Genomic DNA, 57671 nt, shown 5'->3' with positions numbered 1-57671 from the left:
GCGGAAGGGTTTACTTTAATTAGAGGTAGTATGCCTAAAATAAATGATGATAAGTTGGAGTTAGATAAACGATATTGGAAAAATAAAATTAATGATATATTTCCAGCACCTAATTTGATAAAAGATTCTATAAAGCAAGAAAGAAGTTCAGGGTATTTTAAAAGGATTTCAACAATATTAACGGAAGATCAGGTTGAAAAATTATCATATATTTCAAGCAAATATAAAATAACGACTTCAAACATTATTCTTTCATTATTTTCAGAAGTAATACATTATTGGAGTAATTCTACAGATTATACAATAAATGTAATTGTAATAAATAATCAAAAAAATGTATATGATTATTTTGGAGAAATTGCAGATTACACGTCAAACCTTCTTCACACTATAAATTACAATTCTAATGAATCTTTATATCAAAGAATGAATAGAATACAAGATAATTTATTAAAGGATATTCAGCATATGTCTTTTGAAGGTACTCGAGTTCTTAGAGAATTAAGAAGACAAAACAAGAGTATGTATGAAAATATGCCGATAGTATATACTAATACTGTTGGATATGATATTGATATAAATATGAGCAATATAGGTAAAATAAAAGAAGTTTTAACTCAGACACCAGGAGTATATCTTGATTTACAGGTTAGTGTAGTAGAGGGAAAGTATGTAATTAATTGGGATTACTTAACTGATATGTTTGAGGAAAATGAAATAAAAGAAAAGTTTGGGATTTTTAAAAAAGTGTTATTTGATGTGTTAGAAGATGAATCATTTTTTGAATGTTGTAATATTATACAAAATGAAAATTTTTATGAGGAAGGGATTATTTAGATGGGAAATATAAAAGAATTAATTAATGATTTAAATTCAAAGGGAATATTAATTTGGGAAAATGAGGGGAAGATAGCCTATAAATCACCTGTAGGAGTAATGAATGAAAAAATTAAAAATATTATACGCACTCATAAGGATGAACTAATAAAATATCTTAGAGAAGAAAGTAGAATAAAAAGAATAAAGATTATAGGCAATGATGCTTTAGTAGAGATTGAACCTTCATTTAATGAAGAAAGTAATTATATTGATATCAAAGAAAATGCTATAGATGAAGTCAAAATTTTTGAGAGGGAAGCTACAAAATTAATAAATGATAATAATTTATCTAAATGGGTGAATAGTGCTAATGACGTAGCGTTGCGTGATATATTTAAGACTTTTTATTGCGAAGGCGTGTTTAAAGAAAATAAATATTACAGTTTAAAAGAAATAATAAATATACTTGAAATTGATGTTAGCTATGAATGTTTTATTGAAAAGTGGCTAAGAGTTCTCGTAGAAAATAATATTGTAATGCAAGGCAACGAGGGTTATAAAATTTTGGATTATTCTTACGTAGATAAGATAGCTGAGGATTATTGGAAAAATTTTGAGAATATAGAAGAGAAGATAAATTATGGTCATGATTTTTTTAATTACATGAATAAATGTTCGGATTTTCTTCTTGATATCTTACAGAAGAAAGTTAATACAGTGGATATTCTATTTCCAGAAGGCTCAGACAATAGTGCAGTAGGTGTATATAGTAATAATAAAGGAAGTAGGCTTTTTAATAAATTGGTGGCTAATATAGTCTATTCTTATATACAAGCGTCTGAGAAAGAACAGGCTGTCAAAATTCTAGAAATAGGAGCGGGAATAGGTGGCACAACAAGATTTATAGTTGATAAAATAAAAAATGAAAATTTTGAATATTTTTACACAGATATATCTTTTTATTTTCTCAATAAAGCTAAAGAAAAATATGGCACTCAAAATATGAAGTATAAAATTTTTGATATAAATGATAGTGTTTATAGACAAGGATTTAGCAACGAAAAGTTTGATATTATATTATGTGCTAATATGTTACATAATTCAAAAAATGGGTTTGAGGCTTTGAAGAATATAAATTATCTCATTAAAGATAAAGGGATTTTTATAATTATAGATGAAACAACTGAACCTGAATTTTTGCTTACATCAATAGAGTTGAACGATGCATTATCAAATTTTTATGATGATAGAGCTAAAGATAATGGTGTATTTTTCACATATAAACAATGGATGAAGATGTTTGAAGTTTGTAAAGCAAATATATGGATTGATTTTCCTCAAAAAAATAGTGATCTATCGTTTACGGGTCAAAGATTATTTGTTGGAAATTTTAATGATAGTTATAGCATAAATGAAAAAATAGTTAGAGATTCCATTGATGATTGTCTAAAAAAAGTTGTAGTTGTAGATGATATTGACAAAGAAACATCTATAAAAGTAGGTACTGAGGAAAAGAATGAAGAAGTAGACAAGAAGATATTAGTCGAAATGATTGAAATATGGGAAGAAATATTACAATCGGAGGACATTAAGTCTACGGATAATTTTTTTGAAGTTGGCGGTGATTCCTTAGTGATTACACAATTGATAACGAAGCTTTGGAATAAATACCCTAAAACTAAGATGTTAAAGTGGAAAGAGTTTACAGATATTATATTTAGATATCCTGTTTTAAAAGATTTAGCTTTATTTCTGGAGGACTTTAATAACAACAATATTAAGAATGAGATTAACGAAAATTATAATATAACTGAATTGGTAAGCTGTGATGATCCTAATAAAGTTTATATATTTTTTCATGATGGTACAGGAGAGTTAAATATATATAATAATTTCGTAAATGTTTTGAATGAAAAGAAGAAAAATGTAGCGATATATGGGTTTAGAATAGAGAACATAAAAGAATTTAATATAGAGTCACTTTATGAAGATTTAGCAATTAAATATTCTAGTATTATAATTTCACAATTCAAAGAGCAAGAAATTGTGTTGGTAGGTCATTGCGTTGGAGGTTTATTGGCTTTAGAAACAGGACGTATACTTCTTGATAAAGATATAAATTTATCTGAAGTAGTTTTGATTAGTTCATATTTGAATGAAGGTAGTATATTGTATGGAAATAATATTTTAAAAAAATATTTAGAATCGAATTTTTTGATGGGCATAGTATTTGGAGAGGTAATTGGGAATAAACAAAGCACTAACCCAATTTCGTTATCAGAAATAGAAAATGTAATGGAATATATAGAAAATAACAGGATTAATAGTTTCGAAAGAGGTGTAAAAGAAACTAAGTATACCAATAAAGAGTTATATACCAAGTTAAAAGATTACGAAGAAGGTAAATTAATACCTACTCAGTATGTTAATACATTTGATATTTTTAAAAAATTCTTTTTGGCTGCATCAGAGTATAGACCTTCATCATATAAAGGAGTATTAAAATTTGTACATGGTAATTTTAATACAAATAATTTTTTCATGGAAGGGGCAAGTCTATTTAGTGATAATGAAAACTTATGGAAGAAAGTAGTAGATAGAAATATAATTTATTACTCAGTAAATGGAGATCATTTTAGCGTTATCAATAAAGAAAATTCTATTAAGATTATTGAAGATCTATTATAGTAAGTAAGGTGAAACCTGTTATGGACTATAGAATTGGAATATTAGGATCAAATGGTAAAGTTGGAGTTAAATTATGCAATTATTTAGAAAAAAAAGGCATAAACTTTGTAAAGGCAAGTAGATCTGATAAAAAAAATTTAGATGGGCAGTTTATATTTGATATTTATAATAAACATGACTTTGAGACTTTTTTAAAAAATGTCGATATAGTTGTAAATTGCATAGGTCCCACTTTTTATTATGGACAATTTATTGCTGAAAAAGTTATTAAGCATAATAAAATTTATATAGATGTATTTGGTGATGAATTTATTCTTAGAAATATACAAAGTGATATAAATTCATTGATTGTTATTTCTGCTGGGGATTGCCCAGGGTTCAGCGGTATTATTTCTTGTTGGATAAAAAAGAGATATTTTAGTAAGATTTCGAAAATGGATATGTCCTATTTTAGTGGGGGCGAAATAACAGCTTCTGGATTATTAGATATATTAATGAGTGTTAATATGGGGTATGGGCAAATATCCCATTATTATAAATCGAAGCGATATAAAAGAGAAAAGAATTACATTACAAAAAAATATATAGAATATTTGGATAGAGGTTTTTATTGCAATGGATTTATAAGCAATGAAATGGTAGATGTTTCAAATTTTTTAAATATAGATGAAATGCATTTTAATAATTTGTACTCTAGCGAAGAGGAGTATTTATTATTAAAAGACATCTACTATAAACTTCCAGTGAAAGACAATTGTTGGGAAAATGTAAAAGGTATTTTAACTAATGAGTTTAGCTATATAAATAATTCTAACTTTGATGGGAGTTTATATAAGATAGAGGTAGAGGGTGAAAAAAATGGAAAAAATAAAGCGTTGACATTAGAAATAATATTAGAAAATAGTTATACTATTTCTGCGTATATTCTATATAAGATTATACAAGAAATCTTGTATAGCTCAAAATTAAATATTGGGATATTGAGACCATTTGAATTAATTGATTCTGAAGTGATATTTTCGGAAATGACCAAGTTGAGATTAATAAATGATATTTTGGAAGTTGAAAATACTGAATATGATGAGGGGTGCTTATAATAAATGAATTTAGAAATTCAAATGTTGCAATATGTAGATTACGATATAATGATGGATTTAGAGTATGGAATGTTTCTTTTTAGTTTCAAAGACATTACAATAATCAAAAATTGGAGAAAGATATGAGTGGGGAGTATGAAGTATTAGGAGGTATATATATAGTTTACAATAATATTTGTGAAAGAAATTATAGGCATAATATTCATTTTGATGAAGCTTCACATATATATGAAATAAATCATTGTCAAAAAGGCAGGTTTGAATGTGAGTTGAAAGATGGAACTATAACATATATGTCTCCAGGAGATTTTTCGATTAACGTGTTAAATAATTCGCCAATGGAATCATTATTTCCTATAGGGTTTTATAGTGGGATAACAATTTATATTGATGTTTCGAAATTTGATGAAGAAGCGATCGTTTTACAACAGATATTTGAGATCAATTATGAAAAAATACTTAGTCATATATGTGAAGGAGAAAGATTATTTATAAAAAGATCTTCTGACGAAGTACATCATATTTTTTGTGAAATTTATAATGCATCTCCAAATAATAATATTAAAACTTATTTAAAAATAAAGATACAGGAATTATTTCACTATCTAAATAAAGTGAGAGATTTTAAGACTAATAGTGATAGAAAATATTATATGAAGAGCAATATAAATGTAATTAAAAACATAAATAAATTTATTAATAATAATTATTTTAAGCATTACACATATAAAAGCTTGTCAGACTTATTTGACATAAAAATGACTACAATGAAACAATGTTATAAATTTGTATACAATGAAACAATAAACGAAACAATAAGAAATCGAAGATTAAAAGAGGCAGCAAACTTATTACGGGATACAAATAAGAGTATTACTGAGATAGCAGTAGCTGTAGGGTATTCAGATTATTCAAGTTTTTCTAAAGCATTTAAAAAAGAATACGGCATTTTTCCTACTGGATATAAATCGTGTCTTTTAGGACACAATGCGTCTAAAAAAACAAGACTTATTAATGATATATGATATCATTAAACATGTTAAAGATTAGGAGGGATTTATGAAAAATTCAAAGAAATTATCAGTAAAAGATTTAGCTACGATAGGTATTTTTTCAGCAATAATGATTGTTGTTTTTATAGTTTTTTCTATGCTTACAGGAGCGTCATTATTTTTTAATATGATTTTTAATGCAGTATTTGCGGCATTGATTTTAGGACCATTTTTTGTTTATATGTCTATGAAGGTAGGCAAACCAGGAGTAGCTTTAATTTATAATGTATTACAAGCTATTTTGGCGGCTATGTTTATGGGACCTTTTATGATTCCTTGGTTTGTATGTGGGGGCATTATTGCAGAACTTTCTATGATAGGGAAAAATAGTTATAGAAGTATTAAGAGGATTACTGTTGCATGGATTATTACATCGCTTACGAGAGCTGCACATGGCATGAGTGAGATTTGGTTTTTTAAGAATGCTTTTATTAATTCAGGAGTATCTTTAGAACAGGTTCAAATTCAAACCAAGTATTATACGGATATAAAGTGGGTTATTATTTCTTTGTCATTAACTGCAGTAGCGGCTATTGTTGGATGCTATTTAGGAAATAAGATGACTCAAAAACATTTTAGAAAGACAGGGATAATTAAATGATTAATTTGGACTTTCGTTCCAAATTTGCAGTATTCTTAAGTACAGTATATTTGGTAGCGGTGCTGTCCAAAGATGCTGTATTTTTTTTGTTAATTGCTATTTTATTAATATATTTATTTTTAACAGGATATGGCATGTTTACAATTAAAGTTATGTATGCAATTGGATTAATTGTAATATTAAGAGTTATTTCTAATGGACAGGGGTTTGGAATTTTTCTTCCTGAAATGTTTTTATTTATTATGCTTAGGACTTTAGTAATATTGCTCTCTGGTATACCAATTATAAAAACTCCACCAGGAGAATTGATGGCAGTAATGAGAAAACTTAAAATTCATAAAAATGTGGCACTTCCATTAATTTTTATGATGAGATTTATACCAATTGTAAAGGCGGAGTTTAAAGAAATTATAGACTCTTTAAGGCTTAGAGGCCTTATTTCTTTTAAGAAACCTATGCTTACAATGGAATACATTTTTGTTCCTATGATGTTTTCAGCGTCTAAGATTGCTGAAGAATTAGCGGCTGCTTCTGAAGTAAGAGGAATATCTGCTGAAGGTAAGCATACATCACGAATAGAAATAAAATTTAGAATTCGAGATTTTTTTGTGGTTGTATGTACAGTTCTGGCTACAATTCTATTAATTTATTTGGAGAAGGTGGCATTTTTATGATTGATTTAAAGAATGTTAATTTTTCTTACTCAGAAGGAACAAAACCTATATTAAAAAATATCAATTTAGATATTAAAAGAGGAGAAGTTATTGCACTTATTGGGTCTAGTGGTTGTGGAAAGACAACTTTAACAAGAATATTTAATGGATTAGCATATAAGTTTTATAATGGAATTATTAATGGCGAAATTTATATTGACGGAATGAACCCTTGTGATAGAGAACTTTATGAAATTGGAAGAAAGGTAGGTTCAATATTTCAAAATCCTAAGAGTCAATTTTTTGCAGAAATAGTAGAAGACGAGATTTCATTTGGGCTAGAAAATTATGGTATTGGAAGAAAAGAAATGCTAAAAAGAATAGAACTATCTTTAAATTCAATTAGAGGTCAAGATTTAAAATATAAAAATTTATTTTGTCTATCAAGTGGTGAAAGGCAGAAGGTTGCCATTGCATCAATTAATGCACTTGATCCACCTATTTATGTTTTCGATGAGCCGTCATCCAATTTGGATATGAAAAGTGTTGAAGCTTTAAAAAAATTAATTATTTCATTAAAGAATTCGGGTAAAACAATCATTATTTCTGAGCATAGAATGTATTATCTTAAAGGGATTGTTGATAAATATTATTACATTGATAATGGAGAAGTAGTTTGTAGTTATACAGAGAAAGAGTTACTGGATATGACTGAAATGAACTATAAGGAACTTGGATTAAGGACGTTTTTGTTAGAGTTAATATCTCCTAAATTAGTTAATTGTAAATCTATCAACAAACTTGATATAGATAAATTAAGCTTTTCTTATGGTAAATATAATATTTTTAGTAATTTATCATATTCATTCAATGATGGAAAAGTATATGGCATTATAGGAGAAAATGGTGTTGGAAAAAGCACTCTTTCTAAGGTACTAAGCGGAATTTTAAAAGAAAAGTCAGGAACGGTTCATTATAATGGGACTTTATTAAAGAAAAACAAAAGAAGAGAATATGTATATTATCTCTCTAATAATCCTGATAATAATTTATTTGAAGTAACCCCAGAGGATGAGTTAAGACTTAGTGATAAAAACGCAAATATAGAAGAAATATTAAAAAGGTTTCATTTGGAAAAGACAAAAGGAATTCATCCGCAAATTTTGTCAGGCGGACAAAAGCAAAGATTAACAATTGCAACAGCTCAATTGTTAGATCGTAAAGTTTATATTTTTGATGAGCCAACAAGTGGGCTAGATGGTGAGAATATGCATTTGATTTCAGGTGAAATAAGAGAACTCCAAAAAAAAGGAAAAATTATAATTATTATTTCACATGATTATGAATTTTTGATGGAATGTTGTGATTTAGTTTTAGATTTAAGTAAACAATCTTTTAGAGAATTAGTTCCTTATGAAGACAAAGAAAAGATTTTAAAAAAATTAAAAGGAGATGAAAATAGATTATGTTAAGTAAAGGTCTTTTGAAATATGCGGGGAAATACAGATGTTTAACAATAATAGCTTGTTTGTTGTCTGTGATTAGTTCAATTATGTCTATCATCCCGCTAGTGTGTATTTTTCAAATTATAAAGACTTATATAGAAGGAATGAGCGATTTAACAATAATGACTTATGCTAGAATTGCAATAATATCATCAATAGTTAGTATTGCAATTTATTTTTTAGGGCTTTCATTAGCACATATTTCTGCTTTCAGAGTTGCTAAAAATTTGAAAATAAATGCTATGAACAGGCTTATTGATATGCCATTGGGTTTTTTTGAACTTAGATCCACTGGAGAGCTAAGAAAAACTATTGATGAGAATACAATTTTAACCGAAGACTTTTTAGCACATAAATTGCCAGATTTTTCGGCAACTGTTGTTATGCCATTTGCTATCATTATTAGTTTTTTTTATTTTGATTGGAGAATGGGGATAGCTTGTTTTATTCCATTAATAATATCAATGGTTTGTATATATATGATGATGGGCGGTTCAAATAAAACGATGATGGGCAAAATTATGACAATGCAAGAGCAGATGAATAAAGAAGCAGTTGAGTATGTTAGGGGAATACCAATAATAAAAGTGTTTCAACAGACTGTGTTCAGCTTTAGAAAATTCCATGAAACAATAATAGAATATAGAGATTTAGTTTTGGGTTATGCAGAAAAATGTCGCATTCCTAAAACTCTGTTTTCAATATCATTAAATAGTTTTTTTATTATTTTAATTATGCTGGCGACGTTTTTGTTTAATCAAACAGGAAATAAAAGCGAAGTATTTTTGAATTTGATATTTTTTATATTACTTAGTCCATTGATTTCTACAACATTAATGAGACTAATGTTAACAGGAGAAAATCTTATTCAAGCAAAGGAAGCGTTGAAACGTATAGAAAATATTACAAATTATGAATTTAATGAGATGAATTTTGAAAAGTTTCCAGATAAAAGGAGTATTAAATTTAATAATGTATGTTTTTCTTATCCAGAGAATGAATCTTTAGTGTTAGATGATGTGACCTTTACTATAGATGAAAATTCTAAAGTTGCTATAGTGGGATTATCAGGATCAGGTAAAAGTACTATTTTATCATTAATTGGGAAATTTTTTAATCCTAATTCGGGGGAGATATTAATAGGAGATAAGAATATTGAAAAAATAAGTACCAGAGATTTAATGGAAAATATTTCTTTTGTTTTTCAAGAAACTAAATTATTTCCAATTAGTTTGCTAGATAATATAAAAATTGGTAGAAAAGATGCTACAAAAAAGGAAGTTGAAGACGCTATAAATATTGCTCAATGTAAGGGTATTATTAATAAGTTACCAGACGGATTGAACAGTGTATATGGGACAAAAGGTGTTTATTTGTCTGGAGGAGAAAGACAGAGGATAGCACTTGCAAGGGCATTTATAAAAAATTCTCCAATAATAGTTCTTGATGAAGCGACATCTGGTTGTGACTCTGAAAATGAGTTTTATATTAACAAAGCTATAACGGAAATTTCAAAAAACAAGACGGTTATATTAGTTGCTCATAGGCTTAATTCAGTCACAAATGCAGACAAAATCATTGTTATGGATTCTGGAAAGATTATGGAAGAAGGTAATCACAAGGAGCTGATTCATAGAGATGGGTTGTATGCAAGTATGTGGCAACAATATACAGATTCAGAAGATTGGAGGATATAGGATGCTTGAGTTGGTGAAGAATAAGTATAATTTATCAGAAAAGGAATATAAACTTGTTAGACAAGGAATTTTTTTTAATGCGTTAACTAATATTTCAAAAATGCTTCCAGTCGGAATATGCACCTATGTTTTATCACAGATGTTCATGCACATTAGTTCAGAAAAAACTGATATGGCTTTGCCTATTACAAAATATTTATTTTTATCATTATGCGTTATTGCAATAATGACGGTACTGACATATATAGAGTATACTAAAACATTTATAGATATCTATAAGGAAAGTGCAAATCGAAGAATTGAAATAGCTGAGTTTTTAAGAAAACTTCCATTATCATTTTTCGCAAAAAGAGATCTTGCAGATTTAACAACAATTATTATGACAGATACATCTGGTATTGAGCATGCACTTGCTCATGTTATTCCTCAATGTTATGGCACTTTAATTTCAACAATTATTATTTTTGTGGCTATGTCATTTTTGAATTTTAAGTTGACACTGGCATTATTTTGGGTTATTCCCATTGCATTTTTTGTTGTCTTTATTTCTAGAAAAATGCAAATAAAATACAGTCAGGCGTTTAAAAAAGAAAAATTAGGGGCGTCAGATCAAATTCAAATGACATTAGAAATGGTTAAAGAAATAAAAGCATTTGGATTAGAAAATGATTACAAAATTAGTATAAAGAATAGATTAAATAAGTTTGAACAAATGCAGCGAAAAACAGAATTATTTTCAGCAACGATATTAGCTTCTGCCCAAATGATTTTGAAGCTAGGTATAGTTTCCGTTATTTTTGTTGGGAGCATTTTACTCTTAGAAAGTAAGATTAATTTATTTACATTTATTGTATTTCTATTTTCTTCTGGGTTAATTTATGAACCTATCAATTCACTTATGAATGCATTAACAGAAATATTACAGGCAGAAGTTTTGGTTGATCGTATTGATAGTATAAAAGAAGAAAAAGTAGAGAAGGATATTTTAAATGCTGATTTGGAAAAATTAGATATTTTATTTGAGAATGTGTGTTTTAGGTATGATGATATGAATGTATTAAATGATGTTACATTTATTGCTCAAGAAGGGAAAAAGACAGCTCTAGTAGGTTCATCAGGTTCGGGCAAATCAACGGCTTTAAAGCTTGCAGCGGGATTTTATAAACCTAATAAAGGTAGAATATGCGTAGGTGGAGAGGATATAGCAAAATTAAATTCAGAAGAACTTTTAAAGTATTACTCAATAGTTTTTCAGGATGTCTTACTTTTTGATAATACTATTTTAGAGAACATTAGATTAGGAAATAAAAATGCAACAGATAAAGAAGTTATTGAAGCTGCAAAGCTAGCTAATTGCCATGAATTCATATCAAAGCTCCCAGATGGATATAACACGTATATTGGAGAAAATGGTAAGTTGTTATCTGGAGGAGAGAAACAACGACTTTCAATTGCAAGAGCAATAATTAAAGATGCCCCGATAGTATTACTTGATGAGGTAACTTCGGCATTGGATATACAAAACGAAAATTTAGTACAAGAGGCAATTAATCGTATTACAAGGAATAAAACTGTAATAGTAATAGCTCATAAATTAGATACTATAAAAGATTGTGATAGTATTGTTGTATTTAATAAAGGAAGAATAGTTGAATGTGGAAATCATGAAGATCTTATAAAACTTAATGGATTTTATAAGAATTTAGTAGATGCGCAAAGAGATACTTATAAATGAAAAATATAATTTGTTAAACTATATATTTAGTTATAAGAGTGTTATTGCTATGTTATTAAATTATATTTAACATACGGCGACATGTTGGAAAATAGGGATGATGTGTTTTTAGTTCTTAAAAATATCATGAGTATTTTTATCATAAAGCAAAAATAATCTTAATCCTTTATTAAAAAAATATACTAAATTATATGATCAATGTTTGTGAGATTTTAAGAGTGCATGAGAATAGAGATATTGTTTTGATCTAGTCTGAGATTTAGAATTTATTTGAAATTAGGTGATTAAATTTTATTTATGATATAGTGAAAAAATATTAAGGAAGAATTTATTATTGAGGTGATTAAAAATGAAACAAAATATGAAAGAACAGTTATTGACTAAGAAGCCTTTATCATTAATGTTTCAATTATCTATACCAGCAGTTATTGGTATGGTAGTTATAGGCCTATATCCACTTATGGATGGAATATTTGCTGGACAAATAATTGGTGAGAATGCTATGGCGGCTTGCTCAATAGCTATGCCACTTACATTTTTTAATAATGGGGTTGCAACGCTTATAGGAATAGGTTCGGCGTCGATTTTGTCAAGAGCCATGGGAAAAGGTGATAAAGATACTATAGACAAACTTATGGGAAATCTTATCTATTGGGTTATCTTTTTTTCAACGATTATAACAATAGGAGGAATACTTCTAGGACCATATTTTTTAGATTTAGTTGGAGCAACAGGAGAAATAAAGGCATTAGGCATAAGGTATTTAAGAATAATATTTCTAGGCTCAATTTTTGTAAACTTTACTCAGTCAGCCAATATGGTTATGCGTGGTGAAGGGCTTATGAAAAAGGCGATGAGTATTATGGGCTTTGGAGCCTTTATTAATATTGTTTTAGATCCAATACTAATGATAGTCATGGGAGAATATGCCATAGAAGGTGCAGCTATAGCTACAGTAACAGCTCAAATAATTCAAGCCATTTTAACTATTTATTATTTTAGAAATAAAAGTGAAAATGTAAAAATAGGGAAAATAAGAAAAGAAAAAGAGATATCAAAAGAAATGTTTGGGATTGGTTTTTCCGCTATGATAATGCAAGTTTTCTTTATAGTTCAACAAACATTGCTTTATAAACAAGCCTTTAAATATGGAGGAGATTCAAATGCAATACTAATGTCGGCAACTTTGAGATTTTATGGATTTTCTTTCATACCAATTTGGGGAATGAGCCAAGGATTACAACCCATCATTGGTACAAATTATGGAGCTAAACAATATGATAGAGTAAAAGAAACTATGAAAATATTTTCTATAGGAGGTACAGTCCTTGCAGCTGTATTTTGGATACCGTCTCAAGCTTTATCAAGACAGTTACTTGGCTTATTTAAAGTAAGTCAGAACATAATTTCAGCTGGAGTTAATAATTTTAGAATATTCTATTCTGTATTTATTCTTTACGGAATTATGATTATGACTATTACTTTTTTCCAAGCAATAGGAGATGGAAAAAAAGCAGGAATTATTGTAATGCTAAGGCAGTTGATATTACTTGTTCCAGCATTATTAATTTTACCAAAGATTTTTGGAGCTAGTGCAGTATGGTGGGCAGAACCAGTAGTAGATTTTACTATGATAATGGTTGGCTTAATAATGCAAGGCAAAACTCTATCAAAAATGAAGGTAAACGGTTAAAGATGTAGTATCTTCAATTTGTATAATTTACTATATAATAAGGGAGAAAATTAAAGAAATGATGATATATAGATGGGTTATTTAATTGTCAGAAATTTAGATATACGCATGCTATTTTTAGCTGGATCTAAGAAAAATTAAAATTTGAAATAATTGAAGAACAAATAAAGCTAAGATTTTACGATTTATAGAATATTTTTATAAGAAAGTTTGGATAAGTTCATACGTTTGAAAGGAAAATAAATTTTGAATAATTTCAAGCCATTAATACTTTAAATAGAATTTTGTATATTAAGTATAATGATTATTCTCATAACTACTTAATATGGGTGTAATGGAGGCAGATATTTTAATGAAAAAAAATTCGAATATGATTATTATAAGAACATCCACTTGCCTAAAAAGCATATTTATTTTAATTTTTTAGGCTTAATGTAAAACGGTTCTTAGTTTCTAAGCTTCTATTTTTCAGAGGACTTGGCATATCAAAATGCCGTAGTCCTCCTTTTTTATTTTCAAAAATAAATTTGAGAATAAAAAGGAGGATAATATGTCTAAAGAAAAATATATTTATGTAAACGGAAAGAAAATATATGTAAGTGATGAAATATATCAAGAATATAAAAAACTTAAAAATCATGAAGAATATCTACAAAGAATAGATGGGAAATATATAGACTATAATTTTCGAGGAGTAAACGATTCCATAGAAAACATAGAAGACAAAAAAGTAGATATTGAAAAAATAATAGAAACTAAACTAAGGTTAGAAGATCTATATAAAGCACTCGATAAATTAAACGAATATGAGAGAAGAATAATTATTGCTCTATATTTTGAAGAGAGAACTATTAGAGATTTAGCGAAACAAGAAAAAGTATCTCCTAAGAAAATATTCAGCCTTAGAAATAAAATATTACAAAAACTAAAGAAAATAATTGAAAGAGAATAATAAGAAGATATTAACGGGGAGCAGTCTTTGCTCTCTATTTTTTGTGAAAAAATTAAAAAAATTCTAGAAAAATGGAAACAAGAGGCCTAAAAATTAAGGTTTATATATAGAGGGATATTTTTTATCACTCGATTTATACAGATGAAAGAATTGAACCTTGACAACTGCATAGACCACGATAGGACGTTAACCAAGTATGGAGCGATACAAACTACGCCAAGATCTTTCTGCTTAAAAGATTAGGTTTAAATGGATACTCAAAAAAGAATTGAAGGATAAAAGAAAGAGAGCGACAAATAGTACCTGTAAATCAGAAATGGCTTTCTGTGCTATGAAATACTTGGGGATAATGATACTTCTAAAGTTGATGCCGGCTCATCTAAAAAGAGGCGGAGGTGAAATTCCTATGCTGTCTGCCAAGACACCTACCAAAGTCATAAAACTTAACTGTTTATTTAAGGAGCTTAGAAGTATGAATAACTTAAATTTAGATGAACAAAAAATAAAAGAAGGTATACAAAATGAAAGCTTGAAAAAAGAAGAAAAAACAAGTGATAAAACTTACGACATAGATGGCTACAAAGTACTATTTACATTTAAAGATACGGGTCTAACATTAAGCGACATAGTAGAATCATATATAGAAGAAAAACTATTTATTTTTTAATAAAGAAGAGTATTGAAATAAAAAATAAGGAGCGTTATACTTTGATTGTGGAAGCCTAACCTTCATTTAATTTTGTATCTAAAGAATAAAATGAAGGAGGGCTTTTTTATGTGCAAAAGTAAAGCTTGTATTTATTTAAGATTATCAAGAGAAGATGGAGATGTAGAAGAAAGCAACTCAATATCAAATCAAAGAGAATTAATTCATAACTATGCAAATAAGCAAGGAATAGAAATTTTAAAAGAATTTGTTGATGATGGTTATTCAGGAGCTACCTATAATCGTCCACAATTTAATGAAATGATAAAAAGTCTTGAAAATAAAGAATTCGACACTTTGATAGTAAAGGATTTATCAAGATTTGGAAGAGATTATATAGGAGCAGGACGATATATTCAAAAAATATTTCCAGATATGCAGGTTCGATTTATATCCATAACAGATAATTATGATAGCCAAAATGCAGATATGAATGATACACACCTTATATTACCAATAAAAAATTTCATAAACGATAGCTATTGTAGAGATATATCAAATAAAGTAAGAAGTGCTCAAAAAGTCAAGAGGGAAAAAGGAGATTATATAGGTGCTTTTGCTCCATATGGATATAAGAAGAGCAAAGAAAATAAGAATAAATTAGAAATCGATGAAAAAGCTGCTGAAGTAGTAAAAAGAATATTTGGAATGAAATTGTTAGGATATTCTTCTAATTCTATAGCATACCATTTAAATGATCTTGGAATTGATTCTCCATTAATTTATAAGGAAAAATCAGGATTAAATTTTAATGGGGGATTTAGACCAATTAAAGGCGGAAAGTGGTCAGTTAACTCTATAAATAGGATTATCAGAAATAGAGTATACATCGGTTATATGGAACAAGGAAAAAGGATTAAATTAAACTACAAAAGTGAAAAAGAAATTTGTGTAAATCCTAATGATTGGGTCATAGTTAAAAATTGCCATGAAAAAATTGTATCAAAAGAGATATTTAATATAGCAAATAATTTATTAGATAGAGATGTATGGCAAGCTAGAAATAAAAATCCAGATATTTTTGCTGGTTTAATATTCTGTAAGGACTGCGGATCACCACTAATAAGAAGAGAAATAAAAAGTGGAGGCAAAAAGATAGTTCAGTATATATGCTCAAATTATAATAAAAATGGTTCTTGCACTAGACATGCTGTAAAAAAAGAAGAACTTTTAGAAGTAATTAAAGATATATTTACTCAATATATATCTTTTCAAGAGTTGCTATATAAGAAGATTAAAAATAAAGAAATAAAATTATCTGCTATTGATTATGAAGGACGTGAGTTAATAAGACAAAAAGAGAAGTACGAAGCTATACTATCTTGTCTATATAGCGATTTAGAAGATAAAATATTGACAAAAAATGAATTTAATAGGTTTAGAGAAGCTTATAAAAGTAAAATTAAAGAAATTGATAAAGAAATACAAAATAGAGAAAATATAAAATCTAATGTGTATAAACTTCTAGAAGAAAACAAAAAATGGATTAATGAAATTAAGAGAAATAAACAACTAAATAAAATCGACAGATTATCATTAGTTATGTTGGTAAATAAGATCGTTATTGGAGAGAATAAAGAAATCCAAGTAGTATTTAATCATGCAGAAGAGTTTAAAATATTAAATAAAATGATAGCAAATGATAAGGAGCTAGATTCTTTAAAAAACATTTCTTCAGCTAGGAGGATAAGCTAAATGGCTAGAACTAGTAAAAGATATTTAAATAAAGATAACAAAGTAGCTCTATTATCTAAAAAAGAAACTAAATATAGAGCAGGAATATATACACGATTATCTCAAGATAGAAAAGAAAAGTATAGGAATAAAAGTGAATCTATTGATAGCCAAATAGAAATAGGAAGAAAGTATGCAGAAGAAAATGATATACAAGTAGTAAAAATTTATGAAGATTATGAATTCACAGGCACAAATTTTAAGCGTCCAGGATTTATAGAGATGATGGAAGATATTAAGTCAAAAGAAATTAATTGTATTATAGTAAGAGATCTTTCAAGATTTGGAAGAGAATACTTAGAAATAGGTAACTATATAGAAAATATATTCCCATTTTTAAAAGTTAGATTTATATCTGTTATAGATAAAGTAGATTCTTTAAATGGGCTTGATGACAAGAAAAGCTTTGAAGTAACAATTAAAAATATCATGAATGATATGTATTCAAAAGACATATCAAAAAAAGTTAGAAGTTCTAAAAAAGAATTAATGAAGAAAGGATACCATATTGGCGGGAAGCCACCTTTTGGATATATATCAGTAAAAACAGAAGGTGGAAGTGTATTTAAAGTTGATGAAAAAGTAAGAGATGAAATAGTTTATATCTTTGAATTAGCTAATAATGGAGCAAGTATGGTAACGATAGCTAGAGAATTAAATAAAAAAAGATATAATCCGCCAAACATTTATTATAAAACAGGAGAAGTATATAAAGACAAAGAAACGAATCCTGGATGGAGAAATTGGTCTATTCAAAGAATTTTAAAAAATGAAGCGTATATTGGAAATTTAGTCCAAGGCAGATACACAAATATGATAGAGGATGGTAGTAGGAATAAAGTAAGGCCAGAAAAAGAATGGATAAGAATTGAAGATAGACATGAAGCAATTATAGACAAAAAAGTATTTCAAAATGTTCAAAAACTATTAAGAGATAAATATGATAAGAGTTTCGGAAAATACTTGATACCAAAATATGAGGGAAGAGAAGATTGCTTTTACGGATTGCTATTTTGTGGCATATGTGGAAATAAATTATATAGATACTACTCTGTTTCTTGTGGCAGAAGATATTACTACTATGGTTGTAGAAATCTAGAAGAGGATAGGAGTAATAACCATGTGGTTATTTCAGAGATACAGTTAAAAAGCATATTAAATGACGAAATAAAAAAATTAATGGAAGAAAACATTAGCTTTGAATGGGTTGATGAAACTCTTAAATCAAAATATGAAAGTTTAAAGCAAAATAAGATGAAGTCCTTAGAATCTATGGACAAGAAAATAAAAGATCTTGAATATGAAATATTAAAAACATATGAAAAATATTGTCAAGGACAAGTTAAAATTGATTACTATAAAAAAATCAGAGAAGTTAAAAATAATCAAAAGAACACAATTGAAAGAGAAAGACGAATAGTTGATACTCAACTAACCAAATTAAAGAATAAGTATTTAAAAGGAATTGAGTTTTCAAAGAACTTATATCAACTTGACAGGGAGCAATCTGGATATTATAGGAGCTTAATTGATAAGATTATTGTTCATAAAGATAAAAAATTAGACGTATACTTTACTTTCACACTTTAAAAGTCAGAGGAAATCAAGATGTATAAAATAGGAATTTACATGAGATTATCTAAAGAAGATTATGAAAAAAATGAGGAAAGTAATAGCATAAAGAATCAAAGACAATTAATCTTATCATATATTGATAAAAATTTTTCTGATTTTTGTGTAGATAATAAGATTGAATATATAGATGACGGTTATTCAGGTATGAATACAAATAGACCTGCTTTTGAACGATTAATGGAAGATATAAGAGATCTAAATACCAATTGTATTATTGTAAAAGATTTATCTAGATTTTCAAGAGACTATATTGAAACTGGAAACTATTTAGAAAATATTTTTCCCTTTTTAGGAGTAAGATTTATCTCTATCAATGATGGATTTGATAGTAAAGATAATTGTAATGGAACCATTGAAATTGACACTCAATTTAAATCATTACTTTACGATTATTATAGTAAAGAACTTTCAGAAAAAATAAAGCTTACTTTGAATTCACTAAAGTCAAAGGGAAAGATAATTAACGAGGCACCTTTTGGTTATGTTAAAGATCCAAAAAATAAATACAAAATCATAAAAGATGACATATCTGCTAAAGTAGTAAGAAAAGCTTTTGATATGATATTAGAAGGACATTCTCAGGGAAGTATAGCTAAAAATTTTAATAAGGAAAAATATCTTACAGGATCTGAAAGAAAGAGAGTATTAAGAGGAGAAAGTCTAGAAAATTATAAAAAGATTTTGTGGACCACAGGACAGATAAGTAGAATTCTAAGAAATGAATCTTACACAGGAACATTTTTATATAATAAAACATACAAAACTCCAATAAGAAAAAGTATACCAAGACCTAAAGAAGAATGGGGCAGAATAGAAAATGCTTTTGAACCAATTATTTTCAAAGAGGAATTTAATAAAGTTCAAGATATATTAAATCAAAGATCGTTTCCAGCTCATAATGATGCAAGAGATGTAGATAGCCCTCTTAGGTTAAAAGTAAGATGTGGTGTATGTGGCCATAAAATGAAGTTTGATTACAGAGCAGTTGTTGGTAAAAATGAAAAGAAATATGACTGTAGATTTAGATGTAGAGTATGTAGCTTAAATTCAAAGTCAAATTCCATTAGTTCAAACACAGTCGAAAGTTATGTGTTGGAGAGTCTAAAAAGAAGAGGTGTAAAATTAGAAGAAAGAAAGACTATTAAAAGTAAAAAAATAGATCAAGGAAAAGTGAATGCACTAAAATTTGAAATACAAAAGAACTACGAGTTATATTTAGATTCTAAACTTACACGAGAAGAATTTCTAGAAATTAAGAATAATATAAATGAACAATTAAGTAGTTTAAAAAAGGAGTCTGAAACTAAAGATAAATTAGAAAATATTACTATGTGTAATACAGACTTAAAATTAACTAATGAAATTGTTGAAAGTAACATCAAAGAAATTATAGTAGACGCCTCAAAAAATATAGAAGTTATCTATAAATAATGTGATATAATTATAAGCAATAACTTGACACAATAGGGTAAATCTACTTCTCTCTACTCTTTATTAGAAGAATTAAACAATGAATATGAAAATATAATTACAGTAGAAGATCCAGTAGAATACAATATAGAGGGTATAAATCAGATAAATATAAATGAAAAAATAGATTTTACCTTTGCTATGGCCTTGCGCTCTATTTTAAGGCAAGACCCAGATATAATTTTAATTGGGGAAATAAGAGATTACGAAACTGCACAAATTGCAATAAGAGCAGCAATAACCGGTCACTTAGTTTTAACAACTCTCCATACAAATAATGCTTTATCTTCAATAATCAGATTAAAGGATTTAGGAGTGGAAAATTATCTGTTATCATCTGCAATAAATGCAGTAGCCAGCCAAAGACTTGTAAGAAAACTATGTGATTGTAAAACTCCTGATAAAATGACAGACTTGGAATATAACCTTGCAAGAAAGTATATGGATATTGATAGAGATAAGGAAATTTATAGACCAAATGGTTGTCCAAAGTGTAATGATGGATATAAGGGCAGAGAAGCTTGCGAAGAAGTATTTATCCTTACAGATGAGTTTCGAGATATGGTTAGAAACAATCAAATAGACCTGGTAAGTGTAAGTAACTTTGCAAAAGAAAATAATTTTATCCCAATGGTTGCTAATGGTCTTCAAAAAGTTTTTAATGGAACCACAAGTTTTGAAGAACTGATAAATGTAATGTATGATCAAATATAGTAAAGGACTTAGAGTAAAATTTGCATAATACATCAATTAAATATGGTATAATAATATGCGTATTTTTATTAAAACTTTGGAGGTCCTATGACATTAAATGATATTATGGCAGCTTTGGGAGTGGTAATTAATGGTATCCCCCAAGCGCTTTTAGCTTTATCTGTAGGTTTTACTGCTTTTCCAACTTCACTTGGATTTGCGGTTGGGGTAATTGCTTGTGCGATTTTACAATCACCGATTCCAATTTCCATGCAAGCAGAAACTATTGCCCTAGCTGGATCTTATGGTGATGATGTAAGTGAAAGATTATCAGTAGTTTTTTGGGCAGGAATTATAATGACTATCCTAGGAATTACTGGTAGTTTAAATTATATTGTTGATTTAGCTGGAGAGTATGTTCTAAATGGTATGATGGCTGGAGTTGGACTTATCCTTGCAAAAATTGCGGTAGATGGTCTAAAGCTAGAAACTAGAATGGTAAGTCTTATTTCTATACTGACAGCCTTTATAACTTATTTTATATCTGGTAGAAATCTTGTTTATACAATAATAATTTCTGTAATTATTTCATCAATTTATGCAAATGTTATGAAAATGGAAATAGGCAAAGGCATTAAAAATGAAGAAAGAAAACTTTCAGTAAAAAAACCACTTTTAAATAAAAAAGTAATTAGGGGTGGACTTTCCCTAGCTTGCTTAACCATTGGGGCAAATATTGCTTTTGGAAATATTACTGCATCTTTATCAAATGGAAATGTTACTGCAAACATTGACCATTTAACAGTTTATTCTGGTATTGCTGATGCTATTTCTTCATTATTTGGTGGAGCACCAGTAGAAGCAATTATTTCTGCAACTGGAGCTAGTGATAATCCAGTAAATTCTGGAATTTTAATGATGGCTATCCTTGGGGCAATTATGTTTATGGGACTTTTACCAAAATTAGGTAAATATGTGCCAGGAGAATCAATTCATGGATTTTTATTTGTGCTAGGTGCCTTAGTTACAGTACCTACAAATGCAAATCTTGCCTTTGCAGCAGGAGGGGATAGAGCCTTAGTTGCAGGTGTAGCAATGGCAACCACTGCAGCAAGTGATCCGTTTGTTGGACTTGTCGCAGGAGTTATTCTTAAATTTATTATTTTATAGGAGATTTTATGGAAAATTATAAGTTAGAAGTATGTGGACTTAAAAGAAATTTACCTCTTATACAAATATCAGATGATTTGAAAATTGCATCATTTGTATTATTAGGAGATGCAGAACTTGCAGAAAAAGCAGGATATGAACTAAGCAAAAAAGTAGATGCTGATATTATCCTTACTGCAGAAGCTAAGGGTATAGAGCTAGCTCATGAAATAGCAAGAAACCTAGAAGAAAAGTCCTTTATAGTAGCTAGGAAATCAGAGAAATCTTATATGGATAATCCAATAAGTGTAGAAGTAAACTCTATAACTACAGCAAATACTCAAAAATTATTCCTAGACTTTAAAGATGTAGAAAAAATAAAAGGAAAAAGAGTAGCTCTAGTAGATGATGTAATATCAACCGGCCAATCTATAGCAGCCCTAGAAGCTTTAGTAGAAAAATCGGGTGGGAAAGTAGTTCAAAAACTTGCTATCCTTGCAGAAGGAGATGCGGCTGATAGAGAAGATATAATCTATTTAGAAAAACTTCCTTTATTTGAAATTTAAGAATTTTTAAGACTTCCAAAGAAATTTGGAAGTTTTTTATTGATTATAAACAATACTACTTTAGTAGTAAATTTTATAATGATTTAAAATCTTGATTATTTTTGGTAAACTTTTTTGGTTTTGGGTATATATTATAATAACGACATAAAAAGGATAAGAATAGAAGAAAGGAATAATAATAATGAAAATAACTATTGGAGATTACATCCTTAAAAGACTTAAGGAATTAAATATTAACCACATAATAGGAGAGCCAGGAGATTTTAACCTAGAGTTTTTAGAACAAATTTCAGAAGATGACGATATTGAATTTGTTGGTATGAGCAATGAGCTAAATGCTGCCTTTGCCGCAGATGGCTATGCAAATGAAAATGGTATTTCTGCGCTTATGACTACTTATAGCGTAGGTGATCTAAATGCTTTGGGTGGTATTGCAGGATCTGTTGCAGAACATAGACCAATTATAATTATTTCTGGTACACCACCTTTATTTGCTATGAGAGAGCGAAAAATGACCCACCATACTCTAGCGGATGGAGATTATGAAAATGTACGCCGTGCTATGAATGAGTTTGTGGATGATTCTGTTTTAATTACTCATGAAAATGCTAGATATGAAATAGATAGACTTATTGAAAGAGCAGTAAGATATAGCAAATCAGTAAACATTGAATTACCATCAAATATTGCTTATTTAGATATCGAAATCGAAGATGACTTAAAACCAATTGAGAAAAAGAAAACTAAATCAGATGAAGAAAGATTAGAAGCAGCTGCTAAAAAAATTGCTCAAAGATTTGAAAGTGCTAAAAATCCTGTAGTTTTAATTGATGAAGCAGTTGCTAGGTATGATGTAGCTGATGAAGTTCTTGAATTAATCGAAAGAGCCCAAGTACCATTTGCAGCTTTAGCAACAGCAAAAGCATATTATAATGAGTCTCATCCACTATATTTAGGAATTTATCAAGGAGATGAGTCAGATGATGGAGTTCAAGAAAAAGTAGAAAATTCTGATTTCTTAATCTCAATTGAGCCAGTATTTATGCAGGCAAATAATGGTGAATTTACATCAAAATTACCAGAAGATTCTATAATAATAAACGCAGATTATACAAAAATAGGTGAGGAGATCTTTGAAGCAGTTTATGTAAATGACTTAGTAGATCTAGGACTTAAAAATATTTCTCAAAGAGAAAAGATCGAAAGTGTAAGCCAAACAAAAGAAAAAGAATTTAACTTTGATGCTGATAAACTCATCAGACAAGAAGATTTTTATGCCCAAATTGCAAGGTACTTTAAAGAAAATGATGTGGTTTATGGTGAAACTGGTACGGCAAGTCATGGACTTACAGAAATAAAAATTCCTGATGGAGTAAAACTTGTAAGAAGCCAAATTTGGGGATCAATTGGAGCAATGTTACCTATGCAAATGGGTGGAATGCTTGCAAGCCCCGAAAAACGTCATATTCTATTAATTGGAGATGGCTCATTCCAAGTAAGTGCCCAAGCCTTATCAAGAATGATTTATAACAAACAAAACCCAATTATTTTCTTAATAGATAATGATGGATATACAATCGAACGTTTTATCATGGGAATGAAAAGAGATTATAATGATATTCCAAAATGGGATTACTCATTACTACCTCAAGCCTTCAGTAAGGGTCAATCAAATATGAAAACCGCTGAGGCAAAAACTCAAGGAGAACTTGAAGAAATATTAAAAACCCTAGATGACGTAGATGAAGGAATCATAATTACAGTTTACATGCACCAAGAAGACTCACCAGAAGTAATGGTAGGCTATGGAAAAAATAAAGAAGACTTTAACTTTGGAAAAAGAGGTCCAGAAAATCCAGAACCAGACTTTAAGGCTTAATATAAAAAACTGCAGATTTATTTCTGCAGTTTTTCTTTATTTATTTATTTCGAATATATTTCTAAGTCCATATAGACCTAGGTTCGGGATATTTTTAAAATCATATTTATTAGTTTCTATCAAATTTGCATTTGATCCAGTTATGATTATAGATAAGTGATCTTTATCTAGTGAGTATTGGTCTACAATCTTTTCGACCATGCCAGTGATTGCAAAATTGTAGCTATAGTATATGCCACTTTGCATAGCATTTTTTGTATTGTTAGCTAAAACTTTCTTAGTTTTTTCTATTTCTACCTGGGGCAATTTTGCGCTTTCTTGGTAAAGAGATTTAGCATATAAATCTATACCTGGAAATATAACACCACCTCTAAACTCATTTTTATTGCTAATAAGATCTATTGTTGTAATAGATGAGGCAGAAATTATTATTAGATTATCATCGAAATTTTTTGCTCCAACAGCCCTAATAATTCTATCAGATCCTACTTCTTTAGGATTTTCACACTTTATATTTAAGCCAGTTTTAACTCCTGCTGATATCAAGATAGGACTTTTGCCAGTAATATTCTTAGAAACTTCTTCGTAAATTTTGCTAAGCTCTGGTACTACTGATGAAATGATTATCTGATCTATATCATTAATGCTAATATTTTTATCTTTAAAAATTAATTTGATAAATACTTCAATCTCATCAATTGATTTATTTTTATCACTGATAAGATTAAAATTTTCTAGTAAATTTTCCTTATTAAAGATTCCAAACTTAGTAAATTTGTTTTCTATATCTATAGCAAGTAACATTTATATCCTCGTTTTACTAACAGCTTTTATAACTCCTGTTGCAATAATTACTGATAAAAATGCTTCTGGAATACCTGAAGTTATAGAAACGCCAAGTATAGCTGATTTTGCATTTTCTAGTGGAATATTTAAAGCTTCCACATATTTTTGAGCATATATTAAATAAATCCCACCTAACACCAAAATTGTATTTGTCATTGACCCTACAAAGGCTCCAACTGCAACTGGGAAGTCTTTAGTAGAGTTTTTAATTGAGTAATAAAAAAGTCCTAAGCAAATAATAATCAATATAATTACTAAAATAATATTTACTTTTGAAGCACCACTACTAATATTTTTATATAGCAAATAAGCTAATAAAAGTAAAAGCACAGACCAAAGTATTTTTGAAGCTGATTTTAAATTTTTATCATCTAATTTTTTTACTGCCCTATAGGAATAATAAGATGTAATTCCAATCAAAATTCGTGGGATAATAGAGATTAGGGGATTGTAAAATACAAAAGATACAGGGTTTGGTCTAACTATTGCATTTACTAGAGAAGATACTCCAAAAATAAGTCCGACTAAAGCTCCCACAACTGGTCCTTCAACGATTGCGGCAATTATTACTGGTATATGCATAGTTGTTGCATTGATTATTCCTAAAGGAATAAGACCAAGTGGTGTCATGCCAAGAACTATTGTTATAGCTCCAAGAACTGCAGCAGTAACTAATTTTCTGCTGGAAAGAGTTTTTTTATTCATTTTTACCTCCTGATACGGTTCATAAATGATACCGTTCATATATTTAAACTCGTTAACTTAAACAATCATTTTATAAGCTAGGATCGTATGTATCCTGCCTTTATGATTATTTAAGTCATTTAGATTATAGCATATTGAGCAGTATTGGCAAATAATTAATATATCAAAGAAAAATTTTCTGCAAAAATGGTATAATATTGCTAGACTTTTAAAAAGAGGATATTATGAAAAATATGAAAACAGCTAATCATGTTGCTATAATCTTAGATGGCAATGGTCGTTGGGCTAAAAAGCAAAACAAACCAAGAACTTTCGGCCATAAAAATGGAGCGGAAAATGTCGTGGATATAGCAATACACGCAAAAAAACGTGGGGTTAAATATCTCACCTTATACGCTTTTTCTACAGAAAACTGGAAGAGACCAGCTAGCGAAGTAGATTATTTAATGAAACTAATGATTAAATTTATTGATGATAAAATAAATCAATTAATGAATGAAGATTGTAAACTTAACTTCTTAGGAGACCTATCCGCTTTACCGACAGCAACTCGTAAAGCTATAGAAAAAGGAGTGGAAAAAACAAAAAATAATAAATCTTTGTTTGTAAATATTTCTGTAAATTATGGTGGTAGGGATGAAATAGTCCATGCTGTAAAAGATATTATAGAGGCTGGCTATGATAAAAATATGATAGATGAGAAATTAATTTCAGACCATTTATACACTAAAGGTATTCCAGATCCTGATTTGCTTATTAGACCAGGTGGAGAAACGCGTATTTCAAATTTTTTGATATATCAAATTGCATATTCAGAGCTTTATTTTACAGATGTATTATGGCCGGATTTTGATGAGGCTGAGCTAGACAAAGCCTTAGAAGAATTTTCTAATAGAAATAGAAGGTATGGAGCTATTGATGAATCTGATTAAAAGAACTTTAGGTGGAGCTTTAATTTTATCTATTTTAATTGCAATCACCTATTTTGGAAAATTTAGTCTTGCTATTGGATTTACAATTTTTTCTTTAATAGCAATCAAAGAACTAACAGATGCTTTTTCTAAGGTAAATTTTAAGTTTAATAAAATTTTGCTATATATTTGTGATATATTAATAATGGCTTCGAGTTTTTGTGAGCAAAGTGATTTTTTTTCTATTAGCCTAAGCTTATCTTTTGCTATCATTGCTAGTATTTTAATTTTTGATGAGCATAGAAATTTAGAAGATATTCTTGCTCACATATTTATTTTGATTTATGTAGCTGGACTAATGGGAACAATAGTAAAAACTAAAGATGTAAAATTTTTATGGATGCTATATATAACCGCTTGGGGATCAGACACTTTTGCTTATTTAACTGGGTCCCTTATTGGTAAAAGAAAAATAGAATCAGTAAGACATATTAGTCCAAATAAAACTCTAGCAGGATCAATTGGAGGGGTTGTTGCTGCCGTTGTTTTAAACTTAATTTATAATCATTTTGCAGTATTAGATTTAAATACTAGCTTAATTGTTATCTTTTCGGCATTTGGAGCAATTCTTTCACAAATAGGAGATTTAGTAGCATCATATATAAAAAGAAAAACAGGGATAAAAGACTTTGGAAATATAATTCCAGGTCATGGAGGCATCATGGATCGTTTTGACTCTATGATATTTATAGCACCTTTATTTTATTTATTTTCTGTTTTGTAAGGAGAAAGAATGGGAACAATTATTATTGCCTTAATAATGTTTTTGGCTTTGGTTACTATCCATGAGTTTGGACATTTTATTGTGGCAAAATTATCAGGTATAAAAGTAAATGAATTTGCAGTTGGCATGGGTCCAGAAATTTTTAGCAAGCAAAATGGTGAAACAAAGTATTCACTAAGAGCTCTACCAATTGGTGGATATTGTGCTATGGAAGGAGAAGATGAATCTTCATCAGATCCTCGTAGCTATGACAACGCTCCTGCTTTTAAAAGATTTTTAACTATACTAGCAGGACCTGCTATGAATTTACTTTTAGCAGTTATAATTTTTACTATAGTAATCTTTAATAGTGGAACTAGTACTAGGTTTGTAGGAGGGTTTTCTGAAGATTCTCCAGCAAAAGAAGTTGGTATAAAAGTCGATGATGAAATAGTATCGATAAATAATCATAATATAGATGAATTTACTGATATTTCAAAAATTTTAAATGATTTTTATGTAGACAATTCAAAAGACACGCCAGTTGAAGTCCTAGTAAAGGATGGATCTATTGGTAAAACAAAAATTTATAATATTAATCCGACTTTTGAAAATGATATTCCTCTACTAGGAATATCTTCAAAAATGAGAAATGTTAGTTTTGGAGAGGCTATAGTACTAGGTTTTAAAGAAACCGGCCTCAACATTAAAATGATTTTTAGTATTTTGGGCATGCTTTTTACTGGTAAATTATCATTTGGATCTCTTTCAGGACCAGTTGGTGTAGTAAAAGAAATAGGCAATCAAGCACAAAATGGAGTAATGAGTGTGCTTTATTTCTTGTCATATATAAGCGTAAACCTTGGTATATTTAATTTGATACCATTTCCAGCTCTCGATGGATCAAAACTTGTAACCAATCTATATGAAATGATTACTAAAAAAAGAGTTAACAAAAAAATTGAAGAAAGAGTTACTATCGTTGGTTTTATAATATTAATTAGTTTAATAATTATAATCACAATTAAAGATGTATTTACACTTTTTTAAGGAGATGTAATGAGAAAAGGAACTAAAAAAATTTACGTAGGAGATGTTGCAATTGGAGGTGACTCTCCTATTTCTATCCAATCAATGACTACTGCAAAAACCAGTGACATTGATGCAGTTGTTAAACAAATTAATGCTTTAGAAAAAGCAGGATGTGATATTTCAAGGTCAGCCATAAATGATATGGATGATGCAAAAGCAATAAGCGAAATCAAAAATAGAACTAATTTGCCGTTTGTTGCTGATATCCAATTTGACTATAAACTTGCCCTTGCAGCAGTTGAAAATGGTTGCGATTGTTTAAGATACAATCCTGGAAATATTGGCAGTGAAGAAAAGGTAAGAGAAATAGTTGAGGTTTGCAAGCAAAGAAATATACCAATTAGGATTGGTGTAAATTCCGGATCGATTTCTAAAGAAATAGTGGATAAATTTGGTGGAGTAAATGCAGATAGTCTTGTAGCTAGCGCCATGGAAGAGATAAAAATACTACAAGATATGGACTTTTATGATATGAAAATTTCTGTAAAATCATCTGATGTAAATACTATGATAGATGCTTATAGAAAATTATCTTCAAAAGTTGATTATCCATTGCACCTAGGAGTTACTGAAGCGGGTCCCATTTACCAAGCGCTTGTAAAATCATCAATTGGAATAGGTTCTTTATTAAAAGATGGCATTGGTGATACTATACGAGTTTCTATAACAGGCGATCCAGTAGAAGAAGTAAAGGCAGCAAAAACAATTCTAAAGTCATTAAACTTACGCCGTGATGGGCTTGATATTGTTTCTTGCCCAACCTGTTCAAGAACAACTGTGGATCTTCAAAGAATAGTTGCTGAAGTAGAAGAAAAAGCTCAAGGACTAAATATCGATGCCAAAGTAGCCATTATGGGATGCCCTGTAAATGGACCTGGAGAAAGCAAAGAAGCTGATTATGGCATTTCTGCTGCGAACGGTATGGGGTTCTTATTTGAAAATGGAAAAACAATAAAGAAAGTTAAGGAAGAAGAAATAGTAGATACCCTTTTAGATGTTTTAAAAGAAAGCTATAAGAATGAATATTGATTTAAGCGAATTTGTCGACATCAAAGAAAATGAATATACAATAACTAATGCTATTTATAATAGAGAAAAAAATGAGCTAAAATTAACTATAGAATCTGACTTAGATCATTTTGATGAGAAGGTTAGGGTAGAATTAGATAATTATTTATCTTTTGTTACCCTTACTATTGAATTTATAAAATTAACCCCAGATATAGAAGAAGATTTTTGTGGAAATGAAATTGAATCTGATATAAATGAAGTTGAAATTATAGAGGATAAAGATTTAGAAAAAAAACCAAGAGAAATTGTAGAAACAAATCAAGAAAATTGCGAAGAAGATCCTTGTGATCAGCTGAGAGATAAGAAAGAAAAAGATCTACAAGCTCGCATAAGCCATGCTATAAATCTAAGCCATAGCAAAGAAGAAAAAAAACAAATTGAACCTTTAGATGGATTAGACTTTGGTAGTAAAATTAAAAATGAATCTATCCATATTGCTGAAATTTACGATAAAAAAGGCTTACAAGTTTCCTTGATAGGGACAGTTTACAATTTAGATGTTTTTGAAACAAAAAATCATTATTTTATTTATACCTTTGACCTAGAAGATAATACAGACGCAATTTCTTGTAAGATATTTTCATCAGAAAAAAACAAAGATAAGCTTAGACTTTTAAGAGATGGAATAGCAGTTCAAGTAGAAGGTGTTTTAAATTATGATGACTACGCTCATGAAGAAGTTTTTACTGCTAGATCTTTAAAAGATGCAATTATCAGTAAAAAAGTCGATACAGCTTATGAAAAAAGAATAGAGTTAGAACTGCATACAAAAATGACTAACTTAGATGGTTTTGTAGATAATACTGATATTCTAAGAATTTTGGATGATTGGGAATGGGATGCTATAGGTATAACCGATACAGAAACATTGCAAGGCCTTCCAGATTTATATGATGCTATAAATAAAAAAGGCAAAAAAATGCTACCAGGTGCTGAGCTTTTGCTAGTAGAGGATGAACTTAGAATTTTGACTAATCTATCTGATAATCCGGTTCCAAAGACAAAGGATATAAGGGATCAAGAATTTGTAGTATTTGACTTAGAAACTACAGGACTATCAAGATTTAAGGATAAAATTACAGAAATAGGGGCTGTTAGAGTAAAAAATGGAGAGATAAGCGAAGAATTCAACGAATTAGTAAATCCAGAAAAGATAATACCAGAAAAAGTCATAGAATTAACTGGTATTAGCAATGAAATGGTAATGGATAAGCCAAAAATAGATGAAATATTACCTAAGTTTTTAGAATTTGCTGGTGATGCTATTCTTGTTGGTCAAAACTCTGACTTTGATATTGGATTTGTTAAAGAAAATTCTAAACAGTTAAATATAGAGTTTTCTCCAATTTATATGGATACTTTGCCAATGGCACGTGCTCTATTTTCTGACATGGGTAGGTTTTCTCTAGATAAAATTGCCAGAAAATTAAATATACCAGCTTTTAACCACCATAGAGCTAGCGATGATGCTAGAGCTACTGCTCAAATTTTTATCAAGATGTATGCCATGATAATGGACCAAGACCTCGATTTATCTATTATAAATAAGCTAGAAACTCATTATCCAAAGGCTAAATTTGAAAATTTTTCTACTCTTGTTTTTGCTAAAGATGAAGTAGGACTTAAAAATTTGTATAAATTAATATCTAAATCAAGAATGGAAAACTTCAATTCTGAGGCCAAGACTCCTATTTCACTTATAAAAAAATATAGGAAAGGATTATTAATAGGAAGTGGTGGTCATGATGGTCTGTTATTTAATTATTTATTAAATGATTATCCACAAAATAAAATTGATGAATTAGTAGATCTATATGATTTTTTTCAAGTAGAACCTCTAGGCATTTTTGAAGACGATATTGAAAAAGGAAGAATAAGAAATTTTGACCAAGTCATCGAAATAAATAAAAAAATAATTGACCTAGCAGAAAAAAACAATAAGTTAGTTGTGGCTACTGGAGGAGTTAGATATCTTAAAGCTCGTGATTATATTTTAAGAAATATTCTTCATAAGGGACAATTTGTTAGATACCACGAAAATAATCCTCTATATTATCTTAGAACAACAAATGAAATGTTAGATGGATTTTCTTATTTAGACAAAGACAAGCAAAGAGAAATAGTTATTGAAAATCCTAAAAAAGTATCAAATCAAATTGAAAATATAAGGCCTATACCTCCGGGAACATTCCCTCCAGTAATAGAAGGTTCTGATGAAAAACTTAGAAATACTTGCTTTGAAAAAGCACATTCTATATATGGAGAACCTCTACCCAAAATTGTAGAAGACAGATTAAATAAGGAATTAAACTCTATAATTTCTAATGGATATGCAGTGCTTTATATAATAGCAAAGGATCTAGTAGGAAAATCCAACGAAGATGGATACCTAGTAGGATCACGTGGATCTGTCGGTTCATCTTTTGCTGCAACCATGGCAGATATCACTGAAGTAAATCCTCTATGCCCGCATTATGTTTGTCCAAATTGTAAACATAGCGAATTTTTTGAAGAAGATAGGCTAGGTGCAGGTATAGATTATCCGGATAAAAAATGTCCGGAATGTGGCACAGAAATGAGAAAAGATGGACACAATATACCATTTGAAGTATTTTTAGGTTTTGAGGGAGATAAGGAACCAGATATAGACTTAAACTTTGCTGGAGAATACCAACCAACTATCCATAAATTTACAGAAGAATTATTTGGTGAAGGCAAGGTATTTCGTGCTGGAACAATAGGAGCTATCCAAGATAATACAGCCTTTGGTTATATCAAAAAATATTCTGAAGAGTACCATGAAGAATTTACTAATGCCCAAATCAGAAAACTTCAAAGAGGTCTTAAAGATGTAAAAAGAACTACCGGCCAGCACCCTGGGGGACTAATTGTTGTTCCAAATGATATAGATATTTTTGATATAACACCTATCCAGTATCCAGCTGATGATCCAGCAGGTGATATTAAAACTACACACTTCACCTATAACATGATGCATGAAACTTTATTAAAACTTGACCTATTAGGCCATGATGTGCCTTCCATTATCCGTGCCTTACAAGATTTAACAGGCACAGATCCATTACAAATAAAAATGGGTGATCCAAAGGTAATGAAGATTTTCTCATCAACTGAGCCCTTAGATATAAAACATGATTTTTCAAATAATGAAATAGGTACTTTGGGAATCCCAGAATTTGGGACGAATTTTGTACGTGGCATGCTTAAAGAAACCTATCCAACAAAGTTTTCGGAAATGACTCGTATATCAGGTTTATCCCACGGGACTGATGTGTGGAATAATAATGCCAGAGACTTAATTATGAGTAAAACTGCAAACTTTAATGAAATAATCTCAACCCGTGATGATATAATGAACTCCCTTATTCAACAAGGACTTGATAAGAAAAAGTCTTTCCAAATTATGGAGATAGTAAGAAAAGGTAAGTCCTTATCAGAAGAACAAGTTGACTATATGAAAGATAACGGTGTGCCAGAATGGTATTTAGAATCTTGCTTAAAAATTAAATATTTATTCCCAAAAGCTCACGCTGTAGCTTATTGTTTAATGAGTTATCGTATAGCTTATTATAAGGTTTATTATCCATCAGCTTTTTATGCAACTTATTTTAATACCAAAGTTTCTGATTTTGCATATTCAGTAATAATAAATGGATTAGAATCTATTCAAACAGCCTTACACAGTTACAAGGAAAGGTTTGATTTAACAGCTAGAGATGAAAATATCAGAAAAGTATTAGAAGTTGCAGAAGAAATGTATGCTAGAGATATAAAAATAGATAAGGCTGATTTATATAAGTCAGAGGCTACAAAATTTATATTAAGTGAAAAAGAAGGATATATATTGCCTCCATTATCAGCTGTTGATAATGTTTCGGAAGCCATGGCATATGATATTGTAAATGAGCGAGAAAAAGGAGAATTCATTTCTGTTGAAGATTTAAATAAAAGAACAAGTGTAAATAAAAATGCTCTAGAAAGCTTAAAAAGCTTTGGAATTATAGAGGGCATGGGAAATGAAAATCAAATGAGCTTATTTGATGGGATGTTTTAAATAAAAAACTGCTATTTAAAAATAGCAGTTTTTTTATGAATTTAATGGTGAAAATTCAGTTGCTGTATAAAATCTTTTTTTATTACCTATACCGAAAACAGATATTTCTACTTGTGGGTAGTTTGTCAAAAGGGATTCTAGTTTTGGATCATAATAAGTAGTTACTAAATCAGAACTTTCTTTTTTTAGATTATCTTCTTTAGTTACCTTTTGACTTATTTTTAAATTAATAGATCCTAAGTCACAGCAACCCATTCCACGTTCTATATCTTCTCTGATGAAGATTTTTTCTATATTATTTTTTTTAATATAATCTTGAGCTTTTTTTGTATATATAAATCTCATTTATATTTCCTTTAAAAAAAGGGGAGAATAGATCTCCCCGATATTACCTTAGTTTAATATGATGTTTGCAATTCTATCTTTATTTTTACGTGATTTTTTTACTGTTAAAACTGCAACAACTAAACTAATTATTGCTCCTATAATGTATGCAACATTGTAGCTTGCTCCAAATCCTACACCCTTATCACTAATAATAAATGAGAATACGATAAATGTATAGAATAATTGTGGAATAAGTGCAATCCAATAGTTTTTGCCGTTATATAATAGGTAGCTTGTAGCTGTTCCTAGTGCAAATATTGCAACTAATTGATTTGTAAATCCGAAGTATCTCCATAGTAAGTTAAATCCATTTGGATCTGATTTTGCCCAAACAAGAATTAAAATAGCTGGGATAAATAGTACTGTAGCAACAGCAATTCTTTTTGCTGGAACTTTTTGATCTATATTCATTTCTTCTGCAACTATAAGTCTAAGTGATCTAAATGCTGTATCACCAGATGTAATTGGAAGAACAATTACTCCGATAATAGCAAGAAGTCCACCAATATTACCCATAAAGTATCTGGAAATTTCACCAACCATTAAAGTGGCTCTAGTATCTAATGGAGCAATTTCTTGTGAGAATATAACCATAGCACCTGCTGCCCAGACCATAGCTATGACACCTTCAGCAATCATTGTTGTATAGAAAGTTTCTCTGTTTTCTTTTTCACTAGCAACAGTTCTAGAAACAAGTGTTACTTGAGAACCGTGAAAACCAGAAAGTATACCACAGGCAACCGTAATAAAGAATGCTGGGATAAATCTTTGCCCAAGTGGATGTTCACTTAAATATCCAGCTCCCGCAAATTCGAGATTAGCAGAACCTTTTGTAAATATTCCAATTAAAACACCAATAGCTGAAATAATTAAAAATGCACCAAATAATGGATAGACTCTACCGATAAGTTGATCGATTGGAAGAACTGTAGAAAGTATGTAATATAAGAAAATAAGTCCGTATATAATCCATATTCCTTTAGAGCCCTCTGGTAAACCCATAACGTCATTTGCAAGTAAATCACCAGGAGTATAAACAAATACAGTACCTGTTAAAAGAAGCAATATACCGATAACTACATTATAAACTTTTCTAGTACCGTTTCCCAAGTATTTTCCAACAAGTTTTGGAACTTGAGCTCCGCCATTTCTCATAGACATAGTACCTACTAGAAAATCATGAGTAGCTCCTGCTATAACACAGCCTATTGGAATTGCTAAAAAGGCAATTTTTCCGAAAAGAATACCTTGAATAGGACCTAAAATTGGACCGGTACCTGCAATATTCAATAGGTTAATGAGCCAGTTTTTCCATTTTGGCATAGCAACAAAATCAATACCATCTGCTTTTGCTACAGCTGGTGTTGGTCTATCATCTAGATCAAGTTGGTTTTCAACATATTTTGAATAAAAATGTCCACCAACTAGGAGGATAACAAGACCAATAATAAATAATGTCATATAAGACCTCCATAAATATTTATATTGTGCTTAAATTATAAACATTTTATTAATATATTGTCAAATGAGTTTGTAAATAATTTATCATACAAATACATTAGTCAATTAATACTTTTTGAATATCTAAATAGCTTAAGAATTGATAAAATCAAACTAAAAAGTATAATTACTACTATAAAAAGAGTGGGCAGAGTTATCCGCTCTTTTAATCTGTATAGGCAAAGGATGGTAAAATGGATTTAATAACAACCCTTAAAGAAACCTTTGAAGATGATATAAAAAATTTAGGATACGAATTAGTTGATATAGAATTTAAAACATCAAAGGAAGGAAAAACATTAACATTTTTCATCTATAATGAAAGTGGAATTACAATTGATGATTGTGAAAAAGTAAGCACATATTTAGATGAAAAACTAGATGAGCTAGACCTTATAAAAGGCCAATATTATTTAGAAGTTTCTTCACAAGACTTATCAAGACCTTTAAAAACTGATCGAGATCTTGAAAGAAATAGTAATGAGTTAATGAAAGTTACTATGAAAAATGGAGAAAGCTTCTTAGGTTATATATATGAAATAAGGAAAAATAGTCTTGTCTTTACTTTAAATAAACAAGAAGAGATAGAAGTTGAAAAAGAAGATATAAAACAAATAAAAATTGAGATTGTGTTTTAAGGAGATCCTATGAATGAAGAGTTTATACTAGCCCTAGATGAGCTAGAAAAAGATAAAAACATTGATAAAGATGTCATCTTGGATGCATTAGAAAAAGCTCTTGTAAAAAGCTATCAAAAAAACTATGACAATGCAGAAAATGTTGATGTCATGGTAGATAAACAAACAGGCGATATAGAAGTATTTGCTTTAAGAGAAGTTGTTGATGATGTAAATGACAATATCAACGAAATTTCACTAAAAGAGGCAAAAGAAGAAGTAGACAGTAACCTAGAAATAGGAGATATAGCTAGAATAAAAATCGCACCAAAAAATTTTGGTAGGGTAGCTGCTCAAACAGCAAGAAATATAGTGATCCAAAAAATTAGAGACGCACAAAGAGACTCTGTTTATGGAGAATATCTAGATCGTGAAAATGAAATGATAACAGGTACCATCCAAAGACAAGATAACTACAATCTATATGTAAATTTAGATAAAATTGAAGGAATAGTACCTTTAAAAGAACAAGTAATAAGTGAAGAATATATACCAAATGAAAGAATGAAGTTCTTAATAAAAGATGTTAAAAATTCTTCGAAAGAACCACAAATAATTTTATCTCGTTCTAGTGAAAATTTAGTTACAAGACTTTTTGAGCTAGAAGTGCCAGAAATAACCGAAGGAGTTATAGAAATCTATTCTATAGCTCGTGAATCAGGATCTCGTACAAAAATTGCTGTATTTTCAAATGATGAGGCAATAGACCCAGTGGGAGCTTGTATAGGATATAAGGGAGCTCGTGTAAATTCAATAGTTGATGAATTGCAAAACGAAAAAATAGACATAATTAACTATAACAAAGATATAGAAGAATTTATATCAAATGCCCTATCTCCAGCAGACATTATAGAAGTATTAATAAATGAAAAAAATAAACAATCCTTAGTAGTAGTAAATGATCAACAACTATCACTTGCTATAGGTAAAGAAGGACAAAATGCAAGGCTTGCTGCAAGACTTACAGGCTGGAAGATAGATATAAAATCAAAAGAAGATTTTGATAAAATGACCAATGAAGAAATTGATGAGATACTAGGATTAAATCAAGATAGCCAAGAAGTTATGCTTGATAAAGATTTACTAGAAAATCCAGAAGATATATCAGATCAAATGGTTGAAAAAGACGAACAAATCATCGAAAATGCAAGTGATGAGTTTTCTAATCAAGAATTAGAAGATGTTACTAGTGAAACATTAAATGAGATTTATGAAAATGATGAAGATTCACTAAAAAATCAAATTGATGTAGATGAAAATCAATTAGATGAAGTATACAATGATGAATCCGATCTAATACCACATAGAGAAGGTGATCAAGAAGATGAGGATCAGTAAAAAATGAAAAAAACAAAAAAGGTTCCCCAAAGAAAATGCATAGTATGTGGTAATCTTTATGATAAAAATGACCTACTAAGAGTTGTAAAAAACAAAGACTTAGGTGTTGTAATAGATGAAACAGGAAAACTTAATGGACGTGGAGCATATATTTGCAAAAATAATGAATGCTTAAAAGAAGTTAAGAAAAATAATAAGCTCAATCGTGTATTTAAACAAAAAATAGATGATAAACTTTACGAGGAGTTAGAAGCTTATGAAGTAAAATGAGGTGAAATATATGGCTGATAAAATTAGAGTTTACGAACTAGCAAAAGAACAAGGAATGCCAGCAAAAAAAATGGTTGAACTTTTAAATGAAGAATTTGGACTAGCAATAAAATCTCATATGTCGAGTGTAAGTGGTGATGACTTAGAATTGATAAAAGAGTATTTTAAAGAAAACTCAAAAGAAGATAAAAAATCAAAAGAAAAAGAAGATTTAAAAGAAAATTCAACCAGTAAAGATCAAAAAGTTCATGAGAAGAAAAGCAATAAAAATACAGATAAAAAATCAAATATGAAGAAAAATAATAATAAAATCATGTACGATGAAATGGATGATTACGATGATGACGAAAGCATGCACGGATCAAAACAAAAAATCGGAAAATCAAATAAATTAAAAAATCAAAATAAATCTAAATCAAAGAAAAACTTTGACAATGACGATGATAATGAAGATTTTAGACCAAAAAAATCTAATAAAAATCGTAAGAAAAAAAATAAAAAGTCAAAATCAAATAAGGTAAATAATCAACCAGCAAAATCTAACGAAGACAATGGAAAAATAGAAATACCAGAAATAATTACTGTTAGTGCTTTTGCAGAAAAAATCGGTGAAAATTCAAATGCTGTTATTGGGAAATTGATTCAACTTGGTGTAATGGCTGGTCTTAATGATACAATTGAATTTGAACAAGCAGAATTGATTGCTATGGACTTTGGTAAAGAAATTGTTTTAGAACAAGAGTTCTCTGCTATTGAAGAGCAAGCAATTGATCTTGACTACGAAGATCGTGAAGAAGATTTAATAACACGTGCTCCAGTAGTTTCTGTAATGGGACACGTAGACCATGGTAAAACATCTATACTTGATGCAATTAAAAACACACGTGTAACAAGTGGTGAAGCTGGCGGTATTACTCAACATATAGGTGCATATTCTGTGGATTTAGACGGTAGATCTATAACATTTTTAGATACTCCAGGTCACGAAGCCTTTACAGAAATGAGGATGAGAGGGGCTCAATCAACAGATATTGCAATATTAGTTGTAGCAGCAGATGATGGAGTTATGCCACAAACTGTAGAAGCTATAAACCACGCAAAAGCTGCTGAGATTCCAATAGTAGTTGCAGTAAACAAAGTAGATAAAGAACAATCTGACCCAAATAGAGTAAAACAAGAACTTATGGAATATGGACTTGTTTCTGAAGATTGGGGAGGAGATACAATTACAGTTGATGTATCAGCAAAAACAGGACAAGGTATAGAAGAATTACTAGAAATGGTTCTACTTGTTGCAGAAATGAGAGAATTAAAAGCAAATCCAGATAGAGATGCCGTTGGTCTAATTATAGAAGCACAACTTGATAAAGCTCGTGGACCAGTCGCAACAGTTTTAGTACAAAAAGGTACTCTTCATGAAGGAGATAATGTTCTTACAGGATCAGCTTCAGGTAGAATTCGTGCTATGTTTGACTCAAAAGGAGAGGCTATAAAAGAGGCAGGTCCATCAGTTCCAGTGCAAATCTTAGGATTATCAGATGTTGCAGAAGCAGGAGATAAAATATTTGCAGTAGAAGATGAAAAAACTGCCAGAGCCTATGCAGCTCGTGCCGAAGAACAAAAAAGAGAAGAAAGACTTATGGCCAAAGGTGCTAGCCTTGAAGATCTATCAGGAGAAGCTGCTGAAGGTGAGTTAAAAGAATTAAATGTCATCGTAAAAACAGATGTAAAAGGTACTGTAGATGCAGTTAGCCAATCACTTCTTAAACTATCAAATGAAGAAGTAAAAGTTTCGGTTGTAGCTGGAGCTGTAGGTGGTATTACTGAATCAGATGTACTTTTAGCCCAAGCTTCTAATGCGATTATTATCGGATTTAACGTTCGTCCTACACAAGGAGCAATGGAGCGAGCAAAAGATAATAATATTGAAATAAGAACATATAGCGTAATATATGAAGCAATAGAAGATGTAGAAAAAGCTATAAAAGGTATGCTCGATCCAGAATTTGTAGAAGAAGTTCTAGGACGTGCAGAAGTACGTGATACATTTAAAGTACCATCTGTAGGAACTATTGCAGGTGTTATGGTAACAAATGGTTCTATACCAAGAAGAGCAAAAGTAAGACTACTTCGCGATAACGTAGTAATCTTTGATGGTGATATTTCATCAATGAAAAGATTTAAAGATGATGCCAAAGAACTTGCCAATGGCTATGAAGGTGGTATTGGTTTAAATAGATTCAATGATATTAAAGTAGGAGATGTAATGGAAGCCTACGAAATAGTCGAAAAAGAGAGAGACTGAGATGAAAAAAATAAGAACTGAAAGAATTGGAGCAGAAATTCAAAAAGAATTATCAAAAATAATTAGAGATGATTTAAATGATCCAAGACTATCAGATACTGCAACAGTTTCAGTAATAGAAGTAAGGGTTACAAATGACCTTTCTTTTGCTGATTGCTATATATCAGTATTAGGAGATAATGCAAAAAAAGATGATGTTCTAGATGCTTTAAACCAGGCAAAAGGTTATATAAAAATGCTAATAGGAGATAGGATGAGACTTCGTTCTATGCCAGAATTTAGGTTTAAGCTAGATGAATCTATTGAATATGGTGCTTATATGGAAAAACTCATTAAAGAAACTATAGCAAAAGATGAAAGGGCTCACGAAGATAATGATAATTTCTAGTGAAGACTTAAAAAAAATAAAAGACCTAATAGACCAAGCAGAAACTATAGGAGTAGTATCCCACGTTAATCCCGATGGAGATAACTTGGGATCTTCTCTTGCCTTTGCACGAACATTAAGAAACTATGGAAAAGATACTGAAGTTTTAGGACATGATAGCGTAGATGATTATTTGAAGTTTTTACCTGATTTAGAATATTATAAAAACGACTATAAAGATTCCTACGATTTATTGCTAATCTTGGATGCATCAGAATTAGATCGTATAGGAGATGCTCAAATTGTAGCTAAAAATTCGAAAAAAACTGCAGTAATAGATCATCATTTAGGTGGAAAAATCACTTCTGATTTAAATATTATCCATCCAGAATCTCCAGCAACTTGCCAATTGATATATGAAATAATTGAAAATTTGAATCTTCCACTAGATGAAAAAACAGCAAGTTTATTATTTACTGGTATTGTTACAGATACAGGTAGATTTATGTACTACGATACAAATCGAGAAACCTTTGAAATAGCTGGAAAACTAATTGATGCTGGTGCAAATAAGGATAGTATTTACCAAGCCCTATACCAAAACAAACCTATAAAAACATTGAAATTTGAAACAAATTTAATAGCAAACGCTGAATTTATGGATAATAAAGTTTTTGCAGTATCATCAAAAGAAAAAGTAAGCGAATTTGGTGTTCAAATGGGAGATAGTGAGCATGTAGTAAATATACTTAGAGATTTAGAAGGTATTGAAGTATCTATGCTATTAAAAGAATACGATAATGGAGAATACAAAGTATCAATGAGGTCTAAAGGTATAGATGTTTCTAAAGTTGCTAGAGCTAACGGTGGCGGAGGTCATGCAAATGCAAGCGGGTTCTCAATATTTGATGATAATTTAGAATCAGCAGCTAAAAAAGCTCGTGATATCTTAAAAGAAATATAAATGATAAGTGGAATTATAAATATAGATAAAGAAATGGGCATATCTTCTAATAAATGTGTGAGCCTAGTAAAAAAAGCTTTAGATACAAAAAAAGTAGGTCACACTGGAACTCTTGATCTTGAAGCAGAAGGAGTTTTACCAATTGTAATTGGTAAAGCTACTAGGGTTTCAGATTTTTTGATGGATGAAGAAAAAGAATACATCACAAAGGTAATTTTTGGAAAAAGAACTGATACCTTAGATTATTCTGGAGAAATTGTAGACACATCAGATAAAACTTTTAGTAAGGAAGAATTAGAAAAAGCTATAAAAGATTTTACGGGAAATATTATTCAGATCCCCCCAATGTACTCAGCACTTAAAGTAAATGGGCAAAAGCTATATGATTTGGCGAGAAAAGGCATAGAAGTCGAAAGAAAAAAAAGAAAAGTTACGATTTTTTCTTTTGAGATAATAGATTTTGATTTTCCGTTTGCTAGCTTTAAAATTGTATGCTCAAAAGGAACATATATTCGAAGCTTAATTGATGATTTGGGTGAATTCTTAGGGACTTTTGCTTATGTAGATAGATTAACTAGATCAAAAGTAGGAGACTTTTACATTCAAGATGCAATCAAGTCTCAAGATTTACTGGAATTAAGCAAAGAAAATATTTTATCAAAAATAAAGCCTGTTGACTTTGCTCTAAAATCTTATCCAGAAATAATTCTTGATAAATCTTATTTAAAACAAGCTACAAATGGTATGACTATGCAAGTTAATGAAATGAAAGTTGATAGCTTGTATAGGATTTATGTAGAAAATGTTTTTATTGGACTTGGTAAAGCTCACAAGAGTAAAGACAAATATTTTCTAAAAATGGAGAAAGTATTTTATGAGAAATAATATAAAAATTTATGACCTAGATATGGGTATGACGGATTTTGAGCCTAAAGCTATAGCATTGGGTAACTTTGATGGAGTACATATTGGTCATCAAAAATTAATTGGAAAAAATATTGAAATTGCAAATCGACTAAATTTAGTTCCATCAGTCCTACTATTTAAAGAAAATAGCAAAAAAACTTTAATTGATGAAAAAAATTACTTGACAAGTTTAGATGATAAAATTGAAATTTTAGCAAAAATGGGCATGGATACATTTTGTATTTTGGAATTTAATGAAGAATTTAGATCTTTAAGTCCTAAAGAATTTATAAGTAAAATTCTATATCAAAAGTTAAATAGTAAATATATAGTAGTTGGTGAAGATTATCATTTTGGAAAAAATGCTCAAGGAAATGTAGACACTCTTAAACAAAACCAGGATGAATTTGGCTTTGAAACAAAAATTGTAGATTTTGAGCTAGATAATGGTAAAAAAATATCATCTACTGATATAAAACAATTAATAAAAGAAGGAAATATCAAGCTTGCAAATAAATATTTAGCAAGACCTTATAAGATAATTGGTCATGTTATTGATGGACACAAAAGAGGTCGCACTTTAAATTTTCCAACTGCAAATTTAAAAACGAACTTTTCCTATACTCTTCCTAAAGATGGAGTTTACTTAACTCGTGTAAATGTAAAAGGTAAAAATTATTTTGCCCTAAGTAATGTAGGGTCAAATCCAACCTTTGGAAATGATAATAGAAAAGTAGAAACATATATCCTTGATTTTGACCAAGACATATATGGAGAAAATATTTCTATTGAATTTTTGGAATTTTTTAGAGATGATATGAAATTTAATTCAGCAGATGAACTTATAGATCAAATGGAAACGGATAAACAATTAGCTATAGATGCAATAAATGACAAGTATTTGTAACTTTACAAATGCTTTTTTTATTGGTATAATAAATTAGGTACCTTGGCTTTGTAAACGAAACCTCGACTTTTACTAGGTCAAAGGCATATATAAATATTTAGGAGGAAAATTATGTTAACACAAGAAAAAAAGACAGAACTAATCAAAGAATATCAATTAGGAGAAGGAGATACAGGTTCTCCAGAAGTACAAATAGCTATTTTAAGCTATAAAATTAAAGAATTAACAGAACATTTAAAAGCTAATCCAAAAGATCACTCTTCAAGAAGAGGACTTTTCAAAATGATTAGACGTAGAAAAGGTTTATTAAACTACTTAAAAGCCAACGATATCGAAAGATATAGAGCTATTATTGAAAAAGTAGGCATCAGAGGTTAGAGAACGGCGGGGTATTATCCCGCCTTATTTATTAGGAGAAAAGATGGAGAAAAATTATATTTACACATCAAATCATGGCTATGAGCTTGATGTAACGATAGGAAAATTTGCAGAACAGGCTAATGGCGAATGTTACATAAAAAGTGGGGACACTTCTCTTTTAGTAACTGCAGTAGCTAGTGAAAAACCAAGAGAGGGCATAGACTTTTTTCCGCTAATTTGTGATTTTCAGGAAAAATTATACGCAGTAGGAAAAATCCCAGGAGGTTTTTTAAAAAGAGAAGGTAAAGCATCCGATGAAGCAACCCTTATTTCTCGCCAAATGGATAGACCTTTGCGCCCACTTTTCCCAGAAAATTATTACAATGATGTGCAAGTTATTGCTACAGTACTATCTATGGATGAAGATCATTTACCAGATTGCCTATCCACAATAGGAGCAAGCATTGCCCTAGGTACATCTGATATACCTTTCGATGGACCAGTTGCAGCAGTTTCTATTGGATATGTGGATGGTGACTTTGTTGTTTTTCCAAATGAAGAACAAAGAAAAAAATCTGAACTTGATTTAACAGTTGCAGGTAGTAAAGATGCTATAAATATGGTTGAAGCAGGTGCAAATGAGCTAAATGAAGCACAAATGCTAGAAGCTATGCTACTTGCTCATGAGGAAATTGGACATATTTCTGACTTTATCCAAGATATTATTAATGAGGTAGGCAAAGAAAAAAATCTAGTAGAAGTAGTGGTAGCATCTGAATTAGAAGAAAAAATCACTTCTGATTTTGCCGAAGATATTAAATCATCAATTAGAACTACAGATAAAATGGAACGTGGTGAAGCTATATTTAACATAGAAGAAGCTGCTAAAGAAAAATATTTAGAAGACTATCCTGAAAGTGAAGACGAAATTCATAGAGTGATTGATGATATCATGAAAAAAGAAGTTCGTCGTATGATTTCTATTGATAAAATTAGACCAGACGGTCGTGATTTAAAAGAAATCAGACCACTTTCAGCTGAAGCCGGACTTTTACCAAGAGTACATGGATCAGGTTTATTTAAACGTGGTCAAACACAAGTTTTATCAGTAACTACTCTAGGTTCACCAGCTGATGTTCAAATAATCGATGGACTTAATCGTGAAGAAATTCAAAAAAGATATATGCACCAATATAATTTCCCACCATTTAGTGTAGGGGATGTAAAACCACTACGTGCGCCAGGTCGTCGTGAAATTGGCCACGGTCATTTAGCAGAAAGAGCTTTAGTACCAGTACTGCCAGATGCAAGCGACTTCCCATATACAATTAGAGTTGTATCAGAAGTTTTAAGTTCAAATGGATCTAGTTCACAAGCATCAATTTGTGGATCTACACTTTCACTAATGGATGCAGGTGTGCCAATTAAAAAACCAGTTGCAGGTATAGCAATGGGACTTATCAAAGAAGAAGATTCAATTTCTATTCTTACAGATATCCAAGGTCTAGAAGATCACTTAGGAGATATGGACTTTAAAGTTGCCGGAACTCGTGATGGCATAACAGCTTTACAAATGGATATGAAGATTTCCGGGATAACTCGTGAAGTTTTAGAAGAATCACTTGCTAATGCAAAAGAAGCTAGAATGCAAATTTTAGATCTTATAGAAGCAACTATTGAAAAACCAAGAGAAGATATATCCGATTACGCACCAAGATTATTTACAATTGATATAGATCCAGAAAAAGTTCGTGATGTAATAGGTTCAGGTGGAAAAACAATTAATAAAATAATTGATGAAACAGGCGTAACTATAGAAACAGAAGATGATGGACATATTACAGTTGCATCAACTGATGGAGCAAGTGGTAAAAAAGCAATCGAAATGATCCATTCAATTGTAACTGATCCTCAAGTTGGAGATGTTTATACAGGAAAAGTTACTAAAATTATGAATTTCGGTGCCTTTGTAGAAATTGCCATAGGAAAAGAAGGGTTACTACACATTTCACAAATAGATCATACAAGAACTGATAAGGTAGAAGATGTACTTTCTGTTGGTGATGAAGTAAAAGTAAAAGTTACAGAAATAGATAGGCAAGGAAGAATTAATCTTTCAAGAAAAGCTCTTTTAGAAAAACCAGAAAGAGAAGACAAAGAAGATTACAAAAATAATTCAAAAGCAGAAGCTTGGCCTGCTGATGAAGATCCAAGAAATAAGTAATAGAAATTTAATAAATAAGCTGCCATGATATGGCAGTTTATTTTTTAGCCTTGATATAATATAATTTATAATGAGGTAGATTATGACAAATAGTAAAAATGACAATAGAATAAGAAAAAAATCTACAAGTAAAGCTCCCAGAAATAAAGCTAAAAAAAAGAGGGAATGGACTTTTAATTTCAATATATTTTCTCTTGTGATGATGGGTCTATCCTTATTTTTATTTATATTTATATTTTCTTCAAATACAGGCAAACTTGGAAATGCAGTAACTAATGGATTTACTAATATCTTTGGTAAGTTAGCACTATTTTTCCCACTTATAGTATTTGTAAGTTTTCTTTTTGCTTATAGAGATAAATATAAAGATAATATTAAAAACTTTTTGCTTTTATATTTACTTTTTATAACTACTCTTGCATTTATGTCCAAAGCATATGTTAGAAATGATTTAAATTGGACAATAGACCATAATATTTTAAATGCAAAGAATTCTGGCGGTATGATGGGCGGATTTTTTGCCTACTACATAGTAAACTTTTTAGGAACTTTAGGCTTAGATCTATTATTTGGCATAGCTATATTCTTGTTTGTAATTGGGATAAGCCCTCTAACTTATGGAGAATTTTTTATAAAGGTTAGTGATATGCTAGTATTTATAGGAAGTAAAATTTCAAGTTTATTTACTAGCCTTAAAGAAAAAGGAAATACCAATTTAGATAATAAGCAAAACTCCAAAGTAGAGAAAGTAGAAATTCCTAATGATAACAAAGATTTAGGACCAACTTTAGAAGAAGACCTGCCTAAATCTAATTCAGAGCCAAAAAATCTTGTCCACGAAGAAAAAACTGAAAAACCTAAAAGAAAACCAATTCAAACATATGATTTTTCCAAAGATGGAGATATAGAAGTAAGAAGTTATAAGTCAAAACAAATTGAAATGAAAGATATTGATGAGTCTTTCAAAAAAGATTTTGATAATTACAATTATCCACCAATAGACCTATTAGAAGATAGGTCAGATGCTGGATCAATTGATGAAGGCGAAATTAAAGAAAAAGCAGTAGCTATAGAAGAAACTCTAGAAAGTTTTGGTATAGAAGCAAAAGTTGTACAAATCGATGTAGGACCAACAGTAACTTGCTATGAATTAAAACCACAAAGAGGGGTAAAGGTAAGTAAGATATTAAATCTTGCAGATGATTTGGCTTTATCACTTGCAACAAGTGGGATTAGAATATTAGCACCTATTCCTGGTAAAAGCCATGTAGGGATAGAAGTACCAAATGATAGCAAGGAAATAGTTGGATTTAAGGAGATAATATCTACTAGCAAGTTTGCAAATGCTAAGTCAAAAATCCCCTTTGCTATGGGCAAATCTATAGCAGGAGATCCTGTTGTATCTGGCATTGAAAAAATGCCCCATTTATTAGTCTCAGGTGCTACTGGTTCTGGTAAATCTGTTTGTATAAACACAATAATAATGAGTATCTTATACAAACATTCACCAGATGAAGTAAAACTTTTAATGATTGACCCGAAAGTAGTAGAACTTTCTGTCTATAATGGGATTCCGCATTTAATTATGCCTGTTATAACTGATCCTAAAAAAGCTAGTTCCTCATTATTTTGGGCTATTTCTGAAATGGAAAAAAGATATAAGGCCTTTCAAAAATACCATGTTCGTGATATAGAAGGTTATAAAAAAGCAGCAAAATCTGATGAATCTATGGAAAATTTACCATATATAGTAGTAATTATAGATGAGCTTGCAGACCTTATGATGACTGCAGCTAGTGAAGTGGAAGATTATATTATGCGACTAGCTCAAAAATCCAGAGCTTGTGGTATACATTTAGTAATAGCAACTCAAAGACCAACAGTTGATGTTATTACAGGTACAATAAAAGCAAACATTCCATCAAGGATTTCATTTGCAGTTACAAGTCAAACTGATTCTAGAACAATACTTGATGTATCAGGAGCAGAAAAACTTTTAGGAAAAGGAGACATGCTTTATGCATCTAGCGATTCAATGAAGCCACTTAGAATCCAAGGAGCCTTTGTATCTGATAGTGAAGTTTTAAATGTAGTCGACTATATCAAAAAGGAGACCCAGGCAAATTATAACAAAGAGGCTATAGAAACAGTAGAAGAAAATTCTCAAGTAAAAGAAGTAGATGATGAAGATGAATTAATAGATGAAGCAACACGCATAATAATCGAAGAAAATACAGCATCTGTTTCACTTTTACAAAGAAAATTAAGAGTAGGTTATGCTAGAGCTGGTAGAATAATTGATCAGCTTGAAGCAAAAGGTGTAGTAGGACCTTATGAAGGTAGTAAGCCAAGAAAAGTTTTAGTAGATAGAACTTATATTGAAGGAGAATAAAATGAATATAGCTAATAAAGTTACATTATCAAGACTGATTTTAATTCCAGTATTTGTTTGGTCATATTATTTTTATAGAAGGAGTTATGATGTTGCTGCTATTATTTTTATAATAGCATCCCTTACAGATGCCTTAGACGGGCATCTTGCTCGTAGCCGCAATCTAGTAACAACTTTTGGTAAGTTTGTAGACCCTTTAGTAGATAAATTACTTACAATGGCTGCATTTTTAGTTTTGGTAGAAGATTTAATAATACCAGGCTGGGCAGTAATTATTATAATTGCAAGAGAACTTACTATCACAGGATTTAGAACTCTAGCTGCAGACCAAGGAGTTACTATTGCTGCAAGTAAATGGGGAAAGGCAAAAACTTTTAGTCAAATGACAGCTCTTGTGTGTTTACTTTCTGCTCACGATGCATTAAATATTGTAGGGATTTATATATTTTATATAGCAGTTATTTTAACATTGATATCAGGTATAGATTATATAGTAAAGAATAAAGAAATACTAGATTTAGAAAATATTTAGGAGATAATTATGGATAATGATAAACAAAAAGCTTTAGATCAAGCCTTTAAAAATATAGAAAAAAAATATGGTAAAGGTTCAATCATGAAAATGGGGGAAGCCCCAAAAGTATCTGTATCAGCTATACCAACAGGTGCTATTAACCTTGATATTGCTTTAGGTATTGGTGGTATTCCAAGAGGAAGAGTAATAGAAATATTTGGACCTGAATCATCTGGTAAAACAACTCTTGCGCTTCATATGATTGCAGAAGACCAAAAAGAAGGAAATATGTGTGCATTTATAGATGCAGAACATGCTATGGATGCAGAGTATGCTAGAAATTTGGGTGTTGACATAGATAATTTAATTCTTTCACAACCTGATACAGGAGAACAAGGATTAGATATTGCAGAATCTCTAGTACGTTCTGGTGCAGTAGATTTAATAATTATTGACTCAGTAGCTGCCCTAGTTCCAAGAGCAGAAATTGAAGGAGAAATGGGAGATAGCCACGTAGGTTTACAAGCAAGACTTATGAGCCAAGCTTTAAGAAGACTTACAGGTGTAATTGCAAAATCAAACACAACAGTAGTATTTATTAACCAATTAAGAGAAAAGGTTGGTGTAATGTTTGGTTCTCCAGAAACAACAACTGGTGGACGTGCCCTTAAATTTTATTCTTCAGTAAGACTTGATATTCGTAGAATAAAGACCATTACTGAAGGAGATAATTCTATCGGTTCACGTACAAGAGTAAAGGTTGTAAAAAATAAAGTTGCACCTCCATTTAAGGTGGTAGAATTTGATATTATGTATGGAACAGGCATTTCTAAATCAGGAGTTATATTAGATACTGCGGTAGAAATGGATATAGTTGATAAAGCAGGCTCTTGGTTCTCCTATGATGGTGAAAAACTTGGACAAGGTCGTGAAAATGTAAAAACATATCTAGAAGAAAATCGAGACATAATGAATGAAATAGAAGGAAAAATTAGATCTACTCTTAGAAGCGAAGAGGAAGATGGCGATCTTTTTGAAGATGAAAAAGATGGTCAACAAAGTTTAGATACTGAATAAAAAAGGGGCTGTTGCAAAAGTCCTAATATAGAAAAAAGACGAGGAAACTGAAATCCTCGTCTTTTTCTGATACAATGTATTTATGAAAACCGTTAAAAATACATCATCATTAACTAATTTTACGCTAGTTAATGATACTATTCAATTAAAAATGAATTTTGACACTGAAATATATGTCAAAGATGATGTTAAGTTAAGGCTTGTAAAAAATATAATCGAAAGGATGGATTTATCTGAAATAAAAAAAGTCTACTCATCATTAGGAAGAAAACCTACAGTAAACCCAGTAACAATGCTACAAATAATAATATTTTGCTACTCAGAAGGAATATTCTCATCAAGAAATATAGAAAAATCATGCAAATATGATTTGAGGATAAAATACCTTTTAGATGGAGAAAATCCACCAGATCATAGTACAATAAACAGATTTAGACAAAAAATCGTAGAACTAGCACCAAACTTGTTAAACCAAATGATTCAAATACTAATAGAAGAAAATCAAATAGACTTATCAAGCATCTACATAGATGGAACAAAAATAGAAGCCTACGCCAATAGATATAGTTTCGTGTGGCGAGGAAGCATTGAAAAATGGCAAAAGAAACTAAGAGTAAAAATAATAAAGCACTTTAATTTAAATAGAGAACTAACACCATCACAGGTATTAGCAGTAGTAAGAATAGCATTCAATCAGATAAGTACAGAATGTACAGAAAATAAAATAAACTTTGTACATGGACAAGGAAAAAGAAAACACCAACTCCAACGAGACTATGAAAAGCTCAAAGATTGGAAGAACAAACTAGAAAGCTATCAAAAACATATAGAAATAATGGGAGAGCACAGAAACTCCTACTCAAAAACAGACCATGATGCAACCTTCATGAGAATGAAAGAAGATCATATGAAAAATGGTCAATTAAAACCAGCCTACAACATCCAACTAGCAAGTTCCTCAGGCTTCATCATAGGAGAAAATGTATCCCACCATCCATCCGATATGTACACCTTAAAACCATTTCTAAATAAATTACTCAAAAACCACCCCGACAAACTAAACAAGATAGTAGCAGATTCAGGATATGAAAGCGAAGAAAATTATGTTTTTCTTGCAGAAAACAAGCTCTTATCATACATAAAACCATCCAACTACGAACAATTAAAAACTAGAAAGTATAAAAAAGAAGAATTCAGAAATAGTCTAAGATATGATAAAACATCAGACAAATACATATCAAAAGAAGGCAAAGAATTCATAAGGTGCACTGATAGATACAGAAAAAGAAAAAGCGGATACACAACAACCAGCAAAGTATACAGATGCTTTAACTGGAACAAAGATGGTCAGAAGACCAAAGGAATCTACATAGCAGAAATCTTTCAAAAATATAGGAAAGAATCCTTAGAAAATATAAGCTCAGACCAAGGAATAGAAGAAAGAATAAATAGATCAATCCAAGCCGAAGGAGCATTTTCCAAAATAAAATCAGGACTAAAATACAACAGATTCCACCATAGAGGAAAATCAAATATAATAAGTGAAATATGCCTCTTATCAATGGCACTAAACCTAAATAAACTGGCATCCAAAATAGAAAACAAGAATTTAGAACTCATAAAATACAAAGCTGCTTAAGAAAAAAAATATTAAAAATCTTAGCTGTATTAATTGAGCCTATTTTTATGAAAAATGTGGATAAATTCATTTTCATATTAAAGAAAGATACAGAATTTAATGGCTTGATACCAATATACACGAAAAAAGGTAATGAGCAGAATAGATTTACCTATTCTGCAACACCACCTTTTTTTAATTATAAAAATGATAATTGATTGCTATTTCTGCTAGATAATTTTGAAATAGAAATACCAATTAGTCTTATATATTCATCATTATAAGCTTCATTTAAAAGTTCACTAGCAGCTAAGTAAATATCTTCTTTTTTGTAAATGGGTTCTTGGAGAGTTATAGCTCTAGTTATTATTTTAAAATCACTATTTTTTAATTTGATATTAACAGTTTTACCTTGTAGATCTTTGATTACTAAGTCTTCTTGTATTTTTTTCGAAATTTCTTTTAAATAATTATTTAAAATATTTATATCATTAGTATTATTTTTAAAAGTTCTTTCTCTACCTAGAGATTTTCTAATTCTGCTAGGATTTATTTCTCTATCATCCTCACCTCTGATTACCCAATAAATATATGAGCCATGTTTGCCGAATAGATCAATTAAAAAATCTTCATTCAGTCTTAATAAATCTGATATAGTATATATTCCAATATTTTTTAACTTTTCTACGCCGTGCTTGCCCAGACCGTGAATTTTTTTAATATCTAAATCTAATAAAAGATCAGGTACATCTGATTTTTTTATTTCTTTAATACCGTGTGGTTTATTCCAATCACTGGCTAACTTTGCCAGAAACTTATTATAAGAAATACCTATAGATACATTTATTTGTGTATTTATATAAACCTCATCTTGGATATTTTTTGCAAGAGATAAGGGATCTTTGTTATTAATTTCTAAATAAGCTTCATCTATAGAAACTTGTTCAAAATTGTTAGAGTATTTTTTTATTATTTTAAAAACTTCTATAGATTTTTTTCTATAATAAGGATGGTCAACTGGAACTAATACCAAGTTTGGACATAATTCTTTTGCCATAAAAACGGGCATAGCAGAATGTAAACCATATTCTCTAGCTTTATAATTTGCGGTTGTAATAATTGATTTATTAGATAGACCACCTACAGCTAAAGGATAAGTTTTTAGTTTTGGATTTCTGATTTCTTCGCAAGAAGCATAAAAAGCATCACAATCAATATGCAAAATATTATTCATCTTATCACCTATGTCACTATACTTTAAATTAGTGGGTATATATATGAAAAGCGTGAAAGGATGATTTTATATGGATGATTTAAATGAAGATTATTTAGAAAGATTAAAAAACGGTAAAACCATTACTATTCCACTTCACGAGGAAAGAGTAAGGATTAGAAAAGAAAAAAAAGTTGTAGAAGAAATTGTCATTAAACGTGAAAAATATATAGAAATGCAAACTATTAGAGTGCCAATTAGAAAAGAAATAATGACAGTTGATGATAGTAAATTAAATTATGATGATATTGAACAATAAATATAAATTATTGTAAAACTTTGAAATATTTTAATATTTATGTTTAATAAAAATATCTAGGGGGTATATAGCTACTAGAACAAATTAGACAGTAAGTCTAGAAATAAAAAGGAGATTATAATGGCAAATTTTGAAACATTTAGAACAGAAGATGAACTTTTAGCAAGAATTGATCAACTTAGATCTCAAGGATTTAGCGATAGCGAATTAGAAGTTATTTCAGCTAATGAATTTGATAATGATAATTTAAGATATTACGGAATTTCCGATAGAGCAAATAGAGACACATTAGATCCAGACTATAACGGGATTTATGCTTATTATACAGGCGAAGATTTAGATCCAGCTTACTTTGGAGACTTTGGATTTGATAGAACTGTTTCTGACGATGCTTTAGCAGCAGTTGAAAATGGAAACTATGTATTAGCTATCGAAAGAGATGGATTCTTAGATGATCCAGAATACGTAGATACAGCTTACGATCAAAGAAAAGATTATATTGATGATGATATTCTTCAAAGAGATGACTTATCTAAATTAGATAAAATCAAACTTCACGAAGAAAGACTAAGAGTAAATAAAGAAAAAGTTCAAACTGGTGAAATCGGACTTAAAAAAGACGTTGTAACAGAAACTCAAGAAATTGATGTACCAGTTGAAAAAGAAAGAGTAACTGTAGAAAGACATGCAGTAGAAGGCGATGCAGTTGATGGATATAACTTTGATGAAACTGCTGATGAAATCAGAATTCCAATTCACGAAGAAAAAGTATCAGTAGACAAAGAAGCATATGTAACAGAAGAAGTAGATGTAAATACTGAAACAGTTACAGAAAACCAAAAAGTATCTGATACTGTAAGAAAAGAAAAATTAGATGTAGTTGAATCTGGTGACGTAAAAGAAGTAGATTCAGACGAAGATCACCTATAATAAGATAAAATCATCAAGCCCAGGTTTAGCCTGGGCTTTTGTTTTTTTAGCTAGCTATAATGCTACTCTTATAGTAAAATTAAGCTATGAGAATAGATAAGTTTTTAAAAAATTCAAGAATAATAAAACGTAGACAAGTAGCAAAAGAAGCCTGTGAAAATGGTAGGGTTTTGATAAATGGAAATACAGCAAAGCCAGGTTCTCTAGTAAATGTGGGAGATATAATTGAAGTGACTTTTGGTAAAAGTAATTTGAAAGTAAAAGTTACAAATCTTATAGATGGAGCTAAAAAGTCGACTGCAGAAGAAATGTATGAGGCTATAGATGGTTAGAGGAAATTCTTATAAAAAGAGAAGAAAAGCAAAAAATAGAAGATTTCTGTTAAGTATATTTCTTATACTACTCATATCATCTATTTCCTATATATTATTAAATAGGATTATGAATGCTGAAATAAATAACTTAAATACAGAAATCAAATCTACACAAAAAAAACTAGATGATGTAAATAAAGAAATAACCAGCTTAGAAAATGATTATGAGATAAGAAATACTGACCAGTTCAAGGAAAAAGTAGCTCAAGAGAGACTTGGAATGGTTAAAAACTCTGATAAAAAAGAAAATGATCAAAAAAAGGCAGAAGCAAATAAAGAATCAGAACAAGAATCAGTAGATAAAGAAATAAGTAATGACGATAATTGATAGATTTTTATTCAATATAAAAACATATAATCTTTTAGAAAAAAATGATACTATAATTATTGGTGCCAGTGGTGGACCAGATAGTCAGTTTTTAGTTTATCTTTTTAATCAAATAAAAGAAGAATACAATCTAAAAATTATACTAGCCCATCTAAATCACTTACATAGAAAAGAAGCATCAAATGATGAAAATCTGTTGATATCTACTGGAGAAAAATTAGGTCTGGAAGTAAAAGTAAAAAGAGCAAGTATGGACGAATTTGCCAAAAATAATAAAATATCTGCAGAAGATGCTGGTCGTAGGCTAAGGTATGATTTTTTTTATAATCTTGCAGACAAATATGATGATGCAAAAATTGCAGTTGCTCATAATATGAATGATCAAGCCGAAACCATGCTTTTTCGAATGATTCGTGGTACTGGACTTGATGGGCTATCTGCTATGGATTACAAAAATGGAAAAATAATTAGGCCTATTTTGTCTTTTGAAAAGTCAGAAATTTTAAAATATTTAGATGAAAATAATATTGAATATGCAATAGATGCTACAAATCTAGAAAATGATTATAGCAGAAATTATATAAGGAATGAAATTTTTCCAAGGCTTTCTGAAATAAATTATAATGCTATTTCAAATTTTTTTAATCTATCGAATAATATAAAGAATGATTTAGAAATTATTGATGAAATTATAGAAGAAATTTATGGGGACATTACTATTAGTGAAGGTGCTTATAGAATTAAATTTGATAGAAAAAAGTTTGAGCTTATTTCAGATGCTAAAAAATCTAGAGTCTTAAGAATAGCCATTAATAAATTAAAGGGAAATATAAAAGATTTCTCTAGGATCAATATTAATAAATTTTTAAGCTTAGAAAAACTTGAAACTGGCAAAAAAATTATTAAAGATGATATTATTTTTACTAAAAATTATAAAAGCTATGATTTGGAACTCATAGTTGGTAAAAAAGATAGTCCTAGCATATGTAAGATCAATTTGAATGAAGAAATTATTTTTAATGGCAAAAATATAAAAACATCAAAAGTCTCAGAAAAGACAAATAAGTCGAAAAATGTTGGATATTTTGATATGGATAAGCTATTATTTCCCTTATTTATAAGAACAAGAAAAAATGGGGATAGATTTTATCCTTTGGGAATGAAACATAGCAAAAAAGTAAAAGATTTCTTTATAGATGAAAAAGTAGATAAAAATACAAGGGATGAAGTCCCCTTGATTTTGTCAGATAATAAAATAATTTGGGTGGCAGGATATAGAATATCAGAAGAATTTAAAGTGGATAAAGGTACAAAAAATATTTTGAAAATTGAGGTAGCAAATGATTAGTGATACAAATGAAATTATAGAAAAAGTTTTGATTGATGAAGAAAGTTTAAATCTTAGAATAAAAAAACTTGCTTCATATATAAATGAACATTATAAAGATGAAGATACCCTTATAATGGTAGCTATTTTAAAGGGATCTGTAATGTTTATGGCAGAGCTTGCAAAATATATAAAAGTTGATACTAATCTAGAATTTATGGCTGTTTCTTCTTATGAAAGTGGGACTGAAAGTAGTGGAAATGTCAAAATTTTAAAAGATTTGGATACTGATATAACAGATAAAAATGTATTAATAGTTGAAGATATAATAGATACTGGACATACATTATTGAAACTTAAAAATAATTTACAAAAAAGAGATCCAAAAGATATAAAAATCATAACATTACTTGATAAGCCTGAAAGAAGAGAAGTAGAAATCAAACCTGATTGGTATGGTTTTAAAATACCAAATGAGTTTGTTGTAGGATTTGGCCTTGACTATGACCAAAGATTGAGAAACTTGCCATATATCGGTGTATTAAAAAGAGAAGTTTACGAAAAATAGGTCGCTTTGGCCTATTTTTTAAATAAGGAGTTATTATGGAAGGTAAAAATTTAGATAATTTTGTTTTGATAATGTATATAGCTATTATAGTGTTTTTTGCATATAGGCTTATCAAAGCACAAAAAAATAAAAAGCTATTAGCAGGAGAAGTAAATCAGTTTGATAGACCATCAACTACATTTGAATGGGTGTTACTAGCATTTTTGCTAGCAACAGGAATATTTAACCTAGTAGCTGGTATAAAAAATAACAATAAAAATGCTATTATGATGTCAATAGTTATGGTTATCTTATCATTTGTATTTGCCTTATCGCAACAAAATAAATTATATGTTGCAGAAAATGGAATTCTTATAAACTCCAATTTTTATACTTACAAAGAATTAAAAAAATGGGGTTTTGATAAAGAAAAAAATGATTTTGTTATGCAAGTAAAAAAAGATAGACAAAACTCAAATGAGGCAACTAAAGTAAAAGATGATGATATTATAAAAGTAAATAATCTAATAAGAAAATATAAACTTGGAAAATAGTTGAATAAAGCAAAAAAAAATCGTATTATATAAGAGTTAAATTTGATTTACAATAACCTTAAAGGGAGATACGATGCTGCTAGTAGTAGATGTAGGAAATACCAACACAGTGCTTGGTGTTTTCAACAAAGATAAATTAGAATTCAGATATAGAGTGGCTACAAATTTAAAACGCACCAGCGATGAATTAGTAGCTACCCTTTTTAATATGTTTACAATTCATGAAATTAAAAAAGAATGGATTGATGATACAATTATTTCATCAGTTGTACCTGATATAATGTATGCTTGGCAATCTTGTAATCGAAAACTATTTGATAAAGATCCTATAATTATCGATTATAAAACAGATACTGGCATAATAAATGATTATGAATCACCAAAAGATGTTGGAGCTGATAGGATTGTAAATGCAGTTGCTACATTTTATAAGTATGGTGGTCCTGCGATAATTATAGATATGGGTACTGCCATTACATTTGATGT

At 29.7% G+C, this 57671-nt stretch carries 50 protein-coding genes and 1 pseudogene (2 of these 51 only partly in view); 46 read left to right on the top strand and 5 right to left on the bottom strand.

The window, feature by feature from the left end; translation table 11 throughout:
• The 19 genes and pseudogenes from DY249_RS05205 to DY249_RS05115 all read left to right on the top strand — a co-directional run.
• Positions 1-837, top strand: a pseudogene (locus DY249_RS05205) (amino acid adenylation domain-containing protein) (it extends 3914 nt beyond the left edge of the window).
• Complete coding sequence (locus tag DY249_RS05200) at positions 838-3507, top strand: TubC N-terminal docking domain-related protein (protein ID WP_115595411.1); 2670 nt, start codon at positions 838-840, stop codon at positions 3505-3507.
• A gap of 20 nt (positions 3508-3527) precedes the next feature.
• Positions 3528-4604: a saccharopine dehydrogenase family protein gene (locus tag DY249_RS05195; protein ID WP_115595410.1), complete on the top strand. Its 1077-nt coding sequence runs from the start codon at positions 3528-3530 to the stop codon at positions 4602-4604.
• A gap of 122 nt (positions 4605-4726) precedes the next feature.
• Positions 4727-5629: a helix-turn-helix domain-containing protein gene (locus tag DY249_RS05190; protein WP_115595409.1), complete on the top strand. Its 903-nt coding sequence runs from the start codon at positions 4727-4729 to the stop codon at positions 5627-5629.
• Positions 5630-5663: 34 nt separating this feature from the next.
• Entirely contained in the window at positions 5664-6257 is a 594-nt protein-coding gene (locus DY249_RS05185) for an MptD family putative ECF transporter S component (RefSeq protein WP_115595408.1), read from the top strand.
• Positions 6254-6931: an energy-coupling factor transporter transmembrane component T family protein gene (locus tag DY249_RS05180; protein ID WP_115595407.1), complete on the top strand. Its 678-nt coding sequence runs from the start codon at positions 6254-6256 to the stop codon at positions 6929-6931. The genes DY249_RS05185 and DY249_RS05180 overlap by 4 nt, the downstream gene beginning before the upstream one ends.
• Positions 6928-8382, top strand: coding sequence for an ABC transporter ATP-binding protein (locus DY249_RS05175; RefSeq protein ID WP_115595406.1), 1455 nt, complete (start codon positions 6928-6930; stop codon positions 8380-8382). Before DY249_RS05180 ends, DY249_RS05175 begins: the two co-directional genes overlap by 4 nt.
• Complete coding sequence (locus DY249_RS05170; protein WP_115595405.1) at positions 8376-10112, top strand: ABC transporter ATP-binding protein; 1737 nt, start codon at positions 8376-8378, stop codon at positions 10110-10112. Before DY249_RS05175 ends, DY249_RS05170 begins: the two co-directional genes overlap by 7 nt.
• On the top strand, positions 10063-11847 hold the full coding sequence (locus tag DY249_RS05165) for an ABC transporter ATP-binding protein (RefSeq protein WP_218565045.1): 1785 nt from the start codon (positions 10063-10065) through the stop codon (positions 11845-11847). The genes DY249_RS05170 and DY249_RS05165 overlap by 50 nt, the downstream gene beginning before the upstream one ends.
• Before the next feature lie 349 nt (positions 11848-12196).
• Positions 12197-13540, top strand: coding sequence for an MATE family efflux transporter (locus DY249_RS05160; protein ID WP_115595403.1), 1344 nt, complete (start codon positions 12197-12199; stop codon positions 13538-13540).
• A 550-nt stretch (positions 13541-14090) separates the two neighbouring features.
• The gene (locus DY249_RS05155) at positions 14091-14492 is read left to right on the top strand and encodes an RNA polymerase sigma factor (protein ID WP_000031932.1); all 402 of its coding nucleotides are present in this window, start codon (positions 14091-14093) and stop codon (positions 14490-14492) included.
• Between the two features lie 472 nt (positions 14493-14964).
• Positions 14965-15159, top strand: coding sequence for a hypothetical protein (locus DY249_RS05150; RefSeq protein ID WP_125826152.1), 195 nt, complete (start codon positions 14965-14967; stop codon positions 15157-15159).
• A gap of 108 nt (positions 15160-15267) precedes the next feature.
• Entirely contained in the window at positions 15268-16893 is a 1626-nt protein-coding gene (locus tag DY249_RS05145; RefSeq protein ID WP_115595401.1) for a recombinase family protein, read from the top strand.
• On the top strand, positions 16894-18522 hold the full coding sequence (locus DY249_RS05140; protein WP_115595400.1) for a recombinase family protein: 1629 nt from the start codon (positions 16894-16896) through the stop codon (positions 18520-18522). It begins immediately after the preceding gene.
• Positions 18523-18540: 18 nt separating this feature from the next.
• Entirely contained in the window at positions 18541-19998 is a 1458-nt protein-coding gene (locus tag DY249_RS05135) for a recombinase family protein (protein WP_115595399.1), read from the top strand.
• Positions 19999-20091: 93 nt separating this feature from the next.
• Complete coding sequence (locus DY249_RS05130; RefSeq protein ID WP_425450981.1) at positions 20092-20751, top strand: GspE/PulE family protein; 660 nt, start codon at positions 20092-20094, stop codon at positions 20749-20751.
• Positions 20752-20838: 87 nt separating this feature from the next.
• A complete protein-coding gene (locus DY249_RS05125; RefSeq protein ID WP_115595398.1) occupies positions 20839-21900 on the top strand; it encodes a solute carrier family 23 protein in 1062 nt (353 codons plus the stop codon).
• A gap of 8 nt (positions 21901-21908) precedes the next feature.
• Entirely contained in the window at positions 21909-22445 is a 537-nt protein-coding gene (locus DY249_RS05120; protein WP_115595397.1) for a phosphoribosyltransferase family protein, read from the top strand.
• 181 nt (positions 22446-22626) lie between these two features.
• Positions 22627-24324, top strand: coding sequence for an alpha-keto acid decarboxylase family protein (locus DY249_RS05115; protein ID WP_115595396.1), 1698 nt, complete (start codon positions 22627-22629; stop codon positions 24322-24324).
• A 36-nt stretch (positions 24325-24360) separates the two neighbouring features.
• On the opposite strand, the gene DY249_RS05110 is transcribed toward DY249_RS05115, so the two are convergent.
• Together DY249_RS05110 and DY249_RS05105 are read right to left on the bottom strand one after the other, a co-directional pair.
• Positions 24361-25128 (bottom strand): type III pantothenate kinase, encoded by a 768-nt coding sequence (locus tag DY249_RS05110; protein WP_115595395.1) that lies wholly within the window; start codon positions 25126-25128, stop codon positions 24361-24363.
• Positions 25129-25875: an ECF transporter S component gene (locus DY249_RS05105; protein ID WP_115595394.1), complete on the bottom strand. Its 747-nt coding sequence runs from the start codon at positions 25873-25875 to the stop codon at positions 25129-25131. It lies immediately after the preceding gene.
• Positions 25876-26099: 224 nt separating this feature from the next.
• Here DY249_RS05105 and DY249_RS05100 point away from each other — a divergent pair, with 224 nt between their 5' ends.
• From DY249_RS05100 to DY249_RS05080, 5 genes are read left to right on the top strand one after another with little or no spacing between them, the layout of a single operon-like run.
• Positions 26100-26807: an undecaprenyl pyrophosphate synthase gene (locus DY249_RS05100; protein WP_101540846.1), complete on the top strand. Its 708-nt coding sequence runs from the start codon at positions 26100-26102 to the stop codon at positions 26805-26807.
• Positions 26794-27570 (top strand): phosphatidate cytidylyltransferase, encoded by a 777-nt coding sequence (locus DY249_RS05095; RefSeq protein ID WP_101540845.1) that lies wholly within the window; start codon positions 26794-26796, stop codon positions 27568-27570. The genes DY249_RS05100 and DY249_RS05095 overlap by 14 nt, the downstream gene beginning before the upstream one ends.
• Before the next feature lie 9 nt (positions 27571-27579).
• Positions 27580-28599 carry a M50 family metallopeptidase gene (locus DY249_RS05090; protein ID WP_115595393.1) on the top strand — a complete coding sequence of 340 codons (1020 nt, stop codon included), beginning with the start codon at positions 27580-27582 and terminating at the stop codon, positions 28597-28599.
• Positions 28600-28608: 9 nt separating this feature from the next.
• Complete coding sequence (gene ispG, locus DY249_RS05085; RefSeq protein WP_115595392.1) at positions 28609-29670, top strand: flavodoxin-dependent (E)-4-hydroxy-3-methylbut-2-enyl-diphosphate synthase; 1062 nt, start codon at positions 28609-28611, stop codon at positions 29668-29670.
• Positions 29660-33787: a PolC-type DNA polymerase III gene (locus DY249_RS05080; RefSeq protein ID WP_115595391.1), complete on the top strand. Its 4128-nt coding sequence runs from the start codon at positions 29660-29662 to the stop codon at positions 33785-33787. Before ispG ends, DY249_RS05080 begins: the two co-directional genes overlap by 11 nt.
• A gap of 33 nt (positions 33788-33820) precedes the next feature.
• Here DY249_RS05080 and DY249_RS05075 read toward each other — a convergent pair whose 3' ends face one another.
• Both DY249_RS05075 and DY249_RS05070 read right to left on the bottom strand, forming a co-directional pair.
• Positions 33821-34132: a hypothetical protein gene (locus DY249_RS05075; protein WP_115595390.1), complete on the bottom strand. Its 312-nt coding sequence runs from the start codon at positions 34130-34132 to the stop codon at positions 33821-33823.
• 48 nt (positions 34133-34180) lie between these two features.
• Positions 34181-35635 carry a carbon starvation CstA family protein gene (locus tag DY249_RS05070; protein WP_115595389.1) on the bottom strand — a complete coding sequence of 485 codons (1455 nt, stop codon included), beginning with the start codon at positions 35633-35635 and terminating at the stop codon, positions 34181-34183.
• 233 nt (positions 35636-35868) lie between these two features.
• On the opposite strand from DY249_RS05070, the gene DY249_RS05065 reads away from it, so the two are divergent.
• The 14 genes from DY249_RS05065 to DY249_RS05000 all read left to right on the top strand — a co-directional run bounded on the left by DY249_RS05065 (position 35869) and on the right by DY249_RS05000 (position 51614).
• A complete protein-coding gene (locus DY249_RS05065) occupies positions 35869-36312 on the top strand; it encodes a ribosome maturation factor RimP (protein ID WP_115595388.1) in 444 nt (147 codons plus the stop codon).
• Positions 36313-36321: 9 nt separating this feature from the next.
• Complete coding sequence (gene nusA, locus DY249_RS05060; RefSeq protein WP_115595387.1) at positions 36322-37689, top strand: transcription termination factor NusA; 1368 nt, start codon at positions 36322-36324, stop codon at positions 37687-37689.
• Positions 37690-37692: 3 nt separating this feature from the next.
• Positions 37693-37959 (top strand): RNase P modulator RnpM, encoded by a 267-nt coding sequence (gene rnpM / locus DY249_RS05055; protein WP_101540837.1) that lies wholly within the window; start codon positions 37693-37695, stop codon positions 37957-37959.
• Positions 37960-37969: 10 nt separating this feature from the next.
• Complete coding sequence (gene infB, locus DY249_RS05050) at positions 37970-40264, top strand: translation initiation factor IF-2 (RefSeq protein WP_115595386.1); 2295 nt, start codon at positions 37970-37972, stop codon at positions 40262-40264.
• 1 nt (position 40265) lies between these two features.
• Positions 40266-40652: a 30S ribosome-binding factor RbfA gene (gene rbfA, locus DY249_RS05045; RefSeq protein ID WP_101540835.1), complete on the top strand. Its 387-nt coding sequence runs from the start codon at positions 40266-40268 to the stop codon at positions 40650-40652.
• A complete protein-coding gene (locus tag DY249_RS05040; RefSeq protein WP_245943532.1) occupies positions 40639-41595 on the top strand; it encodes a DHH family phosphoesterase in 957 nt (318 codons plus the stop codon). The genes rbfA and DY249_RS05040 overlap by 14 nt, the downstream gene beginning before the upstream one ends.
• A complete protein-coding gene (truB, locus tag DY249_RS05035; RefSeq protein ID WP_101540833.1) occupies positions 41596-42480 on the top strand; it encodes a tRNA pseudouridine(55) synthase TruB in 885 nt (294 codons plus the stop codon).
• Complete coding sequence (locus DY249_RS05030) at positions 42470-43408, top strand: bifunctional riboflavin kinase/FAD synthetase (protein WP_101540832.1); 939 nt, start codon at positions 42470-42472, stop codon at positions 43406-43408. The genes truB and DY249_RS05030 overlap by 11 nt, the downstream gene beginning before the upstream one ends.
• 111 nt (positions 43409-43519) lie before the next feature.
• A complete protein-coding gene (gene rpsO, locus DY249_RS05025) occupies positions 43520-43786 on the top strand; it encodes a 30S ribosomal protein S15 (RefSeq protein ID WP_101540831.1) in 267 nt (88 codons plus the stop codon).
• A gap of 43 nt (positions 43787-43829) precedes the next feature.
• Positions 43830-45992: a polyribonucleotide nucleotidyltransferase gene (locus DY249_RS05020; RefSeq protein ID WP_115595385.1), complete on the top strand. Its 2163-nt coding sequence runs from the start codon at positions 43830-43832 to the stop codon at positions 45990-45992.
• A gap of 82 nt (positions 45993-46074) precedes the next feature.
• A complete protein-coding gene (locus tag DY249_RS05015) occupies positions 46075-48384 on the top strand; it encodes an FtsK/SpoIIIE family DNA translocase (protein ID WP_115595384.1) in 2310 nt (769 codons plus the stop codon).
• A gap of 1 nt (position 48385) precedes the next feature.
• Positions 48386-48916 (top strand): CDP-diacylglycerol--glycerol-3-phosphate 3-phosphatidyltransferase, encoded by a 531-nt coding sequence (gene pgsA / locus DY249_RS05010; RefSeq protein ID WP_115595383.1) that lies wholly within the window; start codon positions 48386-48388, stop codon positions 48914-48916.
• A 9-nt stretch (positions 48917-48925) separates the two neighbouring features.
• The gene (gene recA / locus DY249_RS05005; RefSeq protein WP_101540824.1) at positions 48926-49975 is read left to right on the top strand and encodes a recombinase RecA; all 1050 of its coding nucleotides are present in this window, start codon (positions 48926-48928) and stop codon (positions 49973-49975) included.
• Between the two features lie 82 nt (positions 49976-50057).
• Positions 50058-51614, top strand: coding sequence for an IS1182 family transposase (locus DY249_RS05000; protein ID WP_115595382.1), 1557 nt, complete (start codon positions 50058-50060; stop codon positions 51612-51614).
• Positions 51615-51792: 178 nt separating this feature from the next.
• Here the strand turns inward: DY249_RS05000 and DY249_RS04995 are convergent, their stop codons facing one another.
• The gene (locus DY249_RS04995) at positions 51793-52827 is read right to left on the bottom strand and encodes a DNA polymerase IV (RefSeq protein WP_115595381.1); all 1035 of its coding nucleotides are present in this window, start codon (positions 52825-52827) and stop codon (positions 51793-51795) included.
• Positions 52828-52897: 70 nt separating this feature from the next.
• Between DY249_RS04995 and DY249_RS04990 the strand changes: the two genes are divergently transcribed.
• The 8 genes from DY249_RS04990 to DY249_RS04955 all read left to right on the top strand — a co-directional run.
• Positions 52898-53125: a DUF2382 domain-containing protein gene (locus DY249_RS04990; RefSeq protein ID WP_115595380.1), complete on the top strand. Its 228-nt coding sequence runs from the start codon at positions 52898-52900 to the stop codon at positions 53123-53125.
• 120 nt (positions 53126-53245) lie between these two features.
• Positions 53246-54055 carry a YsnF/AvaK domain-containing protein gene (locus DY249_RS04985; protein ID WP_115595379.1) on the top strand — a complete coding sequence of 270 codons (810 nt, stop codon included), beginning with the start codon at positions 53246-53248 and terminating at the stop codon, positions 54053-54055.
• 86 nt (positions 54056-54141) lie between these two features.
• Entirely contained in the window at positions 54142-54387 is a 246-nt protein-coding gene (locus DY249_RS04980; RefSeq protein ID WP_115595378.1) for an RNA-binding S4 domain-containing protein, read from the top strand.
• The gene (locus tag DY249_RS04975) at positions 54380-54757 is read left to right on the top strand and encodes a septum formation initiator family protein (protein WP_115595377.1); all 378 of its coding nucleotides are present in this window, start codon (positions 54380-54382) and stop codon (positions 54755-54757) included. The genes DY249_RS04980 and DY249_RS04975 overlap by 8 nt, the downstream gene beginning before the upstream one ends.
• Positions 54744-56105, top strand: coding sequence for a tRNA lysidine(34) synthetase TilS (gene tilS / locus DY249_RS04970; RefSeq protein WP_115595376.1), 1362 nt, complete (start codon positions 54744-54746; stop codon positions 56103-56105). Before DY249_RS04975 ends, tilS begins: the two co-directional genes overlap by 14 nt.
• Complete coding sequence (hpt, locus tag DY249_RS04965; RefSeq protein WP_101540972.1) at positions 56098-56652, top strand: hypoxanthine phosphoribosyltransferase; 555 nt, start codon at positions 56098-56100, stop codon at positions 56650-56652. The genes tilS and hpt overlap by 8 nt, the downstream gene beginning before the upstream one ends.
• Before the next feature lie 35 nt (positions 56653-56687).
• Positions 56688-57185 carry a DUF5673 domain-containing protein gene (locus DY249_RS04960; RefSeq protein WP_101540973.1) on the top strand — a complete coding sequence of 166 codons (498 nt, stop codon included), beginning with the start codon at positions 56688-56690 and terminating at the stop codon, positions 57183-57185.
• A 73-nt stretch (positions 57186-57258) separates the two neighbouring features.
• A protein-coding gene (locus DY249_RS04955; RefSeq protein WP_101540975.1) for a type III pantothenate kinase crosses the window boundary here: on the top strand, positions 57259-57671 show its 5' portion. It continues 373 nt past the right edge of the window; 413 of the gene's 786 nt are visible here — the first part of the coding sequence; its start codon is at positions 57259-57261; its stop codon lies off the right edge, out of view.

Origin of the sequence: Anaerococcus octavius, from assembly GCF_900445265.1 — a bacterium.
GTDB classification, from domain to species: Bacteria; Bacillota; Clostridia; order Tissierellales; family Peptoniphilaceae; genus Anaerococcus; species Anaerococcus octavius.
The sequence above is the reverse complement of the archived record's forward strand: the minus strand, read 5'-3'. Positions and strand labels throughout refer to the sequence as shown.

Excerpts from the sequence above, each read along its gene's own strand:
- DY249_RS05170 (WP_115595405.1), top strand. The coding sequence starts at position 8,376 with ATGTTAAGTAAAGGTCTTTTGAAATATGCGGGGAAATACAGATGTTTA.
- DY249_RS05030 (WP_101540832.1), top strand. The coding sequence starts at position 42,470 with ATGAGAAATAATATAAAAATTTATGACCTAGATATGGGTATGACGGAT.
- DY249_RS05140 (WP_115595400.1), top strand. The coding sequence starts at position 16,894 with ATGGCTAGAACTAGTAAAAGATATTTAAATAAAGATAACAAAGTAGCT.
- DY249_RS04975 (WP_115595377.1), top strand. The coding sequence starts at position 54,380 with ATGGTTAGAGGAAATTCTTATAAAAAGAGAAGAAAAGCAAAAAATAGA.
- truB (WP_101540833.1), top strand. The coding sequence starts at position 41,596 with ATGATAAGTGGAATTATAAATATAGATAAAGAAATGGGCATATCTTCT.
- DY249_RS05135 (WP_115595399.1), top strand. The coding sequence starts at position 18,541 with ATGTATAAAATAGGAATTTACATGAGATTATCTAAAGAAGATTATGAA.
- DY249_RS05020 (WP_115595385.1), top strand. The coding sequence starts at position 43,830 with ATGGAGAAAAATTATATTTACACATCAAATCATGGCTATGAGCTTGAT.
- DY249_RS05015 (WP_115595384.1), top strand. The coding sequence starts at position 46,075 with ATGACAAATAGTAAAAATGACAATAGAATAAGAAAAAAATCTACAAGT.
- DY249_RS05000 (WP_115595382.1), top strand. The coding sequence starts at position 50,058 with ATGAAAACCGTTAAAAATACATCATCATTAACTAATTTTACGCTAGTT.
- DY249_RS05195 (WP_115595410.1), top strand. The coding sequence starts at position 3,528 with ATGGACTATAGAATTGGAATATTAGGATCAAATGGTAAAGTTGGAGTT.
- DY249_RS04985 (WP_115595379.1), top strand. The coding sequence starts at position 53,246 with ATGGCAAATTTTGAAACATTTAGAACAGAAGATGAACTTTTAGCAAGA.
- DY249_RS04990 (WP_115595380.1), top strand. The coding sequence starts at position 52,898 with ATGGATGATTTAAATGAAGATTATTTAGAAAGATTAAAAAACGGTAAA.
- DY249_RS05180 (WP_115595407.1), top strand. The coding sequence starts at position 6,254 with ATGATTAATTTGGACTTTCGTTCCAAATTTGCAGTATTCTTAAGTACA.
- DY249_RS05065 (WP_115595388.1), top strand. The coding sequence starts at position 35,869 with ATGGATTTAATAACAACCCTTAAAGAAACCTTTGAAGATGATATAAAA.
- hpt (WP_101540972.1), top strand. The coding sequence starts at position 56,098 with ATGATTAGTGATACAAATGAAATTATAGAAAAAGTTTTGATTGATGAA.
- DY249_RS05145 (WP_115595401.1), top strand. The coding sequence starts at position 15,268 with ATGTGCAAAAGTAAAGCTTGTATTTATTTAAGATTATCAAGAGAAGAT.
- rpsO (WP_101540831.1), top strand. The coding sequence starts at position 43,520 with ATGTTAACACAAGAAAAAAAGACAGAACTAATCAAAGAATATCAATTA.
- DY249_RS05155 (WP_000031932.1), top strand. The coding sequence starts at position 14,091 with ATGTCTAAAGAAAAATATATTTATGTAAACGGAAAGAAAATATATGTA.
- DY249_RS05125 (WP_115595398.1), top strand. The coding sequence starts at position 20,839 with ATGACATTAAATGATATTATGGCAGCTTTGGGAGTGGTAATTAATGGT.
- DY249_RS05075 (WP_115595390.1), bottom strand. The coding sequence starts at position 34,132 with ATGAGATTTATATATACAAAAAAAGCTCAAGATTATATTAAAAAAAAT.
- DY249_RS04980 (WP_115595378.1), top strand. The coding sequence starts at position 54,142 with ATGAGAATAGATAAGTTTTTAAAAAATTCAAGAATAATAAAACGTAGA.
- DY249_RS05200 (WP_115595411.1), top strand. The coding sequence starts at position 838 with ATGGGAAATATAAAAGAATTAATTAATGATTTAAATTCAAAGGGAATA.
- DY249_RS05150 (WP_125826152.1), top strand. The coding sequence starts at position 14,965 with ATGAATAACTTAAATTTAGATGAACAAAAAATAAAAGAAGGTATACAA.
- DY249_RS05160 (WP_115595403.1), top strand. The coding sequence starts at position 12,197 with ATGAAACAAAATATGAAAGAACAGTTATTGACTAAGAAGCCTTTATCA.
- DY249_RS05095 (WP_101540845.1), top strand. The coding sequence starts at position 26,794 with ATGAATCTGATTAAAAGAACTTTAGGTGGAGCTTTAATTTTATCTATT.
- infB (WP_115595386.1), top strand. The coding sequence starts at position 37,970 with ATGGCTGATAAAATTAGAGTTTACGAACTAGCAAAAGAACAAGGAATG.
- DY249_RS05190 (WP_115595409.1), top strand. The coding sequence starts at position 4,727 with ATGAGTGGGGAGTATGAAGTATTAGGAGGTATATATATAGTTTACAAT.
- nusA (WP_115595387.1), top strand. The coding sequence starts at position 36,322 with ATGAATGAAGAGTTTATACTAGCCCTAGATGAGCTAGAAAAAGATAAA.
- DY249_RS05175 (WP_115595406.1), top strand. The coding sequence starts at position 6,928 with ATGATTGATTTAAAGAATGTTAATTTTTCTTACTCAGAAGGAACAAAA.
- DY249_RS05115 (WP_115595396.1), top strand. The coding sequence starts at position 22,627 with ATGAAAATAACTATTGGAGATTACATCCTTAAAAGACTTAAGGAATTA.
- tilS (WP_115595376.1), top strand. The coding sequence starts at position 54,744 with ATGACGATAATTGATAGATTTTTATTCAATATAAAAACATATAATCTT.
- DY249_RS05090 (WP_115595393.1), top strand. The coding sequence starts at position 27,580 with ATGGGAACAATTATTATTGCCTTAATAATGTTTTTGGCTTTGGTTACT.
- DY249_RS05110 (WP_115595395.1), bottom strand. The coding sequence starts at position 25,128 with ATGTTACTTGCTATAGATATAGAAAACAAATTTACTAAGTTTGGAATC.
- rnpM (WP_101540837.1), top strand. The coding sequence starts at position 37,693 with ATGAAAAAAACAAAAAAGGTTCCCCAAAGAAAATGCATAGTATGTGGT.
- DY249_RS05100 (WP_101540846.1), top strand. The coding sequence starts at position 26,100 with ATGAAAAATATGAAAACAGCTAATCATGTTGCTATAATCTTAGATGGC.
- DY249_RS05105 (WP_115595394.1), bottom strand. The coding sequence starts at position 25,875 with ATGAATAAAAAAACTCTTTCCAGCAGAAAATTAGTTACTGCTGCAGTT.
- DY249_RS04995 (WP_115595381.1), bottom strand. The coding sequence starts at position 52,827 with ATGAATAATATTTTGCATATTGATTGTGATGCTTTTTATGCTTCTTGC.
- DY249_RS05040 (WP_245943532.1), top strand. The coding sequence starts at position 40,639 with ATGATAATTTCTAGTGAAGACTTAAAAAAAATAAAAGACCTAATAGAC.
- DY249_RS05165 (WP_218565045.1), top strand. The coding sequence starts at position 10,063 with ATGCAAGTATGTGGCAACAATATACAGATTCAGAAGATTGGAGGATAT.
- pgsA (WP_115595383.1), top strand. The coding sequence starts at position 48,386 with ATGAATATAGCTAATAAAGTTACATTATCAAGACTGATTTTAATTCCA.
- ispG (WP_115595392.1), top strand. The coding sequence starts at position 28,609 with ATGAGAAAAGGAACTAAAAAAATTTACGTAGGAGATGTTGCAATTGGA.
- DY249_RS05185 (WP_115595408.1), top strand. The coding sequence starts at position 5,664 with ATGAAAAATTCAAAGAAATTATCAGTAAAAGATTTAGCTACGATAGGT.
- DY249_RS05080 (WP_115595391.1), top strand. The coding sequence starts at position 29,660 with ATGAATATTGATTTAAGCGAATTTGTCGACATCAAAGAAAATGAATAT.
- DY249_RS05070 (WP_115595389.1), bottom strand. The coding sequence starts at position 35,635 with ATGACATTATTTATTATTGGTCTTGTTATCCTCCTAGTTGGTGGACAT.
- DY249_RS04960 (WP_101540973.1), top strand. The coding sequence starts at position 56,688 with ATGGAAGGTAAAAATTTAGATAATTTTGTTTTGATAATGTATATAGCT.
- rbfA (WP_101540835.1), top strand. The coding sequence starts at position 40,266 with ATGAAAAAAATAAGAACTGAAAGAATTGGAGCAGAAATTCAAAAAGAA.
- recA (WP_101540824.1), top strand. The coding sequence starts at position 48,926 with ATGGATAATGATAAACAAAAAGCTTTAGATCAAGCCTTTAAAAATATA.
- DY249_RS05120 (WP_115595397.1), top strand. The coding sequence starts at position 21,909 with ATGGAAAATTATAAGTTAGAAGTATGTGGACTTAAAAGAAATTTACCT.